This is a genomic window from Rhodanobacter sp. sgz306013, assembly GCF_057031145.1.
In genome coordinates, this window is the sequence record NZ_JBXCIJ010000004.1 from 341,241 (window position 1) to 395,283 (window position 54,043).

59 protein-coding genes (2 of these 59 only partly in view) are annotated in these 54,043 nt (G+C 69.5%); 30 read left to right on the forward strand and 29 right to left on the reverse strand.

From position 1 onward, the window contains the following. Both AC2EWF_RS14470 and AC2EWF_RS14475 read right to left on the reverse strand, forming a co-directional pair. A protein-coding gene (locus AC2EWF_RS14470) for a KdsC family phosphatase (protein ID WP_483640083.1) crosses the window boundary here: on the reverse strand, positions 1-197 show its start. The gene continues 346 nt to the left of window position 1, outside the view; only the first 197 of its 543 coding nucleotides appear in the window; it begins with the start codon at positions 195-197; its stop codon lies off the left edge, out of view. A gap of 81 nt (positions 198-278) precedes the next feature. After that, entirely contained in the window at positions 279-1,289 is a 1,011-nt protein-coding gene (locus AC2EWF_RS14475) for a KpsF/GutQ family sugar-phosphate isomerase (protein WP_483640084.1), read from the reverse strand. 173 nt (positions 1,290-1,462) lie between these two features. On the opposite strand from AC2EWF_RS14475, the gene AC2EWF_RS14480 reads away from it, so the two are divergent. From AC2EWF_RS14480 to AC2EWF_RS14490, 3 genes are all read left to right on the forward strand, one after another. Next, positions 1,463-1,705 (forward strand): BolA family protein, encoded by a 243-nt coding sequence (locus tag AC2EWF_RS14480; RefSeq protein ID WP_483640085.1) that lies wholly within the window; start codon positions 1,463-1,465, stop codon positions 1,703-1,705. A gap of 75 nt (positions 1,706-1,780) precedes the next feature. Next, positions 1,781-3,040: a UDP-N-acetylglucosamine 1-carboxyvinyltransferase gene (gene murA / locus AC2EWF_RS14485; protein ID WP_483640086.1), complete on the forward strand. Its 1,260-nt coding sequence runs from the start codon at positions 1,781-1,783 to the stop codon at positions 3,038-3,040. Positions 3,041-3,100: 60 nt separating this feature from the next. Beyond that, the gene (locus tag AC2EWF_RS14490; RefSeq protein WP_483640087.1) at positions 3,101-3,439 is read left to right on the forward strand and encodes a hypothetical protein; all 339 of its coding nucleotides are present in this window, start codon (positions 3,101-3,103) and stop codon (positions 3,437-3,439) included. Positions 3,440-3,458: 19 nt separating this feature from the next. Here AC2EWF_RS14490 and AC2EWF_RS14495 read toward each other — a convergent pair whose 3' ends face one another. From AC2EWF_RS14495 to purM, 3 genes are read right to left on the reverse strand one after another with little or no spacing between them, the layout of a single operon-like run. Next, entirely contained in the window at positions 3,459-4,163 is a 705-nt protein-coding gene (locus AC2EWF_RS14495; RefSeq protein WP_483640088.1) for a DUF3108 domain-containing protein, read from the reverse strand. Between the two features lie 37 nt (positions 4,164-4,200). Beyond that, positions 4,201-4,863 carry a phosphoribosylglycinamide formyltransferase gene (gene purN / locus AC2EWF_RS14500; protein ID WP_483640089.1) on the reverse strand — a complete coding sequence of 221 codons (663 nt, stop codon included), beginning with the start codon at positions 4,861-4,863 and terminating at the stop codon, positions 4,201-4,203. Between the two features lie 7 nt (positions 4,864-4,870). Continuing rightward, entirely contained in the window at positions 4,871-5,905 is a 1,035-nt protein-coding gene (purM, locus tag AC2EWF_RS14505) for a phosphoribosylformylglycinamidine cyclo-ligase (RefSeq protein WP_483640090.1), read from the reverse strand. A 165-nt stretch (positions 5,906-6,070) separates the two neighbouring features. Here purM and AC2EWF_RS14510 point away from each other — a divergent pair, with 165 nt between their 5' ends. The 4 genes from AC2EWF_RS14510 to AC2EWF_RS14525 are packed head-to-tail and all read left to right on the forward strand — an operon-like array spanning position 6,071 to position 9,541. Further along, entirely contained in the window at positions 6,071-7,057 is a 987-nt protein-coding gene (locus AC2EWF_RS14510) for a DUF2066 domain-containing protein (RefSeq protein WP_483640091.1), read from the forward strand. Between the two features lie 57 nt (positions 7,058-7,114). Then, on the forward strand, positions 7,115-8,296 hold the full coding sequence (locus tag AC2EWF_RS14515) for an AI-2E family transporter (RefSeq protein ID WP_483640092.1): 1,182 nt from the start codon (positions 7,115-7,117) through the stop codon (positions 8,294-8,296). Continuing rightward, positions 8,293-9,000 (forward strand): DnaA regulatory inactivator Hda, encoded by a 708-nt coding sequence (gene hda / locus AC2EWF_RS14520; RefSeq protein WP_483640093.1) that lies wholly within the window; start codon positions 8,293-8,295, stop codon positions 8,998-9,000. The genes AC2EWF_RS14515 and hda overlap by 4 nt, the downstream gene beginning before the upstream one ends. Positions 9,001-9,046: 46 nt before the next feature. Beyond that, complete coding sequence (locus AC2EWF_RS14525; protein WP_483640094.1) at positions 9,047-9,541, forward strand: CYTH domain-containing protein; 495 nt, start codon at positions 9,047-9,049, stop codon at positions 9,539-9,541. A gap of 19 nt (positions 9,542-9,560) precedes the next feature. Here AC2EWF_RS14525 and AC2EWF_RS14530 read toward each other — a convergent pair whose 3' ends face one another. Beyond that, entirely contained in the window at positions 9,561-10,379 is an 819-nt protein-coding gene (locus AC2EWF_RS14530) for an inositol monophosphatase family protein (protein WP_483640095.1), read from the reverse strand. Between the two features lie 114 nt (positions 10,380-10,493). Between AC2EWF_RS14530 and AC2EWF_RS14535 the strand changes: the two genes are divergently transcribed. After that, the gene (locus AC2EWF_RS14535; RefSeq protein ID WP_483640096.1) at positions 10,494-11,303 is read left to right on the forward strand and encodes an RNA methyltransferase; all 810 of its coding nucleotides are present in this window, start codon (positions 10,494-10,496) and stop codon (positions 11,301-11,303) included. A 103-nt stretch (positions 11,304-11,406) separates the two neighbouring features. Here AC2EWF_RS14535 and AC2EWF_RS14540 read toward each other — a convergent pair whose 3' ends face one another. Then, the gene (locus AC2EWF_RS14540) at positions 11,407-12,732 is read right to left on the reverse strand and encodes a hemolysin family protein (RefSeq protein WP_483640097.1); all 1,326 of its coding nucleotides are present in this window, start codon (positions 12,730-12,732) and stop codon (positions 11,407-11,409) included. Between the two features lie 226 nt (positions 12,733-12,958). Here AC2EWF_RS14540 and AC2EWF_RS14545 point away from each other — a divergent pair, with 226 nt between their 5' ends. Beyond that, positions 12,959-13,588, forward strand: coding sequence for a DUF47 domain-containing protein (locus AC2EWF_RS14545; RefSeq protein ID WP_483640098.1), 630 nt, complete (start codon positions 12,959-12,961; stop codon positions 13,586-13,588). A gap of 10 nt (positions 13,589-13,598) precedes the next feature. Then, complete coding sequence (locus tag AC2EWF_RS14550) at positions 13,599-14,723, forward strand: anion permease (protein ID WP_483640099.1); 1,125 nt, start codon at positions 13,599-13,601, stop codon at positions 14,721-14,723. 10 nt (positions 14,724-14,733) lie between these two features. Here the strand turns inward: AC2EWF_RS14550 and AC2EWF_RS14555 are convergent, their stop codons facing one another. Next, positions 14,734-15,138 (reverse strand): hypothetical protein, encoded by a 405-nt coding sequence (locus tag AC2EWF_RS14555; protein ID WP_483640100.1) that lies wholly within the window; start codon positions 15,136-15,138, stop codon positions 14,734-14,736. Positions 15,139-15,235: 97 nt separating this feature from the next. On the opposite strand from AC2EWF_RS14555, the gene AC2EWF_RS14560 reads away from it, so the two are divergent. After that, on the forward strand, positions 15,236-15,568 hold the full coding sequence (locus AC2EWF_RS14560; RefSeq protein ID WP_483640445.1) for an MGMT family protein: 333 nt from the start codon (positions 15,236-15,238) through the stop codon (positions 15,566-15,568). Positions 15,569-16,271: 703 nt separating this feature from the next. Here AC2EWF_RS14560 and AC2EWF_RS14565 read toward each other — a convergent pair. Continuing rightward, positions 16,272-17,525 (reverse strand): polyhydroxyalkanoate depolymerase, encoded by a 1,254-nt coding sequence (locus tag AC2EWF_RS14565; protein WP_483640101.1) that lies wholly within the window; start codon positions 17,523-17,525, stop codon positions 16,272-16,274. A gap of 287 nt (positions 17,526-17,812) precedes the next feature. Between AC2EWF_RS14565 and AC2EWF_RS14570 the strand changes: the two genes are divergently transcribed. Further along, positions 17,813-18,844, forward strand: a complete 1,032-nt coding sequence (locus AC2EWF_RS14570) for a cupin-like domain-containing protein (protein ID WP_483640102.1) — start codon at positions 17,813-17,815, stop codon at positions 18,842-18,844. 3 nt (positions 18,845-18,847) lie between these two features. Here AC2EWF_RS14570 and AC2EWF_RS14575 read toward each other — a convergent pair whose 3' ends face one another. Next, positions 18,848-19,375 carry an RDD family protein gene (locus AC2EWF_RS14575; protein WP_483640446.1) on the reverse strand — a complete coding sequence of 176 codons (528 nt, stop codon included), beginning with the start codon at positions 19,373-19,375 and terminating at the stop codon, positions 18,848-18,850. A gap of 7 nt (positions 19,376-19,382) precedes the next feature. On the opposite strand from AC2EWF_RS14575, the gene xerD reads away from it, so the two are divergent. From xerD to AC2EWF_RS14605, 6 genes are all read left to right on the forward strand, one after another. Beyond that, the gene (xerD, locus tag AC2EWF_RS14580; protein WP_483640103.1) at positions 19,383-20,297 is read left to right on the forward strand and encodes a site-specific tyrosine recombinase XerD; all 915 of its coding nucleotides are present in this window, start codon (positions 19,383-19,385) and stop codon (positions 20,295-20,297) included. Between the two features lie 87 nt (positions 20,298-20,384). Continuing rightward, complete coding sequence (locus tag AC2EWF_RS14585) at positions 20,385-21,191, forward strand: DsbC family protein (RefSeq protein WP_483640104.1); 807 nt, start codon at positions 20,385-20,387, stop codon at positions 21,189-21,191. Positions 21,192-21,327: 136 nt separating this feature from the next. Beyond that, positions 21,328-25,200, forward strand: a complete 3,873-nt coding sequence (purL, locus tag AC2EWF_RS14590; protein WP_483640105.1) for a phosphoribosylformylglycinamidine synthase — start codon at positions 21,328-21,330, stop codon at positions 25,198-25,200. Continuing rightward, on the forward strand, positions 25,191-25,949 hold the full coding sequence (locus AC2EWF_RS14595; RefSeq protein WP_483640106.1) for a hypothetical protein: 759 nt from the start codon (positions 25,191-25,193) through the stop codon (positions 25,947-25,949). Before purL ends, AC2EWF_RS14595 begins: the two co-directional genes overlap by 10 nt. A gap of 58 nt (positions 25,950-26,007) precedes the next feature. Next, positions 26,008-26,886 carry a glycosyltransferase gene (locus AC2EWF_RS14600; RefSeq protein ID WP_483640107.1) on the forward strand — a complete coding sequence of 293 codons (879 nt, stop codon included), beginning with the start codon at positions 26,008-26,010 and terminating at the stop codon, positions 26,884-26,886. Positions 26,887-26,977: 91 nt separating this feature from the next. Continuing rightward, positions 26,978-27,874, forward strand: coding sequence for a DMT family transporter (locus AC2EWF_RS14605; RefSeq protein WP_483640108.1), 897 nt, complete (start codon positions 26,978-26,980; stop codon positions 27,872-27,874). Positions 27,875-28,435: 561 nt separating this feature from the next. On the opposite strand, the gene AC2EWF_RS14610 is transcribed toward AC2EWF_RS14605, so the two are convergent. From AC2EWF_RS14610 to AC2EWF_RS14620, 3 genes are all read right to left on the reverse strand, one after another. Continuing rightward, the gene (locus tag AC2EWF_RS14610; RefSeq protein ID WP_483640109.1) at positions 28,436-28,975 is read right to left on the reverse strand and encodes a DUF2127 domain-containing protein; all 540 of its coding nucleotides are present in this window, start codon (positions 28,973-28,975) and stop codon (positions 28,436-28,438) included. A 139-nt stretch (positions 28,976-29,114) separates the two neighbouring features. Next, positions 29,115-29,315 carry a YbdD/YjiX family protein gene (locus AC2EWF_RS14615; protein WP_483640110.1) on the reverse strand — a complete coding sequence of 67 codons (201 nt, stop codon included), beginning with the start codon at positions 29,313-29,315 and terminating at the stop codon, positions 29,115-29,117. Between the two features lie 4 nt (positions 29,316-29,319). Then, a complete protein-coding gene (locus tag AC2EWF_RS14620) occupies positions 29,320-31,395 on the reverse strand; it encodes a carbon starvation CstA family protein (protein WP_483640111.1) in 2,076 nt (691 codons plus the stop codon). A 321-nt stretch (positions 31,396-31,716) separates the two neighbouring features. On the opposite strand from AC2EWF_RS14620, the gene def reads away from it, so the two are divergent. The 3 genes from def to AC2EWF_RS14635 all read left to right on the forward strand — a co-directional run bounded on the left by def (position 31,717) and on the right by AC2EWF_RS14635 (position 34,228). After that, positions 31,717-32,253 carry a peptide deformylase gene (gene def, locus AC2EWF_RS14625; protein WP_483640112.1) on the forward strand — a complete coding sequence of 179 codons (537 nt, stop codon included), beginning with the start codon at positions 31,717-31,719 and terminating at the stop codon, positions 32,251-32,253. A gap of 201 nt (positions 32,254-32,454) precedes the next feature. Beyond that, a complete protein-coding gene (locus AC2EWF_RS14630) occupies positions 32,455-33,633 on the forward strand; it encodes an acyltransferase family protein (protein ID WP_483640113.1) in 1,179 nt (392 codons plus the stop codon). Between the two features lie 220 nt (positions 33,634-33,853). Beyond that, positions 33,854-34,228, forward strand: coding sequence for a hypothetical protein (locus AC2EWF_RS14635; protein ID WP_483640114.1), 375 nt, complete (start codon positions 33,854-33,856; stop codon positions 34,226-34,228). A gap of 36 nt (positions 34,229-34,264) precedes the next feature. Here the strand turns inward: AC2EWF_RS14635 and AC2EWF_RS14640 are convergent, their stop codons facing one another. The 7 genes from AC2EWF_RS14640 to AC2EWF_RS14670 all read right to left on the reverse strand — a co-directional run bounded on the left by AC2EWF_RS14640 (position 34,265) and on the right by AC2EWF_RS14670 (position 39,008). After that, the gene (locus tag AC2EWF_RS14640) at positions 34,265-34,762 is read right to left on the reverse strand and encodes a hypothetical protein (protein WP_483640115.1); all 498 of its coding nucleotides are present in this window, start codon (positions 34,760-34,762) and stop codon (positions 34,265-34,267) included. Between the two features lie 161 nt (positions 34,763-34,923). Further along, positions 34,924-35,598, reverse strand: a complete 675-nt coding sequence (locus tag AC2EWF_RS14645) for a hypothetical protein (protein ID WP_483640116.1) — start codon at positions 35,596-35,598, stop codon at positions 34,924-34,926. A 40-nt stretch (positions 35,599-35,638) separates the two neighbouring features. Then, on the reverse strand, positions 35,639-36,715 hold the full coding sequence (hemE, locus tag AC2EWF_RS14650) for a uroporphyrinogen decarboxylase (RefSeq protein WP_483640117.1): 1,077 nt from the start codon (positions 36,713-36,715) through the stop codon (positions 35,639-35,641). 1 nt (position 36,716) lies between these two features. Beyond that, complete coding sequence (locus tag AC2EWF_RS14655) at positions 36,717-36,977, reverse strand: hypothetical protein (protein ID WP_369493237.1); 261 nt, start codon at positions 36,975-36,977, stop codon at positions 36,717-36,719. Between the two features lie 45 nt (positions 36,978-37,022). Then, positions 37,023-37,337 (reverse strand): hypothetical protein, encoded by a 315-nt coding sequence (locus tag AC2EWF_RS14660; RefSeq protein WP_483640118.1) that lies wholly within the window; start codon positions 37,335-37,337, stop codon positions 37,023-37,025. Between the two features lie 22 nt (positions 37,338-37,359). Further along, positions 37,360-38,457, reverse strand: a complete 1,098-nt coding sequence (gene aroB, locus AC2EWF_RS14665; protein WP_483640119.1) for a 3-dehydroquinate synthase — start codon at positions 38,455-38,457, stop codon at positions 37,360-37,362. Beyond that, entirely contained in the window at positions 38,454-39,008 is a 555-nt protein-coding gene (locus AC2EWF_RS14670; RefSeq protein WP_483640120.1) for a shikimate kinase, read from the reverse strand. Before AC2EWF_RS14670 ends, aroB begins: the two co-directional genes overlap by 4 nt. Before the next feature lie 27 nt (positions 39,009-39,035). Here AC2EWF_RS14670 and AC2EWF_RS14675 point away from each other — a divergent pair, with 27 nt between their 5' ends. Both AC2EWF_RS14675 and AC2EWF_RS14680 read left to right on the forward strand, forming a co-directional pair. Then, positions 39,036-39,869: an NAD-dependent epimerase/dehydratase family protein gene (locus tag AC2EWF_RS14675; RefSeq protein WP_483640121.1), complete on the forward strand. Its 834-nt coding sequence runs from the start codon at positions 39,036-39,038 to the stop codon at positions 39,867-39,869. A 31-nt stretch (positions 39,870-39,900) separates the two neighbouring features. Beyond that, positions 39,901-40,248, forward strand: coding sequence for a YbjQ family protein (locus tag AC2EWF_RS14680; RefSeq protein ID WP_483640122.1), 348 nt, complete (start codon positions 39,901-39,903; stop codon positions 40,246-40,248). A 225-nt stretch (positions 40,249-40,473) separates the two neighbouring features. Here AC2EWF_RS14680 and AC2EWF_RS14685 read toward each other — a convergent pair whose 3' ends face one another. Then, on the reverse strand, positions 40,474-41,307 hold the full coding sequence (locus AC2EWF_RS14685; protein WP_483640447.1) for a kinase: 834 nt from the start codon (positions 41,305-41,307) through the stop codon (positions 40,474-40,476). A gap of 142 nt (positions 41,308-41,449) precedes the next feature. On the opposite strand from AC2EWF_RS14685, the gene pdxH reads away from it, so the two are divergent. Then, a complete protein-coding gene (pdxH, locus tag AC2EWF_RS14690) occupies positions 41,450-42,037 on the forward strand; it encodes a pyridoxamine 5'-phosphate oxidase (protein ID WP_483640123.1) in 588 nt (195 codons plus the stop codon). 13 nt (positions 42,038-42,050) lie between these two features. After that, a complete protein-coding gene (locus AC2EWF_RS14695) occupies positions 42,051-42,491 on the forward strand; it encodes a secondary thiamine-phosphate synthase enzyme YjbQ (protein ID WP_483640124.1) in 441 nt (146 codons plus the stop codon). A gap of 298 nt (positions 42,492-42,789) precedes the next feature. Here AC2EWF_RS14695 and AC2EWF_RS14700 read toward each other — a convergent pair whose 3' ends face one another. Both AC2EWF_RS14700 and proC read right to left on the reverse strand, forming a co-directional pair. Then, complete coding sequence (locus tag AC2EWF_RS14700; RefSeq protein ID WP_483640125.1) at positions 42,790-43,365, reverse strand: YggT family protein; 576 nt, start codon at positions 43,363-43,365, stop codon at positions 42,790-42,792. Further along, the gene (gene proC, locus AC2EWF_RS14705; RefSeq protein ID WP_483640126.1) at positions 43,362-44,189 is read right to left on the reverse strand and encodes a pyrroline-5-carboxylate reductase; all 828 of its coding nucleotides are present in this window, start codon (positions 44,187-44,189) and stop codon (positions 43,362-43,364) included. Before proC ends, AC2EWF_RS14700 begins: the two co-directional genes overlap by 4 nt. 260 nt (positions 44,190-44,449) lie before the next feature. Here proC and AC2EWF_RS14710 point away from each other — a divergent pair, with 260 nt between their 5' ends. Beyond that, a complete protein-coding gene (locus AC2EWF_RS14710; RefSeq protein ID WP_483640127.1) occupies positions 44,450-45,487 on the forward strand; it encodes a type IV pilus twitching motility protein PilT in 1,038 nt (345 codons plus the stop codon). A gap of 69 nt (positions 45,488-45,556) precedes the next feature. Then, complete coding sequence (locus tag AC2EWF_RS14715; protein WP_483640128.1) at positions 45,557-46,723, forward strand: PilT/PilU family type 4a pilus ATPase; 1,167 nt, start codon at positions 45,557-45,559, stop codon at positions 46,721-46,723. Between the two features lie 172 nt (positions 46,724-46,895). Here AC2EWF_RS14715 and AC2EWF_RS14720 read toward each other — a convergent pair whose 3' ends face one another. The 6 genes from AC2EWF_RS14720 to gshB form a co-directional block, all read right to left on the reverse strand. Next, positions 46,896-48,689 (reverse strand): hypothetical protein, encoded by a 1,794-nt coding sequence (locus AC2EWF_RS14720; protein ID WP_483640129.1) that lies wholly within the window; start codon positions 48,687-48,689, stop codon positions 46,896-46,898. A 122-nt stretch (positions 48,690-48,811) separates the two neighbouring features. Further along, complete coding sequence (locus AC2EWF_RS14725) at positions 48,812-49,738, reverse strand: aspartate carbamoyltransferase catalytic subunit (RefSeq protein WP_483640130.1); 927 nt, start codon at positions 49,736-49,738, stop codon at positions 48,812-48,814. Continuing rightward, complete coding sequence (ruvX, locus tag AC2EWF_RS14730; RefSeq protein ID WP_483640131.1) at positions 49,735-50,193, reverse strand: Holliday junction resolvase RuvX; 459 nt, start codon at positions 50,191-50,193, stop codon at positions 49,735-49,737. The genes AC2EWF_RS14725 and ruvX overlap by 4 nt, the downstream gene beginning before the upstream one ends. Then, positions 50,190-50,759: a YqgE/AlgH family protein gene (locus tag AC2EWF_RS14735; RefSeq protein ID WP_483640132.1), complete on the reverse strand. Its 570-nt coding sequence runs from the start codon at positions 50,757-50,759 to the stop codon at positions 50,190-50,192. Before AC2EWF_RS14735 ends, ruvX begins: the two co-directional genes overlap by 4 nt. A gap of 49 nt (positions 50,760-50,808) precedes the next feature. After that, on the reverse strand, positions 50,809-51,669 hold the full coding sequence (locus AC2EWF_RS14740; RefSeq protein WP_483640133.1) for an energy transducer TonB: 861 nt from the start codon (positions 51,667-51,669) through the stop codon (positions 50,809-50,811). Then, on the reverse strand, positions 51,666-52,643 hold the full coding sequence (gene gshB, locus AC2EWF_RS14745; protein WP_483640134.1) for a glutathione synthase: 978 nt from the start codon (positions 52,641-52,643) through the stop codon (positions 51,666-51,668). The genes AC2EWF_RS14740 and gshB overlap by 4 nt, the downstream gene beginning before the upstream one ends. 344 nt (positions 52,644-52,987) lie before the next feature. Here gshB and AC2EWF_RS14750 point away from each other — a divergent pair, with 344 nt between their 5' ends. The 3 genes in view from AC2EWF_RS14750 to AC2EWF_RS14760 are tightly spaced (at most 22 nt apart) and all read left to right on the forward strand, a layout consistent with a single transcriptional unit that may run on beyond the window. After that, entirely contained in the window at positions 52,988-53,398 is a 411-nt protein-coding gene (locus AC2EWF_RS14750) for a response regulator (protein ID WP_077484853.1), read from the forward strand. A gap of 22 nt (positions 53,399-53,420) precedes the next feature. Further along, entirely contained in the window at positions 53,421-53,792 is a 372-nt protein-coding gene (locus tag AC2EWF_RS14755) for a response regulator (protein ID WP_369493219.1), read from the forward strand. After that, positions 53,789-54,043: the 5' portion of a chemotaxis protein CheW gene (locus AC2EWF_RS14760; RefSeq protein WP_483640135.1), read on the forward strand. 291 nt of this gene lie beyond the right edge of the window; 255 of the gene's 546 nt are visible here — the first part of the coding sequence; its start codon is at positions 53,789-53,791; its stop codon lies off the right edge, out of view. Before AC2EWF_RS14755 ends, AC2EWF_RS14760 begins: the two co-directional genes overlap by 4 nt.

The following is a 54,043-nucleotide window of genomic DNA, read 5'->3' on the forward strand; positions in this document are numbered from 1 at the left end:
AGCGCCACGTGCACGCCGTTGGCCTGCAGCCGCTTGAGGCCCAGGCCATCGTGCACGTGGAACACCTTGGTTTCGCGGCCGTCCTCGCCGTACCAGAGGCGGCCGTCGGTCAGCGTGCCGTCCACGTCGAACGCGGCCACGCGGATGTTGGCGGCGCGGCTGAGGACATCGGGCGGGATGTGGGAGAGGTAGGGCATCAGTTTGGTGTTTGTCGCGAAGAGCGTCGAAGAGCGGCCTTGCCCGACTCGCCGATTCGCCAAGGCGAATCGGCAGGCGAATCAGACAACACGCGCCCGGAGCAGATCATGAATGTTCAGTGCGCCGATCACGCGGCGTTCGGCGTCGACCACCAGCAAGGCGTGGATCTGGTGCTTCTCCATCAGCTGGGCCGCCTCGGAGGCGAGCTTGTCGGGGCCGATGGTCTTGGGGCCGCGGGTCATCAGCGCGGCCACGGTGGCGTTGCGCAGGTTCACGTCCTCGTCGTCCAGTGCCCGGCGCAGGTCGCCGTCGGTGAATACGCCGAGCAGGCGATCGTCGGCATCCACCACCGCGGTCATGCCCAGGTGCTTGCGGGTCATCTCCACCAGCGCGGCGGTGAGGCTGGCCTCGGGCGGTACGCGCGGCACGTCGTCGCCCGCGTGCATCACGTCGCTGATCCGCAGCAGCAGGCGGCGGCCGAGGCTGCCGGCGGGGTGCGAGCGGGCGAAGTCGTCCGCAGTGAAGCCGCGCGCCTCCAGCAACGCGATCGCCAGCGCGTCGCCCAGCACTAGCGCGGCGGTGGTGCTGGTGGTGGGCGCCAGGCCCAGCGGGCAGGCCTCGGTGCTGATGCTGCCGTCCAGGTGCACATCGGCCTGGCCGGCCAGCGAGGAGCCGGGCTTGCCGGTGATCGCGATCAGCGGGATGCCCTGGCGCTTGATCGGCTGCAGGATCAGCAGCAGTTCGTCGGTCTCGCCGGAATAGGACAGCGCCAGCACCACGTCGTCGGGCTGGATCATGCCGAGGTCGCCGTGGCTGGCCTCGCCCGGGTGCACGAAGAACGCCGGGGTGCCGGTGGAGGCCAGGGTGGCGGCGATCTTGCGGCCGACGTGGCCGGACTTGCCCATGCCGGTGACCACCACGCGGCCGCGGCAGGCCAGGATTAGCCGGCACGCTTCCACGAATGCGGCGCCGATGCGCGGCTCCAGCTCGGCGATGGCGGCCGCCTCGGTGGCGATCACCGCGCGGGCGCTGCGCACGATGGCCTCGGGCGCGGGTTCGATGGCGGCGTGCGGGGCGGGGCGTGGGTTCATGTCGGCTCGATGCGGGACGATGGGAGGCCCGTGGCGGGGTGCTGGCGGCCGGGCGGAAGCACTGTCGTTTCTGCGACAGGGGATTTCCATTACCATGGCATATTCGCATTTTAACGTCAGATCGACGCGATACCGATATCGGCCGCGTCGCCGCCCCTGCCCGTGGAAGCCCGATGGACCCAGCACGCATCCAGACCCTGATCGAAACCGGCCTGCCCGGGGCGCGGGTCGAGGTCAGCGGCGACGACGGCGTGCATTTCGAGGCCACCGTGGTGAGCGCCGCGTTCGCCGGCAAGCTGCCGCTGGCGCGGCATCGGCTGGTGTACGCCACGCTGGGCGAACTGATGGGCGGTGCGATCCACGCGCTGGCGCTGAAGACGCTGACCCCCGATGAGGCCGCGGCGCGCCGGCAGTGATGTCATGACATTTCCGGCATCCATGCCGTCTTTTTCTCGCGCCCAACGGCGGAGCGCACAAGTTTAGGAACACCCATGGCCAAAATCCTGATCAACGGCGGCGTGCCGCTCCAGGGCGAGGTGGGCATTTCCGGCGCCAAGAACGCCGTGCTGCCGATTCTCGCCGCCTGCTTGCTGGCCGACGCGCCGGTGAGCATCGGCAACGTGCCGCACCTGCATGACGTCACCACCTTCATAGAGCTGCTCGGCCAGATGGGCGTGCAGCTGGTGCTCGACGACCGCATGAAGATCCACGTCGATCCGCGCACCACCAGCACCTGCATCGCGCCCTACGACCTGGTGCGCACCATGCGCGCCTCGATCCTCGTGCTGGGCCCGCTGGTGGCGCGCTTCGGCCAGGCCGAGGTGTCGCTGCCGGGCGGCTGCGCGATCGGCTCGCGCCCGGTCGACCAGCACATCCGCGGCCTGCAGGCGCTGGGCGCCGAGATCAGCGTGGAGAACGGCTACATCAAGGCGCGCGCCAAGCGGCTCAAGGGCGCGCGCATCGTGATGGACATGGTCACCGTCACCGGCACCGAGAACATCCTGATGGCGGCCACGCTCGCCGAGGGCACCACGGTGATCGAGAACGCCGCGCAGGAGCCCGAGGTGGTCGATCTCGCGCATTGCCTGATGTCGATGGGCGCGCAGATCGAAGGCGTGGGCAGCTCGACCCTGGTGATCCACGGCGTGGACCGCCTCCATGGCACCGACTACAAGGTGCTGCCCGACCGCATCGAGACTGGCACCTTCCTGGTGGGCGCAGCGATGACAGGCGGCAAGGTGCGCGCCCGCGGCGCCCGCGCCAGCACGCTGGACGCGGTGCTGGCCAAGCTGGAGGATGCCGGCGCGCAGATCTCCAGCGGCGAGGACTGGATCGAACTCGACATGGGCGGCCGGCGGCCGAAGGCAGTCAACATCACCACCGCGCCTTACCCCGCATTCCCCACCGACATGCAGGCGCAGTTCACCGCGCTCAACTGCGTGGCCGAAGGCACCGGCGTGATCACCGAGACGGTGTTCGAGAACCGCTTCATGCATGCGCACGAGTTGCAGCGCCTCGGCGCCGACATCCAGCTCGAGGGCAACACCGCGGTGATCAAGGGTGTCCAGCACATGAGCGGTGCCCCGATCATGGCCACCGACCTGCGCGCCTCTGCCTGCCTGGTGCTGGCCGGCCTGGTGGCGCAGGGCGACACGGTGGTCGACCGCGTCTACCACATCGACCGCGGCTACGAGAACATCGAGGAAAAGCTCGGCACGCTCGGCGCGCGGATCCGCCGCTTGCCCAACTGAGCACGTTCGCGCCCGGCGTCGGAGTAGGCTGAAGGGCTTTGCGCAAGGGAGGGCAGAGCGATGGCGTACTACTGGCGGGTCGAGAGTATCCCCGAGCTACGCGCCCTGGCGCCGGAAGATCGCCGCAAATGGTGGCGGGAAGCCGTCGGGGAGAGCCGCAGCGGTCGCGACCTGGCGATCAGGCTGGGCGTGTTTGCCGGTGCCATTTTCGCCGCGGGCACAGCCGCCAACCGGTTCGGCTACGGCAGCGGCCCGGTCCATTGGGCCGCCATCGGCTGTGCAGTTGCATTGGCGTCCTGGGTGCTGGATGTCGTGCTTGAGCAGCCGCGCGCCCGTCGCTGGCTGTTGGTGAACCTCGACAGGCAGATGGCGCGGGAAAAGAAGCTCGGCGCAACCTGACGTCGGCTTGCCGGCCGCCCTATGGCGACGAATAGCTCACCAGCTCCAGCACCAGGCTGCCGCCGTCGCTTTGCGCCAGCTTCACCGGCAATGGGTAACGGCCGGGCACGTACCAGGCGCTGAATTCCCTGGCCGCATCGCTGCGCTCCACCCGCTCGGCCTTGAAGCTGCCGGCCGGTACCTGGACGGTCTCGTTGCCCGCGACCTTGAAGCTCTCCACCTCCACCGCTTGGCGCACGCCCACGGGCAGGCTGAGCTGCCGCTTGCCTTCACCCAGCGCGAGCCCGACCGCCAGTGGCACGGTGTTGCGCTCGACCATGCCGGGCTGGGCCGGATAGCTGGAGGCATGCTTGCCGTCCTGCACGCTCACCTGACGCTTTGTCCAGTTCACCTGCAGGTGGCGCCGCTTGTCCTTGCCGGCGGCGGCGAGGCGATAGTCGTAGCTGATCGCCTCGGGCACGGCACCCTGCCAGCGGAAGCGCGAGGCCTCCTGCGTGCTGGCGCCGAGCAGGGCGGCGAGGCCGGCAGTGCCCTTGGTGTCCTTGCGCAGGATCCAGCTGCCGTCCGGGCCGGGGCGCAGGGTCACGGTGGCCTCGCCCATCGGCTGGCCATCCTGGCTGACCGCGTAGCGCGCGGTGAAGGGCTTGGGTACCGCGGCTGCGGCGGCGATGCCGGTGAATGGCAGCAGGGCGAGGGCAGTGGCGAGCAGGGTGCGCGGGTTCATGGAGGGCGAGTCTGCCGGCGGCCGACTGAACCGCGTGTCACTGCAGGCCGTGTTGGCCCAGTTGCAGCGGCGCACGCAGCGGCTGGCCGTCCAGCAGCACGCCGGCCTCGCCCAGCGCGAGGCGGCGCGCCGCGAGCAGGGCCACCACCGCCGGCAGCAGGCGGTGCTCCAGCGGCAACAGGCGCCGGGCCAGGGTTTCCTCGTCGTCGTCGGCCGCGATGGCCAGCCGCGCCTGGGCGACCAGCGGGCCGCCGTCCAGCTCGGCGGTGACGAAGTGCACGCTGGCGCCGTGCTCGGTGTCGCCCGCTTCCAGCGCGCGGCGGTGCGTATGCAGGCCGCGGTATTTGGGCAACAACGAGGGGTGGATATTGAGCACGCGCCCGGCCCACGGCGCCAGCGCGGCGCCGTCGATCACCCGCATGAAGCCAGCCAGCACCAGCAGTTCGGCGCCGCTGGCGGTGATGCGCGCGAACAGCTCGCGGTCGAACGTCGGGCGGTCGGGATAGCTCTTCGGGTTCAGCGCCAGCGTGGGTATGCCCGCATCCTCGGCCAGCCGCAGCGCACCGGCGGAGGCCTTGTCGCTGGCCACCAGCACGAACTCCACCGGCAACGTGCCGGCGTCGCGCGCGGCGATCAGCGCGGCGAGATTGCTGCCGCGGCCGGAGGCGAGCACGGCGACTTTCAACGGGGCCTGCGTCACGGAAGGGTCAGCCGATGTGGACGCGCTCGTCGCCCGCCGCCTTCACCACTTCGCCGATCACGCGGCTGGCGAGGCCATGCTTCGCCAGCAAGGCCGAGGCGGCGGGCACTGCATCACGAGGCAGGATCACGGTGAAGCCCACGCCGCAGTTGAAGGTGCGCCACATTTCCTCGCGGGCGACCTTGCCCTCGCGCTGCAGCCAGTCGAACACCGCCGGCAGGGTGAGCGTGGCGGCGTCCAGCGCGAGGCCGAGGCCGTCGGGCACCACGCGGATGATGTTCTCCTTGAGGCCGCCGCCCGTGATGTGGGCCATGCCATGCACTGCCTCGCCCTGTTTGGCCAGGAGATCCAGCATCGGCTTGACGTAGATGGTGGTCGGCGCCATCAGCGCATCGACCAGCTTCACGCCGCCGAGGTCGAGGTCCAGCGGGCTGCCGGCGCGTTCGAGGATCTTGCGGACCAGCGAATAGCCGTTGGAGTGCGGGCCGCTGGAGGCCACGCCCAGCACCAGGTCGCCGGCCACGATGCCGTCGCCGGAGAGCAGCTGCGACTTCTCCACCGCGCCCACGGTAAAGCCGGCGAGGTCGTATTCGCCCGGCGGGTACATGTCGGGCATCTCGGCGGTCTCGCCGCCGATCAGCGCGCAGCCGGCCAGCTCGCAGCCCCGGGCGATGCCGCCGACCACCGCCGCGGCGGTGTCCACGTCCAGCTTGCCGGTGGCGAAGTAGTCGAGGAAGAACAGCGGCTCGGCGCCCTGCACCAGCACGTCGTTCACGCACATGCCGACCAGGTCGATGCCGATGGTGTCGTGGCGACCGAGCTGCTGGGCCAGCTTGAGCTTGGTGCCCACGCCGTCGGTGCCGGAGACCAGCACCGGCTCCCGGTACTTGCCGCCCAGGTTGAACAGGCCGCCGAAGCCGCCCAGGCCGCCCATCACCTCCGGGCGGCTGGTGCGCTTGACCAGCGGCTTGATGCGTTCGACCAGGGCATTGCCGGCGTCGATATCGACCCCGGCGGCGCGATAGGTGAGGGCGTCGGACATGGCGGAAACCGGCGGTGGGAAACGGGCAATTCTAGCGCATGCGGGCTGCCGCCGGCGCGGTCGCATGGCCGGCTCCGCGGCCTGCGGCATGGACGCCGGGAGGGCGATTGGGCAGACTTCCGGGCTATTCCCCCGACCAGTATCCCGCCGATGCGCCTGCCCCCGATGCGTCTGCTCCGCCTGTTCACCCTCGCCCTGCTGCTGGGCTTCGCCGCGTTGCCTCCTTTGCACGCACAGGGTGTCTCGCCGTATTCGGTGACGGTGCCGGTGCCCGACACCAGCGACACCCAGCGCAGCGATGCCTTCGCCACTGCGCTCAGCCAGGTGCTGGTGCGGGTAGCCGGCGGCCAGGACCTGCGCAGCAAGGCGGGCTACGACGATGCGCTGAAGAACGCCGCCGCGCTGGTGCGCCGCTTCCAGTACGCGCGCGCCGCCACCGGCATGAGCCTCACTGTGGATTTCGAGCCCGGCGCGGTGCGCCACCTGGTCTCCACGCTGGGCGTGGTGGGCAGCGTGGGCGCCAAGCCGCCGGTGCTGCTGCTGGTGCGCGGCAGCGACGGCCAGCTGCTGGACAAGGATGCGCTGGCCAGCCTCGCCAAGGCCGCCGCCGCGCGCGGCTACGGCGTGGCCTATGCCGATCCCGCCAACGCCCCCGATCCGGCCCGGGTGGACGCCGCCGATCCGGCCACGCTGGCGGCGATCAACCAGCAGTACCACACCGGCCTGGTGCTGCTGGGCAGCCTGCACGACGGCAGCGCCGACTGGACCCTGGTCTCCGGCGGCAAGGCGCAGCGCTGGACGGACAAGGCCGCCAGCGAGGATGCACTGCTGGCCGACGCCGGCAACGGCACCGTCGACCGCATCGGCAAGCAGCTCAACGTGATCGGTGCGACGGTGATCGACGAAAAGCTGTGGGTGAGCGGGCTGGACAGCGCGATGGACTACGCCAGCCTGCTCAACGTGCTGCGCGCCGATCCCTCGGTGCGCGGTGACAGCGTCGTCACGCTGGGCGCGGAGAACGACGGCATGCTGATCGGGCTCAAATCGGCGATGCCGGCCGACGCCCTGGCCGCGAACCTCGCCGCCAGCGGACGGCTGATCCGCGCCACCGCGCATCCCGGCACCGACGCCAGCCTGCGTTGGCTGCACTGATGCGTGTCCCTGGCGAAAGACCGCACATCCCGGTATGGACATGGTGGAAATAACGGCATGCTGACCCACGAGAACCAGCGCCGCTGGCAGATGCTGGCGATCCTCGCGGTCGTCGGCTTCCTGCTGTGGCGGCTGTCGCCCATGCTGATGCCGTTCGTGGTGGCGGCGATGCTGGCCTACCTCGGCGATCCGCTGGCGGACCGGCTGGAGCGCCTGGGGCTGGGCCGCACCCTGGCGGTGAGCATCGTGTTCCTGGTGCTGCTGCTGGCGCTGGGTGGCGCCCTGCTGTTGCTGATCCCGTTGATCTCGCGCCAGATCGAGAACCTGATCCAGAACGTGCCGCGCTACGTGGACTGGGCCGAGCACACCGCGTGGCCGTGGATGCAGGCGAAGCTGCACCTCGATCCGCGCACGTTCGACAGCGACCAGCTGATCGCGGCGATCAAGGAGCACATCGGCTCGGTGGGCGGCATCGCCGGCCAGGTGCTGGGCAAGGTCTCGCGTTCCGGCCTCGGCCTCGTGCTGTGGCTCACCAACCTGGTGCTGATCCCGGTGGTGGCGTTCTACCTGCTGCGCGACTGGGACCGGCTGGTGGCGGCGATCGACCGCCTGCTGCCGCGCTCGATCCAGCCCACCATCGCCCACCTCGCGCGCGAGTCCGACGCCGTGCTCGGCGCGTTCGTGCGCGGCCAGCTGCTGGTGATGCTGGCGCTGGGCGTGTATTACGGCGGCACGTTGTCGCTGGTCGCCGGGCTGTCGGTGGGCGCGCTGATCGGCATGGTCGCGGGCCTGCTCAGCTTCGTGCCCTACCTCGGCTTCATCACGGGCTTCGGCGCCGCGATCATCGCCGCCCTGGTGCAGTACGGCGATTGGAAGCACGTGCTGGTCGTCTGCGCCGTGTTCGTGGTGGGCCAGCTGCTGGAAGGCTACGTGCTGGTGCCCAAGCTGGTGGGCGAGAAGATCGGCCTGCACCCGGTGGCAGTGATCTTCGCCGTGCTGGCCGGCGGCGAGCTGTTCGGCTTCATCGGCGTGCTGCTGGCGTTGCCTGCCGCCTCGGTGGTGATGGTGCTGCTGCGCTACCTGATGGAGCGCTACCGCCAGAGTGAGCTGTACACGGAGGAGGGCGAGGCCGACCCCGCCATTCACGAGGTGGACGTCGCGGTGAGCACGGCTTCCGGCACGGTGGAAACCACCACGGTGATCGAGCCACCGTCGCACGAGCCGCCCGCCCAGCCATGATCCCGCAACTGCCGCTCGCGCTGCGCTGGCCGCGCCGTCAGCGCTTTGAACATTTCCATGCCGGCGCCAACGCCGCCGCGCTGGCGGCCGCCGAACAGCTTGCGCGCGAACCCGGGGCGCCGTGGCTGTACCTTCACGGCCCTGCAGGCAGCGGCAAGAGCCACCTGCTGATGGCCGCCTGCCAGGCCGCCGGGGAAGCCGGTCGTTCCGTGCAGTACCTGCCCCTGGCGCGCATCGCCGACCGTGCCGCCGCGATCCGTGGCGTCGCCGGCGCCGCGCTGCTGGCGCTGGACGACCTTGGCGCCATCGCCGGCGAACGCGAGGCCGAGCATGCGCTGTTCGACCTCTACAACCGGGCGAAGGCCGAAGGTGCGGCGCTGCTGTTCGCCGCCGAAGCCGTGCCCGCGCAGCTCGGACTCGGCCTGCCCGACCTGCGCTCACGCCTCGGCGCCTGTACCCAGTTCGCGCTGAAGCCGCTGGACGATGCCGAACGCCGCGAGGTGCTCAAGGCCCAGGCCGGCCTGCGCGGCATCGAGCTGGACGAGGGCGTGCTGGACTGGCTGTTCGCCCGGCACACCCGCGATCTCGGCGCGCTGCTGGACCTGCTCGACCGGCTGGATCAGGCTTCATTGGCGGCGCAGCGGCGGGTGACGATCCCGTTCCTGCGCGGCATGTTGCGCGAGATGGGATCGTCCGCGCCATGAGCCGCTCCGTCGCTGAGGCTGTTCGTCGTCCGCGTCCGGGCTGCCGATGAACCGCAGCACGCCCAAATACGCGCGGGTCGAGATCGAGCGCCGTTGGCTGGTCGATCTGCCTGCGGCGGGCGCGCTCGACGGCCTGCCTTGTCGCGTCATCGAAGACACCTACCTCGACGGCACACGTCTGCGGCTGCGCCGGATGGAGGACCCTGCAGGCGGAATCGTCTTCAAGTTCTGCAAGAAATACGGCGGTACGGGGGGCTCGCAGGCGATCACCAACCTGTACATGACCGAGGCGGAGTACTTGGTGCTCTCCTGCCTGCAGGGCCAGCGTGTGCGCAAACGCCGCTACACCATCGCCGGCGGTGCCCTGGACATCTACGGCGGCGTATCGGCGCTGGCGATCTTCGAGATCGAATTCGCCACGGAGACCGAAGCGGCCGATTACCGGCCGCCGGCTTTTGCATATGCCGAGGTCACGCACGATCCGGCGTATTCGGGTGCCGCCCTGGCGGTGTCGCGAGGAGACAGGGTGGCGGCACGCTAGTGTCGCGCCACCGGCTGGCTCAGGCCTTCAGCAGCTCCGGCGTGGCCTGCGCACCGATCGCATCGGTCATCGCCTTGGCGACGTTGAGGTTGCCGGCGATGATGTTGCCGCTTTCGGGGATGCCGTCGCGGCCGGCGAAGTCGCCGTAGCGGCCACCCGCCTCGTGCACCAGCAGCGCGCCGGCGGCCATGTCCCAGGGTTTCAGCCCGATCTCGAAGTAGCCGTCGTAGCGGCCGGCGGCGGTGTAGGCGAGGTCGAGCGCGGCGGAGCCGGAGCGGCGGATGTCCTCGGCCTGGCCGAGCAACGCGCGGGTCATCGCGAGCTGGGTGTCCAGGTGCGCGCGCTGGCGGAAGGGGAAGCCGGTGGCGATCATCGCGCCGCCGAGGTTCTCGCGCTTGCCGACGCGGATGCGGCTGGGGCCGGTGCCCTTGTCCAGATAGGCGCCGTCGCCCTTGCTGGCGGTGAACAGCTCGCCGCGCAGCGGATCGAACACCACCCCGTAGACCGGCACGCCCTTGTCCAGCAAGGCGATGGAGACGGAGAAGTGCGGGATGCCGCGCAGGTAGTTGTGGGTACCGTCCAGCGGGTCGATCACCCAGGTGAGCGGGTTCTTCTTGCCGATCGCGCCACCCTCTTCGGCGAGGATGCCGTGGTCGGGGTAGGCGCGGCGCAACTCCTTGACGATCTCGGCCTCGGCCAGCTTGTCGACCTCGGAGGCAAAGTCCATGCGCTGCTTCTCGACGACGGTGAGTCCGTCGATGCGGTTCATGTAGCGCAGGATGACGTTGCCGGCGGCGCGCGCGGCGCGCACCGCGATGGTGATGGCGGGTCGGGTCATGGCTTCGGCTTGGCAAAAGAGCGGGGTTGCGGCCGGCGATTCTAGCAGAAGGCGGCTCATGCCCGCCGGGCGTTGCCGTTATCCTAGGCGGTCTTTGCGCTGTCGGCTCCGCCCATGAATCCCCCCGAACTGGCCACCCTTTTCCGTTTCGTGCTCGTGCGCACCTCGCATCCGGGCAACATCGGCAGTGCGGCGCGGGCGATCCGCACGATGGGCTTCACGCGGATGGAACTGGTGGCACCGCACCAGTTTCCTGACCGCGAGGCGAACGCACTGGCGGCGGGTGCGGACGACGTGCTGGAAGGCGCGGGCGTACACGCGGGGCTGGTGGATGGTCTCGCCGGCTGCACCTATGCGATCGGCCTGTCGGCGCGTCGGCGCGGGGTGAACCTGCCCGAGCTGACGCCGCGCGAAGGCGCCCTGCAGGCGCTGGCCGCGGCTGCACGCGGCGGGCAGGTGGCGCTGGTGTTCGGCAACGAGCGCACCGGGCTGGAGAACGAGGAGCTGGGGCTGTGCCATGCGATGGTGCGCATCCCAAGCGTGGACGATTTCAGTTCGCTGAACCTGTCGCAGGCGGTGCAGGTGATGGCCTATGAAATGCGCCTGGCGCTGCTGGGCGACGAGCTGCCCGCGCCGCCGCCGGAACATGACGAGCCGCCGGCCGATGCGGCGCAGATGGAGCGCTTCTACACGCACCTCGCGCAGACGCTGGACGACATCGACTTCCACAAGGGCCGCGAGCCCACCACGATCATGCTAAGGCTGCGCAAGCTGTTCCAGCGCGCCCAGCCCGACCAGCGGGAGCTGCGCGTGCTGCACGGCATCCTTGCCGACGCGCAGCGCATGGCGATGCTGGCGCGGTCCGCGCCAGCATCGACGCGATCCACGGAGGGATCGCACGTCAATCAGGCTGAGCCTGATTGACGGAGCCCGATCCGGCCAAGGCCGGACCGGGCGAGTCTGGAAAGGGCAGGGAGCCCTTTCCAGACATCAATCCACGCTTTTGCTTTGGCTTTACGCGTCGGCACTACCCCTCCGCCTCGTCCGCGTTCTCGGGCTGCGGCGCGCGGCTGACCAGCAGCTTGTCGATGCGCGCGCCGTCCAGGTCGATCACCTCGAAGCGGATGCCCTGCCAGGCGAACACCTCGCCGGTCTGCGGGATGTGGCCCAGCGCGGCCATCACCATGCCGGCCGCGGTGCGGAAGTCGTGTTCGTGCTCGCCGGGCAGGCGGTCGACGTGCAGCAGTTCGCGCAGGTCGTCGTTGGCCAGGCTGCCGTCCACCAGCCAGCTGCCGTCGGCGCGCTGCACGATGGGCGCGTCCGTGTCGGCATCGCCGTGGCCGAGCTGGCTGGCGCCGACCACGGCGGCGAGCAGGTCGTTGACGGTGACCAGCCCCTCGATGTCGCCGTATTCGTCCACCACCAGGGCCAGCGGGGTTTCCGCGTCGCGGAATTCTTCCAGCAGATCCAGCGCGCGCGCGGTGGCGGGTACGTAGAGCGGTTTCGCAAGATGGTCGAACAGTTGCGGGCGGCCGTCGGCGAAGGCCTGCAGCAGGCGCTTCACCTCGACCACGCCGACCACCTCGCTCTCGTCGCCGCGGTAGACCGGATAGCGCGAGTACGGCGTCTGCCGCAGCACCTGCACGTTCTCCTCGCGCGGCGCGGCCATGTCCAGCCAGGCGATGCGCACGCGCGGCGTCATCACGCTGTCCACGCTGCGGTCGCCCAGTCGCAGCACGCGGTTGACCATGTTGTGCTCGTCGGCGTCCAGCACGCCCTGTTCGGCACTTTCGGCCACCAGCAGGCGGATCTCCTCCTCGGTGGCGGCGGCATGGCCGCGGCTGCGCACGCCGATCAGGCGCAGCAGCAGGCTGCTGGCGGCGTTGAGCAACCATACGAACGGGGCGGTGGCGCGCGACAGCAGCAGCATCGGGATCGCCACGATGCTGGAGAGCTTTTCCGGCGCCGACAGCGCGAGGCGCTTGGGCACCAGTTCGCCCACCACGATCTGGATGAAGGAGATCAGCACGAAGCCCAGCACCACGCCGAGCACCCGCGCGTAGGGTTCCAGCCACGCGGCGCGGCCACCGTGCAGCAGGGCGGCGATGTGGGTGCCCACGGCGTCGCCGGCCACCGCGCCGGTGACCAGCATCAGCAAGGTGATGCCGACCTGCACGGTGGAGAGGAAGTATTCCGGCTTCTCGGCGTGCCGCAGCGCCACCGCGGCGCGCCGGCTGCCGCGTGCCATCTGCTTGAGGCGGCTCTTGCGCGAGGCGACCAGGGCCATCTCGGACAGCGCGAAAAAGCCGTTGCACAGGGCGAGGAGGAGGACGAGCGCGATTTCGGTCAGCATCGCGGGGATCGCGGAGAGGGACGCATGGGCCGGAGTGTAGCGGCAGCGCCGCGTGGCGCTCCATGCGGAGGCCGATGGACGGCGGCGGTCGTGGCGCAAGAGGCTGTCCGTGAGGGCGGGTGCAGGTGTCGCCGGGGGGTGCGGCGTTGCGCCAGCGTTCGCCCTGCTGCGATGCGTTGTAACGGTACTGTAACATTGCCGCCTTCGACCCTCAGGCATGGCCGGCATGTTTTCACTGCAGACGATCTTCGGCAAAGGCGACAAGTTCTACGGATGGCTGGAACAAAGCGCCGAGGCGGCGCGGGAGAGCGCCAAGGCGCTGCACGCGCTGGTCACCCAGGCCGATCACGCGCCGGTGATGGCCGCCTTCGCCGCCGCCCGTGCGCGTGCGAAGGCGCTGGCCGCGCAGATCAGTGGGGAGCTGGTGAACACCTTCGTCACCGCGCTGGACCGTGAGGACATCGAGGCGCTGAACTCGGCGCTGTACAAGATTCCCAAATCGGTGGAGAAGTTCGCCGAGCGCTACGACATCGTCTCTGCCCGCCTGGATGGCGTGGATTTCGGCCACCGCGCGCTGGTGCTGGAGCGTTCCACCGCGGTGGTCGCCGAGATGATCGGCGAGCTGCGCCGCGGCCTGCGCATCGACCCGGTGCAGAAACTGCAGGATCGCCTGCAGACGCTGGAGTCGGAAGGCGACCGCATGCTGCTGGCGCCGTACCGCACGCTCTATGTCGAGGGCAACGACGCGATGAAGGCGATGCTGGCGAAGGACTTGTTCGAGCTGATCGAAAAGGCGATCGACAAGTGCCGCGACGTCGGCAACATCGTCTATTCGATCGTGCTGAAAAACTCCTGAGGTTGCCTGCATGAGCCTCGGACTGGTCGTGGTGGTGGTGGCGATCGCGCTCGTCTTCACCTACATCAACGGTTTCCACGACACCGCCAACTCGATCGCCACCGTGGTGGCCACCAAGGTGCTCACGCCAGGTCAGGCGGTGCTGCTGGCCGCAGTGACCAACCTGATCGGCGCGCTGTGGGGCACCGCGGTGGCGGCCACCATCGCCGCCGGCATCGTCAACACCGGCGTGGTCGAGGCCGGCCCGCAGCTGCTGATCTGCGCGCTGCTGGCCGCGATCGTGTGGAACCTCATCACCTGGTGGCGCGGCATGCCGTCCAGTTCCAGTCATGCCCTGGTCGGCGCCCTGGTGGGCGCAGCGATCGCCTCCGCCGGTGGGCGTTTCAACGCGGTGGTCTGGGCCCAGGGTGGCGCGCACTGGTGGCAGGGCAAGGGCGTGATCCCCAAGGTGGTCGTGCCGATGGTGGGTTCGCCGATCATGGGCCTGGTCATCGGCTTCCTGCTGATGGGAGGGCTGTATGCGCTGCTGGCGTGGTTCTCGCGCCGCAGCGGCTGGCTGCGCCTGCTCGGCCGCACCCCGTTCGTGAACGCGTTCTTCGGCAAGGCGCAGATCGTTTCGGCGAGCGCGATGGGCCTGGCGCACGGCATGAACGACGCGCAGAAGAGCATGGGCATCATCGCGCTGGCGCTGGCCAGTGCCACCGCGGCGGGGCAGTTCGAACACCTGCCGGCGTGGCTGCATTTCCTGCGCATCCATGAGTCCGCCGCCAGCGGCTTCGCGGTGCCGGCCTGGGTGGCGGTGGTGTGTGCGCTGACCATGGCGGGCGGCACCGCCGGCGGCGGCTGGCGCATCATCAAGACGCTGGGCCACAGGATGGTGAAGCTGCACCCGATCAACGGCTTCGCCGCCGAAGGCAGCTCGGCCATCGTGATCCTGACCGCCTCGGCGTTCGGCCTGCCGGTTTCCACCACCCACGTGGTGTCCTCGGCGATCATGGGCGTGGGCTCGGCCAAGCGCTCCAACGCCATCAAGTGGACGGTGGTGGAGCGCATGGTGTGGGCGTGGATCCTCACCTTGCCGGTTACAGCGCTGATCGCGTGGGGCTTCGTGGAGATCGCCCGCCTGTGGGGCTGAACCTCGGCGCCTAGAATGCGTCGCTGCCGCTGGCGACCAGTTGTTCGAGCTGGTCGCCCAGCCGGCCCAGTTCCACGATCACGCGCTGCAACTCGCCTTCGTCGAGCAGCTCATAGGGGCGGTTTTCGCACAGCTGCAGGAAGGGCGCGCCGTCCAGGTCGGTGACGGCGAGGAAGCCGCAGCGCTGTTCCCAGTTGAAGCGCAGGCAGCGCTGCGGATCGGAGCCCGCGAGCGGGCCGATCGGGGTGGAGATGCGCAGGTAGCGGCGCCCCGCTTCGTCCTCCAGCTCGGCGAGGTAGATGCCCTGGTGGCGGCCATGCGGCAGGCTGAGGTCGAAGCTGATCAGGTAGGGATCGTTCTGGCGCAGCCCGTGCAGGCTGCCCACGTGGGAACGCACGGCTTCGAAGTGGTGCATGGAACGCCCCCCGATACTGGCCGACGGCCCTGCTACTCTGACACGTCCGCCGCAAGCCGGGGTCAAGGCCTCGTTATCTTCGCGCAAGGTCATCACCATGCTGGACAGCCACGCCCGCGTCTACGCCGCCATCGCCGCGATCCCGCCCGGTCGCGTGGCCAGCTACGGCGCCATCGCCGCCCGCGCCGGCCTGCCTGGGCGCGCAAGGCTGGTCGGCAGGCTGCTGGGCGAAGTGCCCGATGGCATGGAACTGCCCTGGTTCCGCGTGCTGCGTTCCTCCGGCGAGATCGCCCTGCCCAGGGGCAGCCGCGGCTTCCGCGAACAGGTACGGCGGCTGCGCGCCGAGGGCGTGGAGGTGAAGAACGGCCGCGTGGCACTGTCGGCGTTCGGGCTGGATGCGGACCTGGACCGGGCGTTGTGGGGGATGTAGGGGGATTTGGGCTCTTGGCCGCTTGGCCATTTTGCAGATGAAGAAGCAGTTTCGTGCGCCCATCGGCGCCCGAGTCACTTTCTCTCGCTTGCCCGAGAGAAAGTAACCAAAGAGAGGGGCACCCCGATGGCGCGCCCTCCAGGCATCCTGCCTTCCGGGTGCGCGGGTGGGTGGCGGGGTTTTTCGACGGGACTCCTGTCCCGGCGAAAAACTGGCTCGCATCCCTGCGAGCCATCCTGCGGACTTTCCGCCCCCCACCCGCCGCGCCATAGGGGCCCCGGGTAGAGCAGCGCGCTCCCGGCGCGCAGAAGCCACCGCCATAGCAAAGCGAAGCGAGGAGCTGCAGGACTGCCGCGCTTTGGTTTCTGGCGCGCACGACGCGCGCCCGCTTTTCCGGGGCCCCTGGGCGGCGGTGAGGCGGGGACGAGAAGGCCGCGCAGCGGGCGAGACCAGGGATGGACTCGCCTTTTCGCGCGGGCAGGAGCCCGCTCGAAAAGCCCGGCACCGCCTCACGCACTTGCCGTCCATGGATGGACGGCAAGCGCCAACCGGGGTGCTCTTTCTCTTTGGCTACTTTCTCTTTGAGCACGCAAAGAGAAAGTAGCTCGGGCCGCGGAAGCGGCACGAAACCGCCTTGTTCCTTGCTGCATGCACATGAAACTGCTTCAACCCAGGCGATGGCCAAGGCGCGCGCCAGCGCCGATCACCCCTCCGCGCGATCAAACCGCCGGATGAACTCCCGCACCTGCGGGTAGACGACCTCGCGCCAGCGCCGGCCGCTGAAGATGCCGTAATGGCCGGCGCCGTCGATCACCTTGTGCGCACGGCGCGTGGCCGGAATGCTGCTGCACAGGTCGTGCGCGGCCTGGGTCTGGCCGAGCCCCGAGATGTCGTCCAGTTCGCCTTCCACGGTGAGCAGGGCGCTGGTCCTGATCGACGACGGGGTCACCCGCTCGCCGTTCACTTCCCACAGCCCGCGCGGCAGCAGGAACTGCTGGAACACGGTGGCGATGGTGTCGAGGTAGAACTCTGCCGGCAGGTCGAGCACGGCGTTGTACTCGTCGTAGAACCGGCGGTGCGATTCGGCGTCGTCGAGGTCGCCGCGCAGCAGGTTCTGGTAGAAGTCCCAGTGCGACTGCAGGTGGCGGCCCGGGTTCATCGCGATGAAGCCGGCGTGCTGCAGGAAGCCTGGATACACCTCGCGGCCGCGGCCGGGGTAGTTCGGCGGCACGGTGTGGATCACGTTGCCCTTGAACCAGGCCAGCGGCTGGGTGGTGGCGAGGTTGTTGACGCTGGTGGGGCTGCGTCGCGGGTCGATCGGGCCGCCCATCATGGTGAGGCTGCGCGGCGTGGTCTCGCCGCGCGCCGCCAGCAGCGACACCGCGGCCAGCACCGGCACGGTGGGCTGACAGACCGAGATCACGTGCAGGTTGTCGGCGCCGATGTGGCGGATGAACCGCTCGATCAGCGCGACGTAGTCGTCCAGCCCGAACGGGCCGGCGTCGGCCGGCACCATGCGCGCATCCACCCAGTCGGTGACGTAGACCTTGTGCTCGCGCAGCAGCGTGCGCACGGTGTCGCGCAGCAGCGTGGCGTGGTGGCCGGACAGCGGCGCCACCACCAGCACCACCGGGTCGGTCTTCATCGTCTCGATGGTGGACGGATCGTCGCTGAAGCGCTTGAAGCGCTTCAGCTGGCAGAACGGCGTGTCCAGCGCCACGCGTTCGATCACCGCGATCTCGTGGCCGTGCGCCTCGACCTGGTGGATGCCGAAGGCCGGCTTTTCGTACTCCTTGCCGAGACGATGGACCAGCTCGTAGCCGGCGGCCAGCCGTTGGGTGCCCGGCCAGGAGGCGAACGGATTGTTGGCATCGTTGAGCATCTGCGCGCCGGCGTCGGCGAAGTGGCTGAGCGGACCGAGGAAGGCGCGTTGCCACTCGTGGATCTGATAGAGCATTGGGGACGACCGGCGTTGGCGAAGAACAAGTCATCTTAGCGCCCTTCGCCGTTTCTTGTGTTGCAACGCCGCAAGCGCGATCGCCAGGGCGATCAATGGCTTGGGCTAGGCCGCCAGGCATCGTCACTCGCCATACGCCGGCGATGCCCGCCTGGCGCGGCACCTGGGGCACGACCGCGTTGACGCCGTCCGTCGGCGCGCGTAGCGTCGCGCTCCGGCGTCGGGATTTCGTTGCGTGGCGCACCGGCAGGTGGCCCGCGGCTGCTTCGCACAGGGGGCGAATCGTCATGGGCGCAGTGGGCATCGATGCACGGGCATGTCCGGAAATCGGGGCGCGACGCCGGGTGGCGCTGGAACGTCGGAGCGCCGCGGAGCTGCCTTATCCGGCCTTCGTGCGCGACTACATCGCGCGCAATCGTCCGGTGGTGGTCGAGAACGCCCTGCAGGACTGCCCGGCGCGGCAGCGGTGGACACCGGAATATTTCCGCGAACGTTTCGGCGCGAAGCGCATCCAGGTCAGCCCCAGCGAGCAGATGACGTTCGCCCACTTCATCGACGCGGTGCTGGCCTCCCGCGAGGACGCGCCCGGCCCCTACATGTATCGCCTGTTCATCGGCCCGCACATGCCGGAGCTGCTGCCAGACCTGGAACCGTTGAATCCGTATGCGTTCCCGCGAAGGCTGGCCAGCCCCCTGATGCCCCGGCAGTGGCGCCGCCCGGACGGCTACCTGAAGTTGCTGATCGGCGGCATCGGCGGCCGCTTCCCGTTCCTGCACTACGACCTGGAAAACGCGCACGCCACGATCACCGAGATCCACGGCGACAAGGAGTTCATCCTGTATCCGCCGGAAGACGCCGCCTTCCTGTACCCGAGGCCGGACATGCCGAACCAGTCGACGATCCCCGACGTGCGCCGGGTCGACCTCGGCCGCTTTCCGCTTTACGAGCGCGCCACCCAGTACCACGCCGTGCTGCATCCGGGCGACATGGTGTTCGTGCCCTCGCGCTGGTGGCACGGCGCGCGGGCGCTGTCGCCGTCGATCTCGATCTGCCAGAACGTGCTCGACGCTTCGAACTGGGGCGGATTCGTCGACGAGCTGTGCTCCGGTGCCAGCGGCCTGCCGGCAGCCAAGCGCCATGCCAAGCGGGCCTGCCTGGGTGCGCTTGGCGGCCTGCTGTCGCTGCTGGAACGCTGGCCGCGCGGTTCCGCCACCTCGGCCACCGGACCGGCGGGGCGCATCGCGCGGCTGGCGCCGGCCAGCTACGCCGAGGCCGGCGGTCCCACCACCTGGGCGGTCGCCGACTGGAAGGTGCGCTGACGCTCAGTCGATCCGCCGCAACTCGGTATCCGCGGCGACGTCGTGCAAGGTGCGGCGGCGGGGATCGAACAGCGCCATGGCGAACCACAGTGCCCAGACGCCGAGCACGGTCCACAACGTGGCGCGCAGGCCGATCGCGGGCTCCAGCGCCAGCAGCAGGAGCGGTGCGGCCGCGACCAGCACGCGGATCACAGCCTGTTGCCGGCTGATCGTGCCGCCGTCGTCGCGGCTCACCCGGATCCGCCACGGCCGCATGCCCAGGGTCTGGCCGCCGCGCCGCCACGAGGCGACGAAGTAGGCCGCCACCACCGCGCCTTGCAGCAGCTGGTACCAGAGCGGGACCACGGCGTGCGTGCCGGTTTCGATCAGCTTGCCGCCTGTGACGAGCTGACAAACCAGCCCCACCACCATCACGATCGCCACGACGATCAGGAGGTCGTAGACCAGGGCGACCAGGCGTCGCCACAACGGGCAGGGTGCGGGTTCGGTGCTCATTGGTGCCTTGCGCTCGTCGCGCGCAATGCCCAGCATCGTGCGCATGAAGGAAGAAAGCCTGCCCAGTATCGCCGAAGCGGATGCCGCGAGTATCGACGCCTTCCTTGAGCGCGTGTGGTCCGAGGACGGTCTCGCCGAGCGCACCCTGGAAGCCTATCGCCAGGACCTGGAAGCGCTCGCGCGCTGGCTGGCTGGGCGTGGGCGCACGCTGGGCGACGCGCGGCGCGAGGATATCTCCGCCTACCACGGCGCGCAGCGTGCCGCGGTACGCTCGATGGCGCGACGGCAATCGGCGTTCCGCCGCTACTACGCGTACCGTGCGCGCGAGCAGGCGGGCTTCGAGGATCCCACCTTGCTGATCGAGCGTCCGCGCATGCCGCGCAGCCTGCCCAAGGCACTGGCGGAGCGCGAGATCGAGGCGCTGCTCGCCGCGCCCGACACCGATGGCACGCTGGGGCTGCGCGACCGCGCGATGCTGGAACTGATGTACGCCTCGGGCTTGCGCGTGTCCGAGCTGGTGGAGCTGCCGCTAGCCGCGCTCAACCCGCGCCAGGGCGTGCTGCGCGTCACCGGCAAGGGCGGCAAGGACCGGCTGGTGCCGGTGGGCGAGGTGGCGCAGGGCTGGATCGAAAGCTATCTCGCCGCGGCGCGTCCCGTGCTGGCCAAAGGGCGCCAGCCGGCGGCGCTGTTCCTCAGCAAGCGCGGCGAAGGCATGACGCGGCAGATGTTCTGGACCCTGGTGAAGCGGTACGCGCTCACCGTCGGCATCCAGGCCAAGCGCATCTCCCCGCACGTGCTCAGGCATTCCTTCGCCACCCACCTGCTGAACCACGGCGCCGACCTGCGCGCGCTGCAGATGCTGCTAGGCCACAGCGCGCTCAGTACCACGCAGATCTATACCCTGGTGGCCAAGGAAGGGCTCAAGCGCCTGCACGCGCAGCATCACCCGCGCGGCTGAGAGAGCAGGCTCTCCGGATTCATAACCGCCCCCGGCGGCTGTGCGAGAATCGCAGGCCGGCCTATCCCCGGGCCATCGAGGTGCGAGATGTTGAAGAAGCTGTTGCTGGCGGTGTGCGTCAGCGGAATCGCCCTGACCGCATGCGCGGCCGACAATGCCGCCACGGCTGTCCCGGCGACCGACGCGCCGGCACCTGGCCCGGTGCTGGGCAACGGCGTCGATGCCACCGCGCTGCAACTGGTGCAGCAGTCGCTGGCGAGGCTGGCGCCGGGCGTGCAGGTGGCCGTGGTGAACCGCGCGCCGCTGCCGGGCTTCTACCAGGTGATCGCCTCGGGCCAGCTGGTCTACGTGAGCACCGACGGCAAGTACCTGCTGAACGGCGATCTGGTCGACCTGGCCGCGAAGAAGAGCCTCAACGACGCCGCCTGGGCGGCCTACCGCAAGGCCGAGCTGGCCAAGGTGCCGGCTGCCGCACGCATCGAATACGCGCCGGCGAAGCCGAAGTACCGGGTCACCGTGTTCACCGACGTCACCTGCCCATACTGCAAGGTGCTGCACGAGCACATCGCCGAACTCAACAAGGAAGGCATCGCGGTGGACTACCTGGCGTGGCCGCGCGAAGGCGTGAGCAACCCGCTGGGTCATCCCACGGCGACCTACAAGACCATGGTTTCGGCCTGGTGCGCCGCCGATCGCAAGGCGGCGCTCACCGAGGCGTTCGCGGGACACGAGCCCAAGGCCGCCACCTGCTCCAATCCGGTGCGTGCCCAGTTCCAGCTTGGCGAGAAGCTGGGCGTCAGCGGTACCCCGGCGATCTTCACCCCCGACGGTCGCATGGTGGGGGGCTACCTCACGCCGGCCCAGTTGCTGCGGGAGTTGCAGAAGGAAGGCTGAGCCCGGGCGGCCGGGCAGGGAGGCGGCGTCGCAAGAGCCTGCGCCTGTGCAGCCGGCAGCGGCCATGCCGTACCGCAGCATCGGCCGGGTGCATCGGCTAGAATGGGCGTTCCCATTGCTTGGCGCCGTTCCCCGCATGATCGCACTCGACGGGCAGAACGCCCTTTCGGCCTTCCGCCTCGAACGCCTCAACGCCCGCCTCGACGCCCTGCATCGCGGCAGCCGCGTGCAGGCCGCCTGGTTCGTCTATTTCCTTGATGCCGCCGCCGCGCCGGAAGGTACGCTGCGCCAGCGCCTGCTGGAAGTGCTGGAAGCGAAGGACGCCGCGCCCCAGTCCGCCACGCTGTGGGTGGTGCCGCGGCTGGGCACGATCTCGCCGTGGTCTAGCAAGGCCACCGACATCCTGCACGGCGCCGGCTTCGACCTGCGCCGGGTGGAGCGCGGCACGGCCTGGCTGCTCGCCGGCATGCCCGCGGCTGACTCGCCCGCGCACGCCGCGGTGCTGGCCCTGCTGCACGATGCGATGACGCAATCGGTGCTGGCTTCGCTGGACGAGGCGCAGGGCCTGTTCCTCGCGGGCCAGCCGGGCGACCTGGTGCATGTCGCGCTGGGCGGCGACGCCCGTGCCGCGCTGGCCAAGGCCAATGCGGAACTGGGCCTGGCGCTGGCGACCGACGAGATCGACTACCTCGCCGAACGCTACGCCGAGCTGGGCCGCGACCCCACCGATGCCGAACTCTTCATGTTCGCGCAGGCGAACTCCGAGCACTGCCGCCACAAGGTGTTCAACGCGAGCTGGACGGTGGACGGCGAGGAGCAGGACAAGAGCCTGTTCGCGATGATCAAGCATACCCACCAGCGATCGCCCGCCCACACGCTGTCCGCCTACCACGACAATGCGGCAGTGATCGAGGGCGGCACCGGCAAGCGCTTATTCGCCGATGCGAACGGCGTATGGCGCAAGCACGAGGAACAGATCGACTACGCGATCAAGGTGGAGACGCACAACCATCCCACCGCGATCGCGCCCTGGCCGGGTGCGGCCACCGGCGCCGGCGGCGAGATCCGCGATGAGGGCGCCACCGGACGCGGCGCCAAACCCAAGGCGGGGCTCACCGGTTTCTCGGTGTCCGACCTGCGCATCCCCGGCCATCCGCAGCCGTGGGAGGTGGAGCGCCCGCTGCCCCCGCGCATGGCCAGCGCGTTCGAGATCATGCGCGACGGCCCGCTGGGCGCCGCCGCGTTCAACAACGAATTCGGTCGTCCATGCCTGGGCGGCTATTTCCGCAGCTACGAGCACGAGACCGGCGAGGTCGGGCTGCGCCGCGGCTACGACAAGCCGATCATGCTGGCCGGCGGTCTCGCCAACATCCGCCGCGACCACGTGCAGAAGCGCGCCGTGCAGCCCGGCCATGCGGTGATCGTGCTGGGCGGCCCGGCGATGTTGATCGGCCTGGGCGGCGGTGCCGCATCGTCGGTGGCTTCGGGTGCCTCCAGCGCCGAGCTGGACTTCGCCTCGGTGCAGCGCGACAACGCCGAGATGGAGCGCCGCTGCCAGCAGGTGATCGACGCCTGCTGGGCGCGTGGCGGGCACAACCCGATCGTCAGCATCCACGACGTCGGCGCGGGCGGCCTCTCCAACGCGATCCCGGAAATCCTCAACGACGCCGGCGTGGGCGGCGAGATCGACCTCTCCAAGGTGCCCTGCGACGATCCCTCGCTGTCACCGATGCAGGTGTGGAGCAACGAGTCGCAGGAACGCTACGTGCTCGCCGTCGCGCAGGAGAACCTGCCCGAGTTCGAGGCGTACTGCACGCGCGAGCGCTGTCCCTGCGCCGTGGTCGGCACCGCCACCGCCGAGCGCGTGCTGCGCGTCACCGATCCGCGCCGCGACCTCGTGGTGATCGACCTGCCGATGGACGTGCTGTTCGGCAAGCCGCCGCGCATGCATCGCGATGCGAAGCGCATCAAGCCGCGCGTGGACCTGGTGCCCGACCTCACCGGCATCGGCATGGACGAGGCGCTGCTGCGCGTGCTGCGCCTGCCCACGGTGGGCAGCAAGAGTTTCCTGATCCACATCGGCGACCGCACCGTGGGCGGCCTCAACCACCGCGACCCGATGGTCGGCCCGTGGCAGGTGCCGGTGGCCGACTGTGCGGTGACCCTGGCCGATTTCGACGGCTACCGCGGCGAGGCGATGGCGATGGCCGAGCGCGCCCCGGTCGCGTTGCTCTCCAGCGCCGATGCCGCGCGGCTGGCGGTAGGCGAGGCGATCACCAACCTCGCTGCCGCGCCGATCGAGAACCTCGGTGCGATCCGCCTGTCGGCGAACTGGATGGCGGCGGTGAACCACCCCGGCGAGGACGCCGCATTGTTCGACGCAGTGAAGGCGGTGGGCATGCAGCTGTGCCCCGAGCTCGACATTTCCATCCCGGTCGGCAAGGACTCGCTCTCCATGCAGACCGTGTGGAAGGACGGCGAGACCCCGCAGCGCACGGTGGCCCCGGTGTCGCTGGTGGTCACCGGCTTCGCCCGCGTGGACGACGCGCGCCGCACGCTCACGCCGCAGCTCAGGCTCGACCGCGGCAACACCGACCTGTGGCTGCTCGACCTCGGCGCCGGCCGCGACCGCCTCGGTGCGTCCGCGCTGACCCAGGTGTTCAACCGCGGCGGCGGCGTCCCGCCGGACCTCGACGACGCCAGGCGCCTCAAGGCACTGTTCGAACTGGTGCAGGAGGCGAACCGCAACGGCCTCCTGCTGGCCTATCACGACCGTTCCGACGGCGGCGTCATCGTCACCCTGCTGGAGATGGCCTTCGCCGGCCATTGCGGCCTGGAGATCCATCTGGACGGCTGGGGCGAGGCCACGTTGCGCGCGCTGTTCAACGAGGAACTGGGTGCGGTGGTGCAGGTGGCGGCGGCGAACCGCGAGGCCTTCGAGGCGCTGCTGGTGAAGCACGACCTCGCCGGCATGAGCTACCGCATCGGCCGGCCCAAGGAAAAGCTGGGAATCAAGCTGTATTCCGGCGGCGAGGCCGTGTTCAAGTGGAACTGGAGCACGTTGTATCGCGCCTGGAACGAGACCAGCCATGCGATGCAGCAGCTGCGCGACAATCCGGCTAGCGCCGATGCCGAGCTGGCGTGGCGCCTGGACGACGCCGATCCCGGCCTGTCGCCCAAGCTCACGTTCGACCCGGCCGAGGACATCGCCGCGCCGCTGGTCCACGCGGCCATCGCCGGCGGCGCGAGGCCGCGCGTGGCGATCCTGCGCGAGCAGGGCGTCAACGGCCAGGTGGAGATGGCCGCTGCGTTCGCGCGCGCCGGCTTCGAGGCGGTGGACGTGCACATGTCCGACCTGGCCAGCGGCCGCGTCAGGCTCGCCGACTTCCGCGGCTTCGCCGCCTGCGGCGGCTTCTCCTACGGCGACGTGCTGGGCGCCGGCCGCGGCTGGGCCACGTCGATCCTGTACAACGACTACCTGCGCGCCGAGTTCACCGCGTTCTTCGCGGATCCCTCGAAGTTCGCGCTGGGCGTGTGCAACGGCTGCCAGATGATGAGCCAGCTGAAGGACATCATCCCCGGCGCGCAGCACTGGCCGAAGTTCCTGCGCAACGCTTCCGAGCAGTACGAGGCGCGCGTGGCCACGCTGGAAGTGCTCGATTCGCCCAGCCTGTTCTTCAAGGGCATGGCCGGTTCGCGCATCCCGGTGGCGGTGGCGCACGGCGAGGGCCGCGTGCATTTCCCGGGCAGCTGCAGCCCCTCCAAGGCGCAGGCGGCGCTGCGCTTCGTGGACAACCGCGGCAAGCCCACCGAGCATTTCCCGCTCAATCCGAACGGCTCGCCCGGCGGCCTCACCGGCTTCACCGCCGCCGACGGTCGCGTGACCATCCTGATGCCGCATCCGGAACGCGTGTTCCGCAGCGTGCAGATGAGCTGGGCGCCGGAGGCCTGGGGCGAGGATTCGCCCTGGCTGCGCATGTTCCGCAACGCGCGGGTGTGGTGCGGCTGAGCCCGCTTGCGCCGCGGCGCCGGTGGCTGACCTGGCTGCCGGCGCTTGCCTGGTTGCTGTTGCTCGCGGTGTTGCCCTGGTGGCTGGACCTGCCGCTGCTGCTGGCCTGCGCGCCGGCGCTGCTCTGGCGCAACGGGCCGCTGCAGGCGCAGGAGCCGCTCCTGCGGTGCGCGCTGCGCTGGGGCCTGCCGGGCCTGCTGCTGGCGATCCTGCGCGCGTTCCGTGCCGATGCGCTGGCGTGGCTGCTGACCCTGCTCACCGCGCTGGCCGGTTTCTCGCTGCTGATGCTGCTGGAGAACTGGCTGGACCGGGACCGGCCGGATCGCGCCAGGCGACGCGAGGCCTCGTCTTCTTCTGCGGACGACTGGCCCGAGCTGGCGCTGGCGCCGATCGGTCCCGCCGCCGCGATCATCGAGCTGCGGCCGCCGCGGTGGCGCGCGCTGGAAGAGGGCGTCGCCGATCCGCTGGGCGGCGAGCTGCGCTGGCGGGACGAGGCCGTCTTGCTGGCCGACGGAAGAAGGCTGTATGGCGTGGAATCCTGTTGCGATTTCGAAGCCGATGGGCGCTGGCTGGTGCTGCCCGTGGCGCAGTATCGCGGCGTGCTGTTGCTGGACCGCCGCCACGATCGCCGCCACCGCCTGCGCGGCTGGCAACTGGCCGGTTGGCACGAGGGGCAACCCTGGCTGAGTCGCGACGAGGAGCAGCCGCCACTTTCCATCGCCCACGTGCTGGGGCACGACGACGACTGAGCCGCGTCGATCCGCTTTCCATGCACCTGCCTCACGCCATCTGCCGCATACTTCTCCTGTGAACTCATTTTTTGCCTCTTCCCCGCTGCCGCTCAGCGTGATCGTGGTATCCGCCGACAGCGGCCAAGGCTTGCGCGACTGCGTGCGCCGGGTGCTGGGCTGCACCACGCCGCTGGAGCTGCTGCTGATCGACAACGCCTCGACCGACGGCGTGCCGCAGGCGCTGGCGCGCGCCTACGAACACGAGCCGCGCTTCCACTTGATGCAGAACCACGTCAACCTCGGTTTTGGCCCCGCGGCCAACCGCGCGGCGGCGCAGGCGACGGGACAGGTCCTGCTGGTGCTCAATCCCGACTGCCTGCTGGACCAGGCCAGCCTCGACCGCCTGCTCGCCGTGTTCGAGCGCGAACGGCAGGTAGGCCTGCTCGGCGCCGTGGTCTGCGATGCGCAAGGCGTGCCCGACCCGGCCTCGTACCGGCGCGATCCCCTGCTGCACCGCGCGCTGGCCAGCCTGTTCGGTGGCAAGGGCGAGCGCGTCGAGATCGGTGGCGCGATGCCCGACCACCTGGTCGAGGCCGAGGCGGTGTCAGGCGCGCTGATGCTGCTGCCGCGCCACTTGTTCGAGCGGCTGGGCGGCTTCGACGAAGGCTATTTCCTGCACTGCGAGGACCTGGACCTGTGCCGCCGAGTGCGTGACGCCGGCTGGCGCGTGCTGCTGGCCGGCGACGTGCGCGTGCTGCACGGCAAGGGTGGCTCCAGCCGGCATCGCCCGGTATTCGTGAGCCGCCACAAGCACCGCGGCATGTGGCGCTGGTTCCGCAAGTTCGATCCGGAGGCGCGCCGGCCGCTGGTGGCCGCCACGGTGTGGCTGGGCATCTGGACGCATTTCCTGGTGCAGATCCCGGGCCAGTTGCTGCGCAGGATGAGGAACGAGTGAAGAGGAATGAGAGAATAGAGCAAGCGAAATCATTCCACCGCGTCGCGGCCCTCCTCTCTCTTCCCACCCGTCTTCAGCGGCTTCCCGCCCCATGACCGGACGCACCACCACCCTGCCGACCCTGGGCCTGCTGGCGATGACCGCCGTGTGGGGCTCGACGTTCTTCATGATCAAGGACGTGGTGGCGCGCATGCCGGTGGCGGACTTCCTCGCCGTGCGCTTCGCCATTGCCGCACTGGCGATGCTGGCGCTGTTCCCGCGCCATGTCTGGCGGCTGGGCCGCCCGGGCATCGCGCGCGGTCTCGTGCTGGGTGCGATCTACGGCATCGGGCAACTGCTGCAGACCCGCGGCCTGCAGCTGATCGCGCCAAGCGTCAGCGGCTTCGCGACCGGCATGTATGTGGTGTTCACGCCGATCCTGGCGACGTTGCTGCTGCGCCAGCGCATGCCCGGCGTGGTGTGGATCGCCGTGGGACTGGCCACCGCCGGCCTGGCACTGCTGTCGCTCAACGGCGTCTCGGTGGACGCGGGCGTGTGGCTCACGCTGGCCTCGGCGCTGCTGTATGCGTTGCACATCGTGCTGCTGGGCCAATGGTCGCGCCGTGGCGAGGCGTTCGGCCTCTCGGCGGTGCAGATGGTCGCCATCGCGCTGGTCTGCCTCGTCGCCACGCTGCCCCGCGGCGGCTCGGTGGCGCCGCCGGACCTCGCCGCATGGCTGGCCGTGCTGTACATGGCCTTGATCGCCGGCGCCGGCGCGATGGCGATGCAGACCTGGGCACAGGGGCACCTCCCGGCCACCCGCGCCGCCATCGTGATGACCACCGAACCGGTGTTCGCCGCCGCGTTCGCGGTGGCGTTCGGCAACGACGTGTTCGGCTGGCGCATGCTCGCCGGCGGCGCGCTGGTGCTGGGGGCGATGTACCTGGTGGAACTGGCGCCGCGGCGATCGGCGGCGTTGGCGGCGGAGGCGGGGCATCACGAGGTGTGACGCTTTTGCCGCTGCCGCTGCCGCTGCCGCTGCCGCTGCCGCCGCTTCGGCTTCCGCTTCCGGGAGAAACGTTTTGTTCTCCTCGCCCGCTTGCCGGCACGCGGAGAGGCACCAGGGGGGGCGCCGGCTTTGGGGAGCGAGGAGAGGGGTAAGGGGCTTTTGCTTGTGCGCCTTCGCCAGCGACAAAGCGGTTTCATGCGCCTGCCGGCGCCCGAGTTACTTTCTCTTTGCGTGGCCAAAGAGAAAGTAACCACTGCCGCCGCAGGAGCGGCGGCGAACGGCGAAGCCGGCCCGCAGGGCGGAGGGCAGGGTGCCCGACGTAAAGAGAAAGGCCATCCCGGTTGGCGCTTGCCGGGCGTCCTGCCCGGCAAGTCCGTGAGGCGGGGCCGGGCTTTTCGAGCGGGCATCCTGCCGGCGCGAAAAGGCGAGCCCATCCGTGGGCTCGCCCGCTGCGGGGCCTGGTCGTCCCCGCCGCACCGCCGCCCAGGGGTCCGGAAAGCAGGCGCGCGTCGTGCGCGCCAGAAGCACAGCCACAGCCGCAGCAGTGCGACGCACCGGCGCTCAGTGAGTCTGCTGGCGTGCCGCCTTGCGCATCTCGCGCGTCTGCAGCGCCACGCGCACCAGGTACACCACGATCGCCACGTTGGCCGCCAGGGCGGCCAGCTTCAGCCAGCCGAAGCGGTGCAAGGTCTCGTACAGCTCGATCGGGATCAGCGAGGCGGTGGCGATCACGGTGAACCATTCCGCCCAGTACTTGCCCATCAGCAGGCCCACGCCTTCGATGCCGAACAGCACGGCGTAGCCCAGGGCCACCAGGCCCACCGCCACGAAGCGGCTAGGGCCGAAGTCCTGCAGCATCGACACCATCCGCCAGCGCAGGCCGTTGCTGTCGGACAGCGACAGATGCTGCAGCCAAGACACCAGGTGCTCGAAGTTCTGTTCGCGGTCGAGATGGAATGCTGCCACGGCCACCAGCAGCAGGCACACGGTCTTGATGATCTCGTAGGTCGCGATCACGCGCAGGCCGGCGCGGTGTGACGATGCCCGCGGCATGGGGCGGGCGTCGGCCTGGGCGGCTGCGGTGTCCTCGATCTCGTACATGGGGCGCTCTGGCGGTCGGTCGGGCCATTGTTGCTGCCGCGGCGGGCACGGCCAGTGCGCAAAGACATGGGGGCTGCCGTAGAAATCCCCAGGCCGCGGGGAGGCGAGGGAAGCGCGCGGCCATGGCGGAGCAGGCGGATCAGCAGCAGCGCCCGCCGCCCCCCTTGTAGCGGGCCTCCTGGCGCTCGCGGAAGAACTCGGCGTAGCTGGGCACCTTGCGTTCGGGGTGGTGCGCGCGCAGGTGCTGCACATAGGCCTCGTAGTCCGGCACGCCGCAGCAGAGGCGGGCGGTCTGCACCGCCCGCTTCCGGAATGCCTGCCATTGCGTACTGAGGTTCATGGTGTCAGTGCGCGGCCACGTCTCCCAGCGCCACGTAGGGTTCCTCGATGGCGGTGGGATGGTTGGTCCTCCATGCCTTCACCAGGGCGTTCAGGCAGAACAGCACCATCACTGCCACCAGCGCCATGAAGATGCCGGTCATCACCATGTCGACGCGGTTGTTGGTGATGATCTGCTGCATCGCCGCCGTGGTCTTGGCCGGCGCCAGCAACTGGCCGTTGGCCAGCGCCGCGGCGTACTTGTCGGCGGCCGCGGTGAAGCTGATCGGGCCCGTCAGCTTCTCCCAGCCCGCCGCCAGCGTGCACACGATCAGCCAGACCGCGGGAAGGCCCGGTACCCACACGTAGCGCTCACGCTTGAGCTTCACCACCACCACCGTGGCCAGCATCAGCGCGATCGCCGCCAGCATCTGGTTGGCTATGCCGAACAGTGGCCACAGCGTGTTGATGCCGCCCAGCGGGTCGACTGCACCCTGGTAGAGGAAGTAGCCCCACAGCGCCACGCAGATCGCGGTGGCCAGCAGGTTGCCGGCCCAGGACTCGGTGGCCTGCAGCGGCTTGTGGATGAGGCCGGCGATCTCCTGGATCATGAAGCGGCCGACACGTGTGCCGGCGTCCACCGTGGTGAGGATGAACAGCGCCTCGAACAGGATGGCGTAGTGGTACCAGAACGCCATCATGCCTTCGCCCGGCAGGATGTTGTGCAGTAGCTGGGCCATGCCCACCGCCAGCGTGGGCGCGCCGCCGGCGCGGCTGAGGATGCTCTGCTCGCCCACGTTCTTCGCGGTCTGCACCAGGTCGTCGGGGGTCAGCACGAAGCCCCACTGGCTGATCGTCTGCGCGGCGTGTTCCACCGTGGTGCCGATGATCGCGCCGGGTGCGTTCATCGCGAAGTACACGCCCGGATGCAGCGACGACGCCGCCACCATCGCCATGATCGCCACGAACGCTTCACACAGCATGCCGCCGTAGCCGACCATGCGCGCCTGGCCCTCGTTGGCCAGCAGCTTGGGCGTGGTGCCGGAGGCGATGATCGAATGCCAGCCCGACACCGCGCCGCAGGCGATGGTGATGAACAGGAACGGGAACAGGTTGCCCTGGAACACCGGGCCGGTGCCGTCGATGAACTTGGTCACCGCCGGCATCTGCAGCATCGGCGCGGCCAGGAAGATCGCCAGCGCCAGCAGCGCGATGGTGCCGATCTTGAGGAAGGTGGAAAGGTAGTCGCGCGGCGCCAGCAGCAGCCACACCGGCAGCACCGAAGCGACGAAGCCGTAGCCGATCAGCCACCAGGCCAGCGCCCTGGCGTCGAGGTCGAACACCGGCGCCAGCGCAGCCGAATCCGCCACGTACCGGCCCACCCAGATCGCCAGCAGCAACAGCACCAGGCCGATGATCGACACCTCGAGGATGCGGCCCGGGCGGAACCAGCGCAGGTAGGCGCCCATCAGCAGCGCGATCGGGATGGTCATCGCCACGGTGAACGTGCCCCAGGGGCTGTGCGTGAGCGCCTTCACCACCACCAGCGCCAGCACCGCCAGCACGATCATCATCAGCACCAGCACGCCGAACATCGCCACGATGCCCGGCGCCGGGCCCAGTTCCTCACGCAGCATGTGACCCAGCGAGCGGCCGTCGCGGCGCAGTGAGAGGCCCAATATCATGAAGTCCTGCACCGCGCCTGCGAACACCACGCCGAACAGGATCCACAACGTGCCGGGCAGGTAGCCCATCTGCGCCGCCAGCACCGGGCCGACCAGCGGGCCGGCGCCCGCGATGGCGGCGAAGTGGTGGCCGAACACCACCCACTTGTCGGTGGGCACGTAGTCCAGGCCGTCGTTGCGCAACACCGACGGTGGCGCGCGCAAAGGATCCATGCGCAGTACGCTGTGTTCGACGAACTTGCCGTAGAAACGGTAGCCGATCACGAACACGCACAAGGATGCGGCGACCAGCCAGATGGCATTGATCGGCTCGCCGCGGCGCAAGGCCACCACGCCGAGGCACCAGGCGCCGACGATGGCGATCGCCACCCAGAGGATCTTCGCCGCCGGGCTGGGTTTCACGGTTGCGCTGTGCATGGAGTCTCTCCCGGGAAGTCCATGCAAGGGTCTCGCCGGGCGGGGTGGGGGTCAATGCCGGGCGGCTTAGCCTTTGGTCGAATGGGAGATCCGGAAAACCGCCTTGCTGGCGGTTTTCCGGTTCGGCGGGTCCGGTGCGTGTCCGGGCCGCTTCCGCCGGTCTGGCGTGCGTGTGCGTCGCGGCGGGCCACCCGTGGCCTGCCTGGGGTATCCCGGCATTTCGGGACGCCCGATGCCATGGCGCATTCACGCACCGGCACGCCAGCGTCATGCAGGCTGCTCTAAAGTCGGCAAACCACGGCCAGCCCGGGCGAGGCAACGATGATCCGCGAAATCCTGAAGATGGGCGACCCGCGCCTGCTGCGCGTGGCGCCGCCGGTGCCGGACGGGATGATCGGGAGCGCCGAGCTGGACGCGCTGATCGCCGACATGTTCGACACCATGCACGCCGCCGATGGCGTGGGCCTGGCCGCGCCGCAGATCGGCGTGGACCTGCAGCTGGTGATCTTCGGCTTCGAGCATTCCGAGCGTTACCCCGACGCGCCCGAAGTGCCGCAGACCATCCTGCTCAACCCCGTCATCACCCCGCTGTCGCAGGACATGGAGGAGGGCTGGGAGGGCTGTCTTTCCGTGCCTGGACTGCGCGGCGCGGTGAACCGCTACAGCCTGATCCGCTACCAGGGCACCGATCCGCACGGCGCGCCGATCGACCGCCGCGCGGAGGGCTTCCACGCCCGCGTGGTGCAGCACGAGTGCGATCACCTGATCGGCCGGCTGTACCCCTCGCGCATCACCGACTTCAGCAAGTTCGGCTACATGGAAGTGTTGTTTCCCGGAATGGACGTGGCGGCGGAGTAGCGGCCGTCCCTCGCGCTGCAGACCCCTGCGCAGCGCCGCCGGACGAAGCCGTAACAGCCATGCGCCGCGGCCCCGGCACGGGATGGATTGACCTGCCGCGCAGGCTGCGCGCGGCGTCGTGCCATGCATCGCTCCCCCGGCCGTCTTGCCGGCCAGCCGTCGCGCCGTCACCATCGCGGCTCGACACGACAGGGGCGGCGCATGCGCGAGAGGGTTCTTGCGATGGAAGCGGGGCATGCGGGGTCACGCAATCCCGGCATCGATGCCTTGCGCGGCCTCGCCATCGTGCTGGTGGTGTTCAATCATCTCGGCCTGCGCATGCCGCTGGAGAAGAGCACGCTGGCGAATGTCTTCCCCGCTTGGCTGTTGAACCGGCTCAACTGGAACGGCTACGAGGCGGTGTATGTGTTCTTCGTGATCTCCGGCTTCCTGATCACGGGCAATGCGCTGCGCCGCTGGGGCAGCCTGGCGGCCATCGATGTGCGGGCTTTCTATGCGCGGCGCTTCGCGCGCATCGTGCCGTGTCTGCTGGCGCTGCTCGCAGTGCTGAGCGCACTGCATCTGCTCGGTGTACAGGACTACGTGATCCATCGAGCCGGTCAGTCGCTGCCGCGCGCGCTGCTGGCGGCGCTGAGCCTGCATCTCAACTGGTACGAAGGGCGTACCGGCTATTTGCCCGGTTCGTGGGACGTACTGTGGTCGCTGTCGATCGAGGAGGCGTTCTACCTGGGCTTCCCGCTGGCCTGCCTGCTGCTGCGCCGGCGCGCGCTGCTGGTGCCGCCGCTGGCATTGCTGGCGCTGTCGCTGCCGTGGCTGCGGGCGGCGCTGCATGGTAACGAGATCTGGCTGGAGAAGGCCTACCTGCCGGGCATGGCGGCGATCGCCACCGGCGTGCTCGGCGCGCTGCTCGCCGAGGCTTGGCGGCCGCCGCGGCGTACCGTCCTGCTGCTGGGCTGGTTCGGCGCCGTGGGCCTGGGGGCGGTGCTGCTGGATGGCGGTGCGTTGTGGCACTGGCTGCGTGACGGCTACATGCTGGTGCTCACCTCGTCCGCGCTGTGCCTGCTGCTCTGCTGCCGCTGGCGCGCCGCACCGGGCGCGGTGTCGCCGCTGCCTGGCCTCGGCTGGCTGCGTGCCTGGGGCCGGATGAGCTACGAGATCTACCTCACCCACATGTTCGTGGTGTTCGCGGTGGTGCGCCTGTATCGCTTCGTCGGCGGCGATCCGGCGCACGGCTGGCTGTGGTACCTGCCGGGGCTGGCGCTGTGCTGGCTCCTGGGGACGGCGGTGGAACGCTGGTTGTCGGCGCCGTGCGAGCGTTGGCTGCGCTCGCGGCTGGTCGGCGTCGCGCCACGCGGTCGCATGGGCATGCAGCCCGGCTGAGCCGCCCCGCAGATGCCGGTTCCGGCGCGAAAAGCGCGGCGTGACTGAACGCCGCAGGGCGGGCACGCCTCAAGCACGGGCTGCTTCTGCCGACAACCTGACCGTGGCATTGCAAGAATTTCATCTTTGTGCGCGTACGGTGGCGAGTAACCGGGAAGGCGCCCGCCCGTCTGCGTGCACGGAACAGCCTGCGAAACCGGTGTCTGGCCAACGATCCAGCATGAACATGAGCCGCTACGACAAACCGCCATCCGGCAACACCGTGGACTGGAGCAACCCCGAGCTGCAGTCCCTGCTCACCCGGTCCGAAAGCTGGAGCCTCGACAACCGCGGCGTGCATGCGCCGGTGGCCTGCGAGCTGCACATCGGCTGGGGTGCCGGCGTCGGTCGGGCGGCCACCCTGGTCTACCAGCGCGAAGGGGTGATGGTGGTCGAGACGCGCTTCGCCATCCCCAAGGGCGAACACGTGCGCGTGGACCGGGTCCAGGCCGGCGCGATGCGCTCAAGCTGGGGCATCGTGGTGGACGGGCGCGAAGGCTTTCGCGCCGACGACCGCGCCAACGGCATCCACGTGCATTGGGTGCATCTGCGCTGAGAGGCATAGTGCGCGCGGCCGGCGGGTTGCTCCGGCTCAGCCGCCGCCCAGTCCGAAGTTCCACGCCGCCTGGAAAGCCAGCATGACGGCAGCCATGGCCGTGACGCCGCCGCCCTTGGGATGGCGCAGGTCGGAGGAACCGGCGTACAGGGCCAGGCCGACGACGATGGTGCAGGCCTCGAGCAGGAAATCCGCCCAAGGCGTGGCGTAGAGGTGCAGGCCGACCACGGGGCCGTGCCGCCATAGCGGCAGCCGGCTGGTGAGGTAGTCGGCTGCGATGTGCGACAGCACCAGCAGGCCGGCGCCCAGCGCCAGGCCGGTGCGACGGAAGAACACGGCCGTGAGGGCGCCGACCGCGACGGCGGCAGCACATGCGCCGGGAAGGGTGTGCGTGTCCGGTCCGACGCTCAGCGCCGGAACCAGGTTGCCGAGCGCGTCGTGCAGGTCCGGTTCGATGCAGGCGAACAGCAGCCATGCCATGGGCAGCGACTGCAGGCGGCGGCGCGCGCCCAGCGCGATGGCAAAGTGGCCCATGTACATCAGCGTGCCTGCCGGAGGAGATGGCGATGGATCGCGCAGACGATGGCGCCAGGTAGGAGAAAGCCAAGCAGCATCAGCCAGTCAAAATGTCCCATGGGTTCTCTCTTGGTGCGGGAGGCCTGGCCAACCCGTTAATGTGGTCGGCCCTGCCCGTCTCAGCGGGTGGCATGCATGCGCTGGATGCGCGCGATGCTGCCGCCCTGGTAGGTCACCACGTAGGTGGAGCCTTCGTGCGCCTGTCGCCTGACCCGGACCGGCCCACTCGCGATGGCCTTGCGCAGGGCCTCCTGATGGAAGGCGGCCAGGTCGCCGTCCGGAATCAGCACCAAAGGCGGGCTGATCTGCCGGAAGCTGGTGAAATGACCGCCGCACCGGGTGGTGTCGTTGCTGAACTTGAACCAGCCCTGGCCGCAGCTCTGGCCGGAGATTTCCGGAAGGCGCTTCAGCCAGATGAAATACTTGTTTTCGTGCGTGATCCGCACGCGGTTGTAGCGTGCGTCGCTGCCGCCGACGTTGCCCGCGGTCCAGAAGCGCACGATGCTGGCCTCGCTGCAGTCGGCCGACGCGCACTCCTGCAGCACCAGGTATTCGTCGTCCTGCAGTGACATCGGCTCGATGTTGAGGATGTCGCCCTTCACCAGGGCCTGTGCGGGAAATACCACCGACGGCATGCGCGGGTCGACCTTGAAGTCCCCGGAGACCAGGTAGCCGCCGTGCTGCGACGAGAACGGTGGCGCGGTGACGTCCACGGCGGGGAGATCCGTTTGCGCCGAAGCGGCGAAAGCCGCCAACGCCAGCCAGCCGGACAACACGATACCCGTGGTCTTCATGAGGGCTCCGATGATGCTCCGTCGTCGGCTGGCTTGACGATCAGGCCGTTGCGCCGCGCAACACACGCCCGTAAGTGTGCACCTCGTCCACCAGCACGCGCACGTGCTCGGGATCGACCTCCGGCGTGATGCCGTGGCCGAGGTTGAACACGTGGCCGGGATGGTTGCCGTAGCTGTCGAGCACGGCGCGCGCCTCGCGGCGTATCACCTCCGGGCCGGCGCGCAGGATCGCCGGATCGAGGTTGCCCTGCAGCGCCACCTTCCCGGCCACCGCGCGGCGGGCGTCGGCGAGGTCGATGGTCCAGTCCACGCCCAGCGCGGCGCAACCGGAGTCGGCCATGGCCGCCAGGCTGGCGTTGGCGCCCTTGGAGAACAGGATCACCGGCAGTTCGCGCGCGTGCGCGTCGGCCTTCAGCGCAGTCACTATCTGCGCCATGTAGCGCAGGGAGAATTCGCGGAACGGCGCGGGGCCGAGCATGCCGCCCCAGCTGTCGAACACCATCAGTACCTGCGCGCCGGCCGCGGCTTGTGCGGCGAGGTAGGCCGCCACGCTGCGCGCCAGTACGTCGAGCAGCCGATGGGCGAGCGCGGGTTCGCTCCAGCACAGCGCCTTGAGCCGTGCGAAGTCGCGCGAGCCGCTGCCTTCCACCATGTAGCAGGCCAGCGTCCAGGGGCTGCCGGCGAAGCCGATCAGCGGGACGCGGCCGGCGAGTTCCCGGCGGATCAGCCTTACCGCGTCCATCACGTAACGAAGCTCGGCGTCCATGTCGGGCACGGCGAGCCTGGCGATGTCGGCCGCGCTGCGCACGGGGTGCGCGAACTGCGGACCTTCGCCGTGCGCGAACGACAGGCCCAGGCCCATCGCGTCGGGGATGGTGAGGATGTCGGAGAACAGGATCGCCGCGTCGAGCGCGAAGCGATCCAGCGGCTGCAGCGTCACCTCGCAGGCGAACTCGGGATTCTGCGCCAGGCCCATGAAGCTGCCGGCGCGCTCGCGGGTGGCGCGGTACTCGGGCAGGTAGCGGCCGGCCTGGCGCATCACCCAGATCGGCGTGGTGTCGGTGGCTTCGCGCCGCAGCGCGCGCAGGAAACGGTCGTTCTTCAGCGGTGCGTGCATTTCATCGTCCGTAGGGGCCTTCCAGGCCCTGGGCGAACATCAGGCGATAGCCGCGCTTGAGCTGGGCGTCGCGCGCCTTCTCGAACGCGGCGATCGCCGCGTCGCGCTCCAGGAACTGCTCCCGGCGCAGCGTGGCCTTGCCGCCCTGCTGGCCGGTCTCGCGGTACAGCGTCCAGCCGCCGAGCAGATCCTGCTCCAGCACGATCTGGACGTAGCGTGGCGGCTCGGCGCTGCCGGGCAGGTTTTGCAGATAGAGGCGCATGGCGTCGGTGATCGGTACGGCGTGAGGCCGCGTGATGGCGCCATTCTAGAAGGCCGGGGGCTTCCTAGCGAGTCCGCAGGGCGCCATTTGGCGGTCTGCGTGTGGCCAGGCGACGCGCGTCGATGGCATCGCGCAGTTGTCGCAGATCGCAATCACGGACCGCGCGCAGAGCAGCACTCCCAAACCGGCGAGAGCGATGCGGTTGCCATCGCGTTCCAGTGCGGCTCCGCGCGGGTAGCGTCCCAAAGTGCAGATCAGCGCAACGCAACGTCCCGTGCTGGACGCCATCCAGCCCGAAATCAGCCATGCCGGCAGGAAATGCAGGAATTCACGAATGGCGTCGGCGATGCCGTCGATCAAGGTAGCCGTGCTGTCAGATCGTTCAATCCGGGATGGCCTCGCGCAGCACGGCCAGCACTTCCGCCTCGGCCACGCCACTCGTGATCTCGGCCTTGCCGATGCCGCGCCACAGGATCAGCCGCAGCGTGCCGGCGGTGTTCTTCTTGTCCAGCCGCATCAGCGCCAGCAGCTGCTGCGCGTCCATGCCGGGCGGGATCGCGACGGGCAGGCCGGTCTTTTCCAGCAGGCGTTGCAGGCGCGCGGTGTCGGCGGCGCCGCCCATGCCGAGCCGTTCGGACAGCCGTGCCGCGAGCAGCATGCCCACGGCCACGCCTTCGCCGTGCAGCAGGGTGGTGTAGTGGCCGGCGGTCTCCAGCGCGTGGCCGAAGGTGTGGCCGAGGTTGAGCAGGGCGCGTTCGCCTTGTTCGGTTTCGTCGCGCGCCACCACGCCGGCCTTGTAGCGGAGCTTGCGCGCAATGGCCTCGGTCAGCGCCGCGTCGTCGCGCGCGGCCAGCGCATCCGCGTGATCTTCCAGCCAGGCGAAGAACGCCGCGTCGCCGATCGCCGCGCCCTTGATCACTTCGGCCAGGCCGGCGCGGTATTCGCGATCGGGCAGCGTGGCCAGCGTGTCGAGGTCGGCCACCACCGCGCGCGGCTGGTGGAAGGCGCCGACCAGGTTCTTGCCGGCGGGCAGGTTCACGCCGGTCTTGCCGCCCACCGAGGAATCCACCATCGCCAGCAGGGTGGTGGGCATCTGGATGAAGTCGATGCCGCGCATCCAGCAGGCCGCGGCGAAGCCGGCGAGGTCGCCCACCACGCCGCCGCCCAGGGCGATCACGCAGGCGTCGCGGGTGGCGCCCAGCCCGGCCAGTGCGGCAAGCACGTGTTCCACGTTGGCGAAGCTCTTGTGCACCTCGCCATCGTCAAGCAGGTGGCTGGACCAGTTCAGTCCATCGAGGCCACGCGCCACGCGCTCCAGGTACAGCGGCCCCACCGTGGTGTTGCTGACCACCAGCACGTGGCGGCCGCGCAGGCGCGCGCGCCAGCGTGCGGCGTCGCCGAGCAGGCCGCGGCCGATCCAGACCGGGTAGCTGCGCGCGCCGAGGGTGACGTCGATGGTGGTGGGGTTGCTTGCGTTCATTCGGCGGACGGGGGTGTGGGGAGAGAAGGGCGTTGCCAGTGCCGGTCGATCAGCGCGATGGCCTGGGCGCAGATCGTCGCGATGCCATGGGTGGCAGGCAGGGCGAGGTCGGCGGTCTCGCGGTACAACGGCTCGCGGATCAGGGCCATCGCCTCGAGCGGGGTGCGGCGGTCCACACCAGCCAGCAAGGGGCGCTGATGATCGTGCGCGAGCCGTTCCAGCTGCTGCTGGACACTGGCCTGCAACCACAGCACGTAGCCGCGCGCGGCGAGCAGGGCGCGGTTGTCCGCAGCCAGCACCGCGCCGGCGCCGGTGACCAGCAGCACGCCGTCGCCCGCGGAGAGCTCCTTCAGTAGCGCGTTCTCGCGACGGCGGAAGCCGGCTTCGCCCTCGACGGCGAACACGGTGGCGATATCCGTGCCGGTGCGTCGCTCGATCTCGTGGTCGAGATCAACGAAGGCCAGGCCATAATGCGCGGCGAGGCGTCGGCCGACCGAGGTCTTGCCCGCGCCGGTCGGGCCGATGAGGAACAGGTTGCGCGACGGATTCATCCCGGCACTTTAACAGTAGAGGTTTGGATGGCCGAACGGATTTTGCTGGCAGGTTGCGGCGACCTGGGCCTGCGCGTGGCCGTGCGCCTCATGGCCGCGGGCGACGAGGTGTGGGCGCTGCGCCGGCGCCCGCCGCCGGATGCGCCGGCCGGCCTGCATTGGCTGGGCGCCGATCTCGCCGCGCCGCACACGCTGGCGAACCTTCCTGCCGGCATCACGCGGCTGGTCTACCTGCCCGCGCCGGATGCGCGGGACAAGGCGGCGTACCGCGCGCTGTTCCTGGACGGCCTGCGTCATGTGCTGGAGGCATTGGACCGCAGTGCGCTGCGCCAGGTGCTGCTGGTGTCCTCCAGCGCGGTGTATGGCGAGCACGACGGCGACTGGGTGGACGAGACCACGCCGCCTGCGCCGCTGGGTTTCAACGGCGAACTGCTGCTGGAGGCGGAACGCTGGCTGGCGGCGCAGTCGGTGTCGTCCACCGTGCTGCGGCTCGCCGGCCTGTACGGGCCGGGGCGCCTGCAACTGGTCGAGCGCCTGCGCGCGGGCGTGGCGCGCGTACCGCGCGAGGTGCCGCACTGGGCCAACCGCATCCACGTGGACGACGCCGCGGCGGCGATCGTGCACCTGCTGCGCCTGCCGTCGCCCGAACCCTTGTACCTGGGCGTGGACGACACGCCGCTGCTGCTTGATGAGTTGTACGACCTTCTTGCCCAGCTGGTCGATGCGCCGCCGCCGGCGGAAGGGGCGGCACCTGCCGGCGTGGGCAGCAAGCGGCTCAGCAATGCGCGCCTGCGCGCCAGCGGCTGGGCACCGCGGTGGCCCGATGCACGCGACGGCTACGCGGCCTTGCTGGATACTTGAGCGGTCCATCTTTCCACCGAGGAGAACACCCATGGCCAGTTTCCCGATCCCGCACGGCATGGTCACCACCGGCAACGAGCTGCACGGCTATCGCGTGCTGCGCACGCTGGGCATCGTGCGCGGCATCACGGTGCGTTCGCGCAGCGTGGTGGGCAACCTCGGCGCCGCGCTGCAGACCCTGGTGGGCGGCAACATCACGATCTACACGGAACTCTGCGAGAAGGCGCGCGAAGAAGCCTTCGAGCTGATGCTGCAGCACGCCGCCGCGATGGGCGCGAATGCGGTATTGACGATGCGCTACGACGCCAATGACGTGGCCGAGGGCGTCACCGAGGTGCTGAGCTACGGCACGGCGGTACAGGTAGAGCCGGTGGTGTAGCAAGCCGCCGCCGCGGCCTGCTACAGGCGATCCACGGATGGATCGCATGCCGGGCAATCGCTATAGCGGTTGCCCGGCGGAGCCCAGCCCGGCCTTGTCGGGCTGGGCGAGTCCAGGAAGCGCACGAAAGCACTTCCTGGACATTCAGCACGGCGGTTGCTGTATCTCTTCGCCTGCCGGGCCCTCACTTCAGCCCCTCTCCTGGCGGGAGAGGGGAGAACTTCGTCACGAATGCGTGAGCCCGGTCATGTGGCGGTCGTCGTCGTACTCCACGATGCTGTCGGCGAGCGCGGGCAGGGTGGCCAGCGCGTGGCGGCTGAGCCGCTCGTAGTGCTGCAGGAAGCGTTCCATGGTGGCGGCGTCCATCGCCAGCGGCGCGTTGCGCGCCAGCAGTTCCTCCTCGGTCTCGCCGCGCCAGCGGCGCACCACGTCCCAGTTCGGCGCCTGCAGCACGATCAGGGCATCGAACTTGCGCCACAGCGGCTGGTAGCCGCGCAACTGCTTGTTGACCCAGCGGCGCCAGCTGCCGTCGGCGTCTTCCTCGCGTTCCAGCCTGTTCACCGGCTCGTCCAGCGTGGCCTGGGACTGCGGTCGCAGGCCCAGTGCCCAGCCTTCCACGATGACCAGCTTCGGCGGACGGGTGGCGCGGGGCCAGCGCGAGGGTGGCATGCGCGTGTCGCGGCCCTTGTCGAAGCGCGGCCATGCCACCGGGAGCTTCTCCGACGCTTGCGGCAGCGCGGCCAGCACGGAGAGCAGCAGCTCGATTTCGTGCGTGCCCGGCACGCCGCGGGTGCGCAGCAGCGGATGGATCTGCTGGGCCATCAGCTCGCGGTCGCCGCGCGAGTAGTAGAAGTCGTCCAGCGACAGGGCCTCGGTGGCCCAGCCGCGCGCCTCGGCCTGTGCCTTCATCTCGCGCGCCAGCGTGCTCTTGCCGCTGCCCTGCAGTCCGGACAGGCCGAGGATGTACGGCCGGCGCGAGCGGGCGATGCGTCCGGCATACTGGTCCAGCAGGTGGCCGGCCAGCGAGGCGTTCGGTGCGGCGGCGTGCGCTTTGGGCATGCTCATCGGCAGCCATCCGCTTCGGGCGGGCGCAGCCGGCCGTGGACCCGGGCGGGGTGAGGGATTGGGTTAAGATGTGACGGTCTCATCCGCGACATGATGGCGCGCGCGCGCCACGATTCAAGGGAAAAGTTTCCGAGCCATGCTGAGCCCCGAGATTCTCGACACTTTCCGGCAACTGCTGGAGGAGGCGAAGGCCTCCGGCGATCCCGAGCCCACCGCGATGAACCTGGCCACGGTGGACGCCGACGGCCGCGTCGCCTCGCGCATCGTGCTGCTCAAAGGCGTGGACGAGCGGGGGCTGCGCTTCCACACCAACTACGACAGCGACAAGGGTGGCCAGCTGGCGGCGCATCCGCAGGTGGCGCTGTGCTTCCACTGGAAGCAGCTGCGCCACGGCGTGCAGGTGCGCGTGGAAGGCGTGGCGCGCAAGCTGCAGGCGGAGGAATCCGACGCCTACTTCGCCACCCGGCCGCGCGGCAGCCAGATCGGCGCCTGGGCCTCGCTGCAATCGCAGAACCTGCCCAGCCGCCAGAGCTTCGACGAGCGCGTGGCGCGTTACGAGCGCGAATTCGAGGGCCGCGACGTGCCGCGCCCGCCGCACTGGGGCGGCTACCTGGTGGAGCCCGACGTGGTCGAATTCTGGTATGGCGCCGAGTTCCGCCTGCACGAGCGCGTGCGCTGGAGCCGGCACGGCCAGACCTGGACGCATCGGCTGCTGTACCCGTGAGCACGCCTGCGCCATGAGCCGCTCCCTGCCCGCCGGCCACGCCGACCAGCACGGATTCGCGGTGCACACGCGCGGCCGCGGCTTCACCGAGATCACGGACAAGGTCGCCGACGTGGTGGCCGCCAGCGGCGTGCAGCTCGGCATCGCCCACGTATTCACCGCGCACACCAGCTGCTCGCTGCTGCTGAGCGAGAATGCCGACCCCACCGTGCGCGAGGACCTCGAACGCTGGCTGGCCCGCGCCGTGCCCGACGGCGATGCGATCTTCGAGCACGACGCCGAAGGGCCGGACGACATGCCCGCGCACGTGCGCGCCGTTCTCACCGGCGTGAGCCTCGTGGTGCCGGTTCATGGCGGCAAGCCGCAGCTGGGGACCTGGCAGGGGTTGTTCCTGTGGGAGCACCGGCGTGATCCGCATCAGCGGAGGGTTACGGTGACGGTGTTGGGGCATTGAACGCGTGACGCCGGCGCGGTTGTCGATTCGACGCGCTGGGGTTGCGAGTTAGCCGTTTGCTCCGTTTCCGTTCGTCCTGAGCATAGTGAAGCGGAGTCGAAGGGCTCGCGCTCTGGTTCTTGGCGGGATCGCTCGGTGAATTTCTGCGCGAACTTCAAAGCGGTTTCGTGCCCCTGCCGGCGCCCGAAACTGCTTTGAAACTTGCGAGAGCACGGAGGCAAAGCCCCTCTTCCCTAGCCGCTCTCCTACAAGTGGGCGAGGGGGAAAAGCGCAGCGAGCGAAGGGAAAAGGCGCGAGGTCAGCCCACCACCGCCAACCGCATGCCGAAATCGAGCAACGGCGCCGCCACCAGGATCCGCGCCAGCAGCAAGCCGATGATCACCACGGTCGGCGAGAAATCGATCATCCCCACCACCAGCCTGCCGCGCAGCGGCCGCATCAGCGGATCGACGATCACGCCGAGCAGGCGCTGCAGCGGCTGGCGCTGGTCGGGGACGAACATGCTCATCAACGACCAGCCGAACACCAGCACCAGGTAGAACAGCAGAGTGAAATCGAGCAGCTCGGCCAGTGCCAGCACGACCAGGCCGAGAAAGTGCGGCACCAGGCCCATCAGCGTGAACAGCACCAGGCGCTTGAGCAGCATTGCCAGCCACGCGAGCAGGAGCGCGGCGAGGTTGATGCGGCGCCAGTTCGGCAGCACGCGGCGGATCGGCGCCAATACCGGGTTGGTGGTGCGGTAGATGAACTGGCTGAGCGGGTTGTGGAAGTCGGCGCGGCAGGCTTCGGCGGCGACCCGCAGCAGGAACAGGGTGGCGACGGCGTCGAAGGCGAATTCGACCAGCAGCGCGAGGGCGTTGAGGAGGTAGCTCATGCGGGATTCCCGTTGTCGAGCGCGGCGGCGAGTTCGGCGCCGCGGCGGGTGGCGGCGGCGACGGCGCGTGCGGTGATGCGCGGCAGGCCGTCGGCGGCGAAGCTTTCCAGCGCGGCTTGGGTCGTGCCGTTCGGCGAAGTGACGCGGCGTCGCAGTTCGGCCGGGTCCTCGCCGCTTTCGGTGAGCATGCGGCCGGCACCGAGGCAGGTTTGCGCCGCCAGCGCGCGGGCGGTTTCGCGCGGTAGGCCTTGCGCCACCGCGGCATCTTCCAGCGCCTCGACCAGGGCGAAGAAGTAGGCGGGGCCGGAGCCGGAAAGCGCGGTGACGGTGTCCATCAGCGCCTCGTCGGCGATCCAGCGGGTGAGCCCGGCCGCGTCGAGGATGTGCTGCGCCAGCGCCTTCTGTGCGGCGCTGACCCGGCCGTTCGCGCACAAGCCGGTGGCACCGGCGCCGATCAGCGCCGGGGTGTTCGGCATGCAGCGCACGATCGGTAGCGCGCCCAGCCAGCGTTCGAGCTGGTCCAGCCGCACGCCGGCGGCGATCGAGATCATCAGCGGCCGCCGGCCCTGCAGGGCGAGGTGCAGTTCGCCGTGCATCTTGGGCATGGCCTGCGGTTTCACCGCGAGCACGATCACGTCGGCATCGGCCACGGCGAGCCGGTTCTCGGCCCAGGTGGCGACGCCGAAGTCGCGGGCCAGCCGCTCCCGCGTTTCGGCCAGCGGGTCGGCCACCCGGATGTCGGCGGCCGCATGGCCGGTGGCGAGCAGGCCGCCGATCAGGCTGCGGGCCATGTTGCCGCCACCGACGAAGGCGATGCGTGTCATGGGGGAATCCTGGTGGATGGAGACGGCCGCCTACCTTACCGGAGCCGCCGTCCGAGTGGGGCGCCGCGGTTTCGGTGACGAAGTCCGCAAACCGCGGCCGACGCTGGCCGCACGACCCGTGCGGCGAGTAGTATCGGCTCGCTGCAAGGGGGAGCCGGATGACCGGGGCGCATGCGCGCATCGCACGCGGCGTCCGCACCTCGCCTTTCCGCTGCAGCCATCGCCACAGCATCCGACGACGGGTCGAGGGGAACCACTGTATGGATATCGCCGAACTGCTTGCCTTCTCGGTGAAGAACAAGGCTTCGGACTTGCACCTGTCCGCCGGCCTGCCGCCGATGATCCGCGTGGACGGTGACGTGCGCCGCATCAACATCCCGCCGCTGGAACACAAGCAGGTGCACTCGCTGGTCTACGACATCATGTCGGACAAGCAGCGGCGCGACTACGAGGAGTTCCTGGAGACCGACTTCTCGTTCGAGATCCCGGGCCTGGCGCGTTTCCGCGTCAACGCGTTCACCCAGAATCGCGGCGCCGGCGCGGTGTTCCGCACCATTCCTTCCGAGGTGCTCACGCTGGAGGACCTCGCTTGCCCGAAGGTGTTCAAGGAGCTGATCGAGCAGCCGCAGGGCCTGATCCTGGTGACCGGCCCCACCGGCTCGGGCAAGTCGACCACGCTGGCGGCGATGGTCGACCACATCAACAAGAACGAATACGGGCACATGCTCACGATCGAGGACCCGATCGAATTCGTGCACACCTCGCAGAAGTGCCTGGTGAACCAGCGCGAGGTGCACCGCGACACGCACGGCTTCAACGAGGCGCTGCGCTCGGCGCTGCGCGAGGACCCGGATTTCATCCTGGTGGGCGAGCTGCGCGACCTGGAGACGATCCGCCTGGCGCTGACCGCGGCTGAAACCGGCCACCTGGTGTTCGCCACCGTGCACACCAGCTCGGCGGCAAAGACCATCGACCGCATCATCGACGTGTTCCCGGCCGGCGAGAAGCCGATGGTGCGCTCGATGCTGTCCGAGTCGCTGCGCGCGGTGATCTCGCAGTCGCTGCTGAAGAAGACCGGCGGCGGACGCCTCGCTGCGCACGAGATCATGGTGGCCGTGCCGGCGATCCGCAACCTGATCCGCGAGGACAAGGTGGCGCAGATGTACTCGGCGATCCAGACCGGCCAGCAGTTCGGCATGCAGACGCTTGACCAGTGCCTGCAGGACCTGGTCAAGCGCGGCCTGGTGTCGCGCCAGGAGGCGTATGGCTACGCGAAGAACAAGGATCTGTTCCGATAGGCGCCGGCGGGCGTGACTGCGGCTCCGCGGCCATTCCATTGATTTGCGTCTCCCGGAGGAGACAGGACCATGAGCGAATTCGATTTCACCTCCTTCCTCAAGCTGATGGTGCACAAGCAGGCATCGGACCTGTTCATCACCGCCGGCGTGGCGCCGTCGATGAAGGTGCAGGGGCGCATCGTGCCTATCACGCAGAGCCCGCTGTCCATGCAGCAGTCGCGCGACATGGTGCTCAACGTGATGACGCCCTCGCAGCGCGAGGAGTTCGAGAAGACCCACGAATGCCAGTTCGCGATTTCCGCGCAGGGCGTGGGCCGCTTCCGCGTATCGTGCTTCTACCAGCGCAATTGCGTGGGCATGGTGCTGCGCCGGATCGAGTCGAAGATCCCGACGGTCGAGGAACTGAACCTGCCGCCGGTGATCAAGCAGCTGGCGATGACCAAGCGCGGCATCATCGTCTTCGTGGGCGGCACCGGCACCGGCAAATCCACCTCGCTGGCGTCGATGATCGGCTACCGCAACCAGAACTCGACCGGCCACATCATCACGATCGAGGACCCGATCGAATATGTGCACAAGCACGAGGGCTGCATCATCACCCAGCGCGAGATCGGCATCGACACCGACAGCTGGGACAACGCGCTGAAGAACACCCTGCGCCAGGCGCCGGACGTGATCATGATCGGCGAGGTGCGCACGCGCGAGACGATGGAGCACGCGATCGCGTTCGCCGAAACCGGCCATCTGGTGCTGTGCACCCTGCACGCGAACAACGCGAACCAGGCGATGGACCGCATCCTGCACTTCTTCCCCGCGGATCGCCGCGAGCAGCTGTTCATGGACCTGTCGCTGAACCTCAAGGGCGTGGTGGCGCAGCAGCTGATCCCCACGCCGGACGGCAAGGCGCGCCGCGTGGCGGTGGAGATCCTCTTGGGTACGCCGCTGGTGCAGGACTACATCCGCCAGGGCGAGATCCACAAGCTGAAGGAAGTGATGAAGGAATCCACCCTGCTCGGCATGAAGACCTTCGACCAGAGCCTGGTCGAGCTCTACCACGCCGGCGAGATCAGCTACGAGGACGCGCTGCGCCACGCCGACAGCGCGAACGAGGTGCGCCTGCGCATCAAGCTGGCCCAGGGCGGCGACGCGCACACGCTGTCGCAGGGCCTGGAGGGCGTGGAGGTGGAGCAGACCCGCGGCGGCGACAGTTTCGGCGGCGGCCTGCTGCAGCGGTGAGCCGGGTGGCCTGGAGAGGCCCGATCCTGCCGTAGGAGCGCACCCTGTGCGCGAATGCCTTTGGCTACGACCAAACGTCGGAGTGTTCGCGCACAGGGTGCGCTCCTACAGACCAGTCGTCGGAACGAAGAAGGCGCCCCGCGGGGCGCCTTCTTCGTTCCGTTGCAAGGGTTCATTTCAGCGTAGTGTGGCTGGTGACCACGATGCCGCTCTCGTCCACGTGCATCTCGGCGTCGATGCTTTCCACGCGCTGCGCCTGGGCCTCCATCGCGGCGAACTGCGCCTTGGAACGGGCGGCGTCGGCGGCGGCCTGGGCCGCCTCGTCGGCGGGCGTGGTGTCGCCGCTGATGGTGGGTTCGTCGCTCTTGCTCATTTCGGCGGCTGCGGCGGCGAGGCTGTCGGACTTCATCTCCATGAACTTCAGCCAATCCAGGTACATGGCGCCAGAAAGGTGCATGCGGGCCACCTGGCCCGGTTCGCCTGCAGGGTCGTGCAGGGTGGCGGCGAGCTTGGCGTCCTCGCCGGTGCCGATGCCGAGCGCGAGTGCCTTGTCGCCGGTCGCCAGCCAGGCTGGCTGGCCGAGCATGGCGACCATGTCCTTCGGGAGCGCCACCGGGGTGCCGTCAGCGGCGGGTTTCAGCTTCGCCAGTGCAGGCACCATCATTTGCCCGGTGGCCAGCAGACCGCTCGGGTCGCTGGTGCCGAGCACCACCCGGCCGCTGAAATTCGGCAGGCTGCTGGTCTTGTCCGCGCTCAGGCTGTCCAGCGCGAGGCGCAGGCCGAGCAGGTTGCCGAACGGCGGGATCGCCGCCTTCGGCATTGCCTCGCCCAGCTTGGCGAAGCCGTCGTTGAGGTCGACCAGCATCGGGCAGGTGAACGGCCTGGCCGCCACCGCATCGGCCTGGGCGGACCAGAACGTGCGCAGCGCGGCCACCGGCAGCGCAAGGCTGAGGTCGAACGGCGCCGTGGTGCCGCCGCCGAGGCCAGGCAGCTCCACTTTGAGCCCGCTGAAGGCCCTGGCGATGTCGTCGGCCAGCGCCACGTCGAAGCGACCATCCTGGTGCTTCGCGTCCAGCCGGGTGTAGCCGAAGCTGAGCGAGGGCACGCGTGCGGCGATGCGGCTGGCCTCAGGGGCGCAGCTCGGCGAGGTCTTCAGCAGGTTTGCCAGCGGTTCGCCGGTCTTCGCCGATTCCGCGCCGGCGTGGGCGTGCTCGATCGCGGCGATCAGCGGGTCGCTGCCGGAAACCACCAGCGGCAGCGCGCGGGTGAGGTCCAGCTGGCCGACCAGCCACTTGGCATAGCCCTTGTCCTTGGCCAGCGCGGCGAGCCGGCCGTCGTCCTGCAGGCTCTTCGCTGGGCGGTCCAGGCCCAGGGTCTGGCGCAGCAGCGGCGTGGCGGCGTCGGCCGGGAGGATCGCCGCCACTACCTGCTTGCCGACCACGGCGAGCACCAGTTCCGTACCGGAAGCGGGGAACAGCTGCCTGCGGTAGCTCTGCGCGCCAATGGTGGCGGTATCCAGCTTCTTGCCGTAGGCGGTCTCCAGCCTGCCCACGAAGCCCTCGAAGGCCTTGGGGTCGCTGAGCTCCATGCGCAGCACCGGGGCCATGCCTTCGCCGTAGAGCGCGAAGCGGCCCTTGAGATCGAAGCCGCTGGCCTGGGCGAAGGCCTCGATGGTCTTGCCCTTGAGTTCGCCGGTGAAGGCGCGCACCAGGCGCGCGGCATCGGGGTCGTTGGCCTGCTCGCGGGTGGCGAAGGCCTCCATCTGGGCGACCTGCGAGGGCAGCTGCAGGTCGGCCTGGGCGAGCAGCGCCCGGCGCGTGTCGTCGTCCAGCACGGCCAGGTTGGCGACCGCATACGGCGTGTCCGCCGGCACGAAGGCCAGCGGCGCGCTCTTGTCCTTGTGCGAGCAGGCCGCCAGCGCGACGCAGGCCAGCCCCAGCGCGATGAAGCGCGTCCTCGATTGCATGGTGTTCCCCGGTGGTGGAAGCCGCTGCGCGCAATTATGCCCGCTTTGCGGCTTGCTGCGGTGCACTAGAAGCGGAGCGGCCGCTCGGCCGCGCCCGGGGGGCTTGCGGCGTTGGGCTGCGCTCAGCGCGCCAGCAACTCGGCCAGCACGGCCATCCGCACAAACACGCCGTTGGCCACCTGTTCGAGGATGCGCGACTGCGCGCCGTCGGCCACCTCGTCGGCGATCTCGATGCCGCGGTTGAGGGGGCCCGGGTGCATCACCAGGCAACCCTTGGCGGCGCGCGCGAGGCGGCGCGCGTCCAGGCCGAAGTGGTGGAAGTAGGCGGCCTCGTCCGGCAGGTCGGTGGCTGCCATGCGTTCCTTCTGCAGGCGCAGCATGATCGCGACGTCGCTACCCTCGATGGCGCTGTCGAAATCCTCGGTGAAGCGGCACTGCGCGAACTCGCTCGCATCCGGCAGCAGCGGGGCGGGACCGCATAGGCGAATCTCGCCCACGCCCAGCGCGGCGAGCGCGTGCACGTCCGAGCGCGCCACGCGCGAGTGGCGGATGTCGCCGCAGATAGTCACCACCAGGTTCTCGAAATCCGGCCGGTGCTGACGGATGGTCAGCGCGTCGAGCAGGCCCTGGGTGGGATGGGCGCGGTTACCGTCGCCGGCGTTGATCACCGACACGCCGCTCATCGCGTGGCGTACCAGCTCCTCCGGCGTGCCGGATACCTTGTGGCGCACCACGATCGCGTCCAGGTGCATTGCCTCCAGCGTGTGCAAGGTGTCGTACAGCGCCTCACCCTTGGCGGTGGAGGAAAAGCCGATGTCGAAGTTGAGCACGTCGGCGCCAAGCCGGCGCGCGGCCAGCTCGAACGAGGTGCGGGTGCGCGTGGACGGCTCGAAGAACAGGTTGAGCACGGTGCGCCCGGCCAGCGTGTCCAGCTTGCGGGTGCCGTGCGCGCAGGCGTCGCGCAGCGCGATGGCGCGGTCGAGCAGGCGCTCGACGCTGGCGCGCGGCAGGTGTTCCAGCGTGGTGAGGTGGCGCAGGCGTGGGCTCATGGCGTGTGTGCGGGAGTGGAAAGATCGGAAGTGGACGCGGGTTCGGCGAACCAGCGTTCGAGGATGACGGCGGCGGCCTCGGCATCGATGCCGGCGGCATCGCGGCGGCGCTTCAGGCCTGCGGCACGCGCAGCGGCGAAGCGGCGCGCGGCCTCCTGCGAGCTATGGCGCTCGTCGACCAGCGCCACCGGCAACCCATAACGTTGCTGCAGCGCAGCAGCGAAGCGGCGGGCGCGCCGGCTCGCGGGCTGTTCCTCGCCGCCCAGCGTGAGCGGCAGGCCCACCACCAGGGCATCGGGCAGCCATTCGCCACGCAATGCGTCCAGTTGCGGCCATCCCGGTTCGCCGTCGTGCACCGCGAGCACGGCGAGCGCGCGGGCGCTGGCGGTGAGGGCACTGCCCACCGCCACGCCGATCAGCTTGCTGCCGACATCGAAACCGAAGGCACAGCTCATGCGTGGCCCGCGTAGCCGGGCAGCTGCAGCGGGTCGACGCCGACCAGGCCGGCGGCGGCGCTCCAGCGCTCCTCCAGCGGCGTGTCGAACACCACGCGTTCGCAGGCCTCGGCGGTGAGCCAGGCGTTCGCCATCAGCTCCTGCTCCAACTGGCCCGCATCCCAGCCCGCGTAGCCCAGCACCATGATCGCCTGGCGCGGGCCTTCGCCGGCGGCCATCGCCACCAGGATGTCGCGCGAGGTGGTCACCGACCACGAAGCATTGATGCGGTAGCTGGATTCCCAGTGGCCGGGCTCGCGATGCAGCACGAAGCCGCGCTCTTGCTGGACCGGGCCGCCGATCAGCACCGGCGCGTCGGCCAGCTCGGGATCGCTGCACTCCAGCTTCATCTGCGCCAGCACGTCGCCGAAACGGTACTGCGAAAGCTGATTCACCAGGAGGCCTACCGCGCCTTCCTCGCTGTGCTGGCACAGCAAGGCCACGCCGCGCGAGAACGGCGGTTCGGCCAGCCCGGGCATGGCGATCAGGAAATGGCCGGTGAGGGTGGGCGGTTCGGTGCGGCTCATGTGCCCATTGTAAGCCCGTACCGTGAAGAGGCGGCAGTTGCGGCGCGGCCTATTTGCTCCGCAGTACGCCACCCGGCAGGAACTGCCAGGTGCGGGTGATGTAGAGCTCGTCCGCCTTCGCTTCGGCGGGCAGCGGCGGGAACGGCGCCGCCAGGCGCACGATGCGCTCGGCCGCGGCGTCCAGCAGCGGCTGGCCCGAGCTGCGGATCACGTCGATGCTGTGGATGCTGCCGTCGCGGTTGATGCCCACGGTGAGCAGCAGGTCGCCGTGCAAGTCGCGCCGGCGCGCCTCTTCCGGGTAATTCAGATTGCCCACCCGCTGCACGCGGTCGGACCAGCCGCGCATGTAGGCGGCGTAGACGTACTCTTTGGTGTTGGCCGAGATGTACTTCTTGCGCGGGCGCTTGGCGTAGGCCTGGGTCTGGTTGCGCAGTTCGGCGGCGAGTTGCGCCATCTCCTGCTGGCGGCGCAGCTCCTGCGCGTTGGGCGCATCCTGCGGGAGCACTTCGGTCTGCGCGGTGTCGCTGGCCACGCTGTAGCGGCTCCGGCCGCTGGTGGTGACCATGCGTTGCGGCGTGGCGTCGCGCGCCTGCGGGGTGGCCGCCGTCACCCTTCGTTCGGCGGTGCCGGGGTCGGGCTTGGGCAGCGCGCCGGAGAACGGCTGCGAGGGCCGCGCCGCGTGCTCGTTCTGGCCGCCGCCACGGTTGTTCGCCTGGGCCAGGAAATCGGCCTGGTCCGGCGCCTCGCGGTTGGCCACGTTGACCAGGGTGACGTCCAGCGTGGGCAGGTCGGGCGTGGGCCTGGCGAAATGGAAGGTGATGCCCAGCAGCAGCACGCCGTGCAGGAGCAGCGAAAACAGCAGGGTCGCGCCGATCGGGTCGGCGGCGGGGCGTGCGGCGGCGGAACTCACGAAGCGCGGCTTCCAGCAGGACGCTGCTCGAGGGCGTCGAACAGCAGACCCGCGATATTTAGGCCGAATTGCGCATCCAGCTCGCGCGCGCAGGTCGGCGATGTGACGTTGATCTCGGTGAGGTAGTCACCGATCACGTCCAGGCCCACGAAGCGCAGTCCGCGGCGGCGCAGCTCCGGGCCCACCTCGGCGGCGATCCAGCGGTCGCGCTCGCTGAGCGGCACGCCCTCGCCGCGGCCGCCGGCGGCCAGGTTGCCGCGGAACTCGTCGCCCTGCGGGATGCGCGCCAGCGCGTAGGGCACCGGTTCGCCGTCGATCAGCAGGATGCGCTTGTCGCCGGCGCTGATCTGCGGGATGAACTTCTGCGCCACGGTGAACTGGCGCCCCTCGCCGTGCGGGCCGCCGGCCAGCAGGGTTTCCAGCATGGAGTTCAGGTTCTTGTCGCCGGCCTTCACGCGGAAGATGCCGCGCCCTCCCATGCCGTCCAGCGGCTTGAGCACGGCCTCGCCATGCTCGGCCACGAAGCGGCGCAGCTCCGCCGGATCACGCGCCACCAGGGTGGGTGCCATGCATTGTGGGAAGTGCAGGGCGAACACCTTTTCGTTGCAGTCGCGCAAGGCGCGCGGGTTGTTGACCACCTGCACGCCGTGGCGCTGGGCGGCCTCCAGCACCATGGTGTCGTAGACGAACTGGGCGTCGACCGGCGGATCCTTGCGCATCAGCACGATGTCCAGTTCGCGCAGGTCGCGCCAGGCGGGTTCGCCCAGGCTGTACCAGTCGCGGGCGTCGTCGCGCACCGCCAGCGGGCGCAGCCGAGCCCAGGGTTCGCCGTCACGCAGCGCCAGGTCGCCCTGCTCCATGTAATGCAGGGCGTGGCCGCGCCGTTGCGCCTCCAGCAGCATGGCCAGGCTGGTGTCCTTGGCCGGCTTGATCGCGCCGATGGGGTCCATCAGCACCGCGACCGAAAGAGGCATCGTGATTCTCCGTGGAAAGTCTTGCGGCGCGACGCGCCGGCAGGGGGAGGGACGATGTTCGCCTACGTCGCCACCCGCGACAAGCGTGAATGCCGTCGAGGTGCCGCGGAAGGTTCAAGCCTGCCGGTCAGGGTCACATTGCGCGTCCGCGGGGCGCCTTGCGACGCGAATGTTGCTTGACGCGCTGGCAGGCAGGCAGTAAACAACCAGCCTGTGCATCCCGCCGCAGAGCGGGTGTCGCGGATCGCGATGCTTGTCTTGTTTTGTCATGTGCACCGGCGGCATGCTTGTTGCCTGTCTTGGTGGTTGTCCTGGACCCGTCTTTGGGTAACAGGGGGGGAGTAATGAATCTGAACGCGAACGCGAATGGTCTGGCCGGCCTGCGGGTCATGGTGATCGACGACTCCAAGACCATCCGTCGCACGGCAGAGACCTTGCTGAAGAAGGAAGGCTGCGACGTGCTGACTGCGGTGGACGGCTTCGAGGCGCTGGCCAAGATCGCCGACCAGAAGCCCGCCATCATCTTCGTCGACATCATGATGCCGCGGCTGGACGGCTACCAGACCTGCGCGCTGATCAAGAACAATCCGCAGTTCCGCGGCACCCCGGTGATCATGCTGAGCTCCAAGGACGGCCTGTTCGACAAGGCGCGCGGCCGCGTCGTGGGCGCGGAGCAGTACCTCACCAAGCCATTCACGCGCGACGAGCTGCTCGGCGCCATCCATCACCATGTCAGTACGGTTCCCAGCCGCTGACCGCAGATTCTCGGGGGAACCTGTGGCCGATATCCTCATCATTGACGACTCGCCGACCGACGTGCGCGTGCTCACCACGCTGCTCGAACGGGCGGGTCATCAAGTCGCTTCCGTGGGCAATGCCGAGGAAGGCATCGAGCGCGTGCGCAGCACGCCGCCCGCGCTGGTCATCATGGACGTCATCATGCCCGGCATGAACGGCTTCCAGGCCACCCGCACGCTCACCCGCGATCCGGCCACGTCCGAGGTGCCGATCGTGATGATCACCACCAAGGCGATGGAGACCGACCGCGTGTGGGGCTTGCGCCAGGGCGCGCGCGCCTTCATCACCAAGCCGGTGAACGAGGGCGAGCTGCTCGCCTGCATCAACCAGTTGCTGTCGAGCGCGGCATGAACGCAGCCGTCGGCCTCACCCCGTTCGAGATCCTGGCCCGCTACGAGCGGCTGTCGCTGGAGCATGCTTCGGACACCCGCGAGCGGATGGACGCGCCGGGCCTGTGGCGCGGCATCGGCTACCGCGTGGGACCGCGCCTGCTGGTCAGCGAGATCGGCGAGATCAACGAGCTGCTCGCGATGCCGCCGCTCACCGCCGTGCCCGGCACCCGGCCGTGGCTGCTCGGCGTGGCGAACGTCCGCGGCAACCTG

Coding starts and splice junctions, on each gene's coding strand:
- AC2EWF_RS14475 (WP_483640084.1), bottom strand. CDS start 1,289: ATGAACCCACGCCCCGCCCCGCACGCCGCCATCGAACCCGCGCCCGAG.
- AC2EWF_RS14480 (WP_483640085.1), top strand. CDS start 1,463: ATGGACCCAGCACGCATCCAGACCCTGATCGAAACCGGCCTGCCCGGG.
- murA (WP_483640086.1), top strand. CDS start 1,781: ATGGCCAAAATCCTGATCAACGGCGGCGTGCCGCTCCAGGGCGAGGTG.
- AC2EWF_RS14490 (WP_483640087.1), top strand. CDS start 3,101: ATGGCGTACTACTGGCGGGTCGAGAGTATCCCCGAGCTACGCGCCCTG.
- AC2EWF_RS14495 (WP_483640088.1), bottom strand. CDS start 4,163: ATGAACCCGCGCACCCTGCTCGCCACTGCCCTCGCCCTGCTGCCATTC.
- purM (WP_483640090.1), bottom strand. CDS start 5,905: ATGTCCGACGCCCTCACCTATCGCGCCGCCGGGGTCGATATCGACGCC.
- AC2EWF_RS14510 (WP_483640091.1), top strand. CDS start 6,071: ATGCGTCTGCTCCGCCTGTTCACCCTCGCCCTGCTGCTGGGCTTCGCC.
- AC2EWF_RS14515 (WP_483640092.1), top strand. CDS start 7,115: ATGCTGACCCACGAGAACCAGCGCCGCTGGCAGATGCTGGCGATCCTC.
- hda (WP_483640093.1), top strand. CDS start 8,293: ATGATCCCGCAACTGCCGCTCGCGCTGCGCTGGCCGCGCCGTCAGCGC.
- AC2EWF_RS14525 (WP_483640094.1), top strand. CDS start 9,047: ATGAACCGCAGCACGCCCAAATACGCGCGGGTCGAGATCGAGCGCCGT.
- AC2EWF_RS14530 (WP_483640095.1), bottom strand. CDS start 10,379: ATGACCCGACCCGCCATCACCATCGCGGTGCGCGCCGCGCGCGCCGCC.
- AC2EWF_RS14535 (WP_483640096.1), top strand. CDS start 10,494: ATGAATCCCCCCGAACTGGCCACCCTTTTCCGTTTCGTGCTCGTGCGC.
- AC2EWF_RS14540 (WP_483640097.1), bottom strand. CDS start 12,732: ATGCTGACCGAAATCGCGCTCGTCCTCCTCCTCGCCCTGTGCAACGGC.
- AC2EWF_RS14545 (WP_483640098.1), top strand. CDS start 12,959: ATGTTTTCACTGCAGACGATCTTCGGCAAAGGCGACAAGTTCTACGGA.
- AC2EWF_RS14550 (WP_483640099.1), top strand. CDS start 13,599: ATGAGCCTCGGACTGGTCGTGGTGGTGGTGGCGATCGCGCTCGTCTTC.
- AC2EWF_RS14555 (WP_483640100.1), bottom strand. CDS start 15,138: ATGCACCACTTCGAAGCCGTGCGTTCCCACGTGGGCAGCCTGCACGGG.
- AC2EWF_RS14560 (WP_483640445.1), top strand. CDS start 15,236: ATGCTGGACAGCCACGCCCGCGTCTACGCCGCCATCGCCGCGATCCCG.
- AC2EWF_RS14565 (WP_483640101.1), bottom strand. CDS start 17,525: ATGCTCTATCAGATCCACGAGTGGCAACGCGCCTTCCTCGGTCCGCTC.
- AC2EWF_RS14570 (WP_483640102.1), top strand. CDS start 17,813: ATGGGCGCAGTGGGCATCGATGCACGGGCATGTCCGGAAATCGGGGCG.
- AC2EWF_RS14575 (WP_483640446.1), bottom strand. CDS start 19,375: ATGCTGGGCATTGCGCGCGACGAGCGCAAGGCACCAATGAGCACCGAA.
- xerD (WP_483640103.1), top strand. CDS start 19,383: ATGAAGGAAGAAAGCCTGCCCAGTATCGCCGAAGCGGATGCCGCGAGT.
- AC2EWF_RS14585 (WP_483640104.1), top strand. CDS start 20,385: ATGTTGAAGAAGCTGTTGCTGGCGGTGTGCGTCAGCGGAATCGCCCTG.
- purL (WP_483640105.1), top strand. CDS start 21,328: ATGATCGCACTCGACGGGCAGAACGCCCTTTCGGCCTTCCGCCTCGAA.
- AC2EWF_RS14605 (WP_483640108.1), top strand. CDS start 26,978: ATGACCGGACGCACCACCACCCTGCCGACCCTGGGCCTGCTGGCGATG.
- AC2EWF_RS14610 (WP_483640109.1), bottom strand. CDS start 28,975: ATGTACGAGATCGAGGACACCGCAGCCGCCCAGGCCGACGCCCGCCCC.
- AC2EWF_RS14615 (WP_483640110.1), bottom strand. CDS start 29,315: ATGAACCTCAGTACGCAATGGCAGGCATTCCGGAAGCGGGCGGTGCAG.
- AC2EWF_RS14620 (WP_483640111.1), bottom strand. CDS start 31,395: ATGCACAGCGCAACCGTGAAACCCAGCCCGGCGGCGAAGATCCTCTGG.
- def (WP_483640112.1), top strand. CDS start 31,717: ATGATCCGCGAAATCCTGAAGATGGGCGACCCGCGCCTGCTGCGCGTG.
- AC2EWF_RS14630 (WP_483640113.1), top strand. CDS start 32,455: ATGCGCGAGAGGGTTCTTGCGATGGAAGCGGGGCATGCGGGGTCACGC.
- AC2EWF_RS14635 (WP_483640114.1), top strand. CDS start 33,854: ATGAACATGAGCCGCTACGACAAACCGCCATCCGGCAACACCGTGGAC.
- AC2EWF_RS14640 (WP_483640115.1), bottom strand. CDS start 34,762: ATGGGCCACTTTGCCATCGCGCTGGGCGCGCGCCGCCGCCTGCAGTCG.
- AC2EWF_RS14645 (WP_483640116.1), bottom strand. CDS start 35,598: ATGAAGACCACGGGTATCGTGTTGTCCGGCTGGCTGGCGTTGGCGGCT.
- hemE (WP_483640117.1), bottom strand. CDS start 36,715: ATGCACGCACCGCTGAAGAACGACCGTTTCCTGCGCGCGCTGCGGCGC.
- AC2EWF_RS14655 (WP_369493237.1), bottom strand. CDS start 36,977: ATGCGCCTCTATCTGCAAAACCTGCCCGGCAGCGCCGAGCCGCCACGC.
- aroB (WP_483640119.1), bottom strand. CDS start 38,457: ATGAACGCAAGCAACCCCACCACCATCGACGTCACCCTCGGCGCGCGC.
- AC2EWF_RS14670 (WP_483640120.1), bottom strand. CDS start 39,008: ATGAATCCGTCGCGCAACCTGTTCCTCATCGGCCCGACCGGCGCGGGC.
- AC2EWF_RS14675 (WP_483640121.1), top strand. CDS start 39,036: ATGGCCGAACGGATTTTGCTGGCAGGTTGCGGCGACCTGGGCCTGCGC.
- AC2EWF_RS14680 (WP_483640122.1), top strand. CDS start 39,901: ATGGCCAGTTTCCCGATCCCGCACGGCATGGTCACCACCGGCAACGAG.
- AC2EWF_RS14685 (WP_483640447.1), bottom strand. CDS start 41,307: ATGCCCAAAGCGCACGCCGCCGCACCGAACGCCTCGCTGGCCGGCCAC.
- pdxH (WP_483640123.1), top strand. CDS start 41,450: ATGCTGAGCCCCGAGATTCTCGACACTTTCCGGCAACTGCTGGAGGAG.
- AC2EWF_RS14695 (WP_483640124.1), top strand. CDS start 42,051: ATGAGCCGCTCCCTGCCCGCCGGCCACGCCGACCAGCACGGATTCGCG.
- AC2EWF_RS14700 (WP_483640125.1), bottom strand. CDS start 43,365: ATGAGCTACCTCCTCAACGCCCTCGCGCTGCTGGTCGAATTCGCCTTC.
- proC (WP_483640126.1), bottom strand. CDS start 44,189: ATGACACGCATCGCCTTCGTCGGTGGCGGCAACATGGCCCGCAGCCTG.
- AC2EWF_RS14710 (WP_483640127.1), top strand. CDS start 44,450: ATGGATATCGCCGAACTGCTTGCCTTCTCGGTGAAGAACAAGGCTTCG.
- AC2EWF_RS14715 (WP_483640128.1), top strand. CDS start 45,557: ATGAGCGAATTCGATTTCACCTCCTTCCTCAAGCTGATGGTGCACAAG.
- AC2EWF_RS14720 (WP_483640129.1), bottom strand. CDS start 48,689: ATGCAATCGAGGACGCGCTTCATCGCGCTGGGGCTGGCCTGCGTCGCG.
- AC2EWF_RS14725 (WP_483640130.1), bottom strand. CDS start 49,738: ATGAGCCCACGCCTGCGCCACCTCACCACGCTGGAACACCTGCCGCGC.
- ruvX (WP_483640131.1), bottom strand. CDS start 50,193: ATGAGCTGTGCCTTCGGTTTCGATGTCGGCAGCAAGCTGATCGGCGTG.
- AC2EWF_RS14735 (WP_483640132.1), bottom strand. CDS start 50,759: ATGAGCCGCACCGAACCGCCCACCCTCACCGGCCATTTCCTGATCGCC.
- gshB (WP_483640134.1), bottom strand. CDS start 52,643: ATGCCTCTTTCGGTCGCGGTGCTGATGGACCCCATCGGCGCGATCAAG.
- AC2EWF_RS14750 (WP_077484853.1), top strand. CDS start 52,988: ATGAATCTGAACGCGAACGCGAATGGTCTGGCCGGCCTGCGGGTCATG.